We start from the raw sequence: 57,671 nt of genomic DNA, 5'->3' as shown, positions 1-57,671 counted from the left end.
TGATGGTTACCTCCAAGGGCATCGCCGGCGTCCCGGGCGTTTCTTTCGTGGTCCTGCTGGCGACCCTGGGCAGCGTGGGCATTCCACTGGAAGGCCTGGCCTTCATCGCTGGCGTCGACCGCATCATGGACATGGCGCGCACCGCGCTGAACGTGATCGGCAACGCCCTGGCGGTCCTGGTGATTGCCAAGTGGGAAGGCGTGTACGACGCGCAGAAGGGCGCCCGCTACTGGGAAGCCATGCGTAACGGTCGTGTCGAAGCCTTCCTCGAAGGGGAAAGCCCCGACGACACGCAGAGCCGCGCTGCGCACTGATCGCAGCAGGTTATCCACAAGGCCCCGGCACTGTCCGGGGCCTTGTCGTTTCTGGCGTCGGAGGCGCCCGTGCCGCTATCATCGCGGCCATTCCAAGGGGGACATCGCATGCTCAATGGCCTGTGGCTGGGCTTTTTCATCGTCGGGGCGATTACCGCGCTTTCCCGCTGGCTGCTGGGGGGCGAGGCCACCGTGTTCGCCGCCATGGTGGAAAGCCTGTTCGCGATGGCCAAGCTGTCGGTGGAAGTCATGGTGCTGCTGTTCGGCACCCTGACCCTGTGGCTGGGCTTTCTGCGCATCGCCGAGAAGGCCGGTCTGGTGGAAAAGCTAGCCGTGCTGCTGGGCCCGCTGTTCCGTCGCCTGATGCCCGAAGTGCCCGCCGGCCATCCCGCTATCGGCCTGATCACCCTGAACTTCGCCGCCAACGGCCTGGGCCTGGACAACGCCGCCACCCCCATCGGCCTGAAGGCCATGAAGGCGCTGCAGGAGCTCAACCCCAGCAGCACCACCGCGAGCAACGCGCAGATCCTCTTCCTGGTGCTCAATGCCTCGTCGCTCACCCTGCTGCCGGTAACCATCTTCATGTACCGCGCCCAGCAGGGCGCCGCGGACCCGACCCTGGTGTTCCTGCCGATCCTGCTGGCCACCAGCGCGTCCACGCTGGTGGGCCTGCTCAGCGTCTCGCTGATGCAGCGCCTGCGGCTGTGGGACCCTGTCGTGCTGGCCTACCTGATTCCCGGTGCGCTGGCGCTGGGCGCGTTCATGGCGCTGCTGGCGGGGTTGTCCGCGGCCGCACTGGCGCAACTGTCCTCGCTGCTGGGCAACCTCACGCTGTTCGGCATCATCATGCTGTTCCTGGTCGTCGGCTGGCTGAAGAAGGTGCCGGTGTACGAAACCTTCGTCGAAGGCGCGAAGGAGGGCTTCGACGTCGCCAAGAGCCTGCTGCCCTACCTGGTGGCGATGCTCTGCGCCGTGGGCGTGCTGCGCGCATCCGGGGCGCTGGAGATGGCGCTGGATGGCATTCGCTGGGTGGTCGAAGGCGCCGGCTGGGACACGCGCTTCGTCGATGCGTTGCCCACCGCGTTGGTCAAGCCGTTCTCCGGCAGCGCCGCGCGGGCGATGTTGCTGGAGACCATGCAATCCCATGGTGTGGACAGCTTCCCGGCTCTGGTGGCTGCCACTGTCCAGGGCAGCACCGAGACTACGTTCTATGTGCTCGCCGTGTATTTCGGTGCCGTCGGCATCCAGCGCGCCCGTCACGCCGTCGGCTGTGCGCTGCTGGCGGACCTGGCCGGCGTGCTCGCATCCATCGGCGTCTGCTACTGGTTCTTTGCCTGAGTAGTGGCGGCCCCGGACCTAGCTACCTGCCATAGATAGCCTTGCGGCGCCTGACTTTCCGACAGGCTGTCGCGAAGCTTTCACCAAGCTTTCAAACCCAGCAAATTCGGGCCTTTCAGGCAATTTCAGATTGTCTGGAGATGGCTTTTACACATAGGGTTACAAATACGCCTACCGTCCTATGCTTGCCTGCGGCGAAACGGTGGCGGTCGGTTTCCTTCGGGAAATCTCCCCGTGTGTCAGCCAGAGTGATGTCCCCATGGCCTCGAACAATTCCAAAGCCAAATCCGTCTTCCGCGTGGTGAGTGGCAACTTCCTCGAGATGTACGACTTCATGGTGTATGGCTTCTACGCTACCGCCATTGCCAAGACCTTCTTCCCCGGCGACGACCCCTTCGCCTCCCTGATGCTCTCGCTGGCGACCTTCGGCGCCGGCTTCCTGATGCGCCCGCTGGGTGCCATCTTCCTCGGCGCCTACATCGACCGTCACGGCCGTCGCCAGGGCCTGATCATCACCCTCGGCCTGATGGCCATGGGCACGCTGCTGATCGCCTTCGTGCCGGGCTATGGCACCCTGGGTGTCGCGGCGCCGCTGCTGGTGCTGCTGGGCCGTCTGTTGCAGGGCTTCTCCGCTGGCGTGGAGCTGGGCGGTGTCTCGGTGTACCTCGCGGAGATCGCGACCCCCGGCAAGCGCGGCTTCTTCGTCAGCTGGCAGTCCGCCAGCCAGCAGGTGGCGGTGGTCTTCGCCGGTCTGCTGGGTGTGATCCTCAACCACTGGCTGAGCCCGCAGGACATGGGCGAATGGGGCTGGCGCGTGCCGTTCTTCATCGGCTGCCTGATCGTCCCGGCGCTGTTCATCATCCGCCGTTCGCTGGAGGAAACCCCCGAGTTCCAGCAGCGCAAGCATCGTCCGAGCCTGGGCCAGGTGCTGCGCTCCATCGGCCAGAACTTCGGCCTGGTACTGGCCGGCACCGCCCTGGTGGTGATGACCACCGTGTCCTTCTACCTGATCACCGCCTACACCCCGACCTTCGGCAAGAACGAGTTGCACCTGTCGGACTTCGACAGCCTGCTGGTGACCATGGGCGTGGGCCTGTCCAACTTCATCTGGCTGCCGGTGATGGGCGCCCTGTCCGACCGTATCGGGCGCAAGCCGCTGCTGCTGGCTGCAACCGTGCTGGCGCTGATCACCGCCTACCCGATGCTGTCCTGGCTGGTGGCGGAACCGAGCTTCGCCCGTCTGCTGGAAGTGGAGCTGTGGCTGTCGTTCCTTTATGGCAGCTACAACGGCGCGATGGTCGTCGCGCTCACCGAGATCATGCCGGCCGATGTGCGCACCACCGGCTTCTCCCTGGCCTACAGCCTGGCGACGGCGACCTTCGGTGGATTTACTCCGGCGGTCTGCACCTGGCTTATCCACACCCTGGACAACAAGGCCGCACCGGGTATCTGGCTCAGCGGCGCGGCGGCTCTCGGTTTGCTCGCTACCCTGGTGCTGTTCCGCAAGGGCGCTCGCGTGCGCGGCGGATCGCTGTCCGCCAGCGCCTGAGGCGGGCTGCGACGTTCTGCCCCAGCACGGTTCCGGGCGGCATTGACCTATGTCAGGCTCGCCCGGCACCGGCGGGAGAAGGATAAGGTCATCCCCATCCCTCTTCGCCAGCGGAGAACGCGTCATGATCACCCACACCACAGCCGAGCTCGCAGCCCTCGGGGCTGTTGGCGCCGATCACTGGATAGAAACCCTCGACGATGGCAGCCACGTGCTGATCCGCCCGTTGCGCTCGGAAGATCGTGAGCGCGAGCGCCTGTTCCTCGAGCGCCTGTCCCCCATGACCCGCAAGTTCCGCTTCCACGGCGAAGTGAAGATCGACGACAAGCTGCTCGATCGCCTGATGGATGTGGATTACCAGACCACCATGGCGTTCATCGCCCTGACCCATGTGGATGGCGAACTGCGAGAAGTCGGTATCAGCCGTTACGCGGCTGTGGATAACCAGCAGTGCGAATGCGCGGTGACCGTTGCCGACGAGTTCAAGCAGCTGGGACTCGGTCTTGCACTGATGCGCCACCTGATCGACGTGGCCAAGCGCAACGGCTTCCACCAGATGTACTCGATCGACTCGTCCATGGACCGTGACATGCGCGACATGGCCCGCGAGCTGGGCTTCCGCGCCCAGGTCGACCCGGACGATTCCTGCCAGGTCATCCGCCGCCTGGCACTCTGAAGCCTGAAGGCGTTCCGACGGGGATTCAGCCCCGTCGGCGCCACAGCGCCAGCCCCAGCAGTGCCGCCAGCATCAGGGCACCCAGCGCTGCCAGTGGATAGACCATGTCGTCGTCCAGCAGGGGCTTCTCTATGCGCAGATACCCCTCTCCCTTGAACAGCTGCTTCGCTACGTCGTTGGCGTGCGCGAGGCTGACCTTCGCCAGTCGCTTGTCCTCGTCCGGGAACTTGCCGTCGTCGAAGTCCGCCAGCGCCCCCCAGTAGTAGTCCGCCAGCGTCGCGTTACCCGGAGTACTCCAGGCCAGCTGCGCCCGCGCCACGCGCTGGATACGGGCGAAGCGCTGTGGGTCGAGGCCGTCGTGGCGGATCTTGTCGAGCAATTCCTGCAGGGCCTTCTGGGTCACCGCCTGCTGATCACGTTCGACGTCCGCGTTAAGGCTCGTGAAGCCCTGGTTGGCCCAGGCTGTGCGCTCGCTCCAGGGGCCGTAGGACAGCTCGCGGCGCACCCGCAACTCGGTATAGAGCGCATCGTTCAGATACGCCTGCAACAGGTCCAGCGTGGCCCCATCGGCCTCTTCGGGTTCCGGGAATATCCAGTGCAGCACCGCGTTTTCACCGAACAACCCGGTGGTCAGGTTGCGCTGGTGCTCGGCGGATTTCTTCATTTGCGGCAGGTCACGACGTTCCGGAGTGTCGTGGTCGACCAGGGCGCCGTAGGTGCGGCCCAGGTAGACCGGCAGGCGTGGATCGAGGTCGCCGACGATGATCAGGGTCATGTTGCTGGGGACGTACCAGTCTTTGCGCAGCTGATCCAGCTGGGCCTGGGTGAGGTTATCCACAGGTGCGCGTTCGGCGCAGGACAGCCCCAGTTCCACGGCCAATTGCTCCTGGCCGGCGCGGCTGACGTTCTGGTGGTCCAGCCAGCGCTGCAGGTGCGAGTAGTGGCCGCCATCCTCGCGTACCAGCACTTGCTTGGCGGAGTCGATCTTGCGCGGGTCGAGTTGGGTGCGGGTGATGATTTCCAGCAGCAGGTCCAGCACCTGGCGCTGTGTGGCGGCGGGAGATTCGACGACGAATGCGGTGTCGCCCTCGCTGGTGTAGGCGTTCCACTGGCCGCCCAGGGCCTGCATGCGCGCTTCCAGGTCGGCCTCGTCGCCGCCGTCGAGACCGCTGAAGAACAGATGTTCCATGAGGTGGGGAAGCTGGCGGTCGCGGCAGCTGAAATCGCTGAAGCCGACACCGACGATCAGCCGGATCGACACGTGGCCCTTCTCATGGGTGGGCTTGAACAGCACGCCCATGCCGTTCTCCAGCTGATAGGCCTCGACCGTCTGTCGCTGGTCGGCATGGGAACAGGTGCTGAACAGGAAGGCCAACAGGGGGACGAACAACCAACGCATGAGCGGTGTGCCTGGACGCAAAGCCGTGAGGATAGCGGATTGACCCGCGCTAACCCACCGCGTTCAACCTTTGTCGGGTGGCATCTTCGGTCAGGCCGCTGGCTTGGATGGCCACTGCCGCTGCCGCACCGCGACACTACGCTCAGATCATCTAACCTCACTGGTGGACCCGTTGTTCGTTCCACGCGGAGCGATCTGGAGGCTACATGCGTGTCCTGGTTACCGGCGCCGCGGGAACACTCGGGCAGAGCCTGCTCAATGAGCTTGCCGTCCAGCATCTGGACTGGACCCTCATTGCCGCCGATATGCAGCGGATCAAATCCCAGGGCCTGCGGCCGAACATCGAGCCGGTAATGCTGGACCTGAGTGTCGCCGCCCATACGCGGGCCTGCGTGGAGCACTGGAAGCCCGATGCGATCGTGCACCTGGCCGCGGTGGTGAATCCGCCACGGGAGATGACTCCGCAGAAGCGCCACGCCATCGAAGTCGGAGGCACCCGAGCGCTGCTCGAGGCGGCGCGGGAGAACGGTGTCCGACAACTCATCGTCACCAGCTCCGGGGCTGCCTACGGATTTCATCGCGACAATGCCGAGTGGATCGACGAATCCCATCCGCTGCGTGGCCATCCCCAGTTGCTGCACGCCCGGTGCAAGCAGGAGATCGAACAACTGCTGGCCAATGCGCGGGAACGTTATCCACAGGTCAAGCAGTTGATCCTGCGACCGGGCACCATTCTGGGCCGACGTGTGCATAACCCCCTGAGCGAACTCTTTGCACGGGCCTCGCTGGTGGGGGTGCTGGGGCATCGCAGCCGCTTCGTGTTCATCTGGGACCAGGACGTGGTGAATGTAATCCGCCAGGGCCTGGAGCGCGGCAGCGAGGGCATCTACAACCTCGCCGGCGATGGTGCACTGTCCCTGCGCGAGATCGCCGGCCTGCTCAACAAACCCTACCGCCCCATGCCCGCCAGCCTGATGCGCATGGGCCTGGGGCTGCTCAAGCCACTCGGGTTGTCGCGCTTCGGCCCCGAGCAGGTGGATTACCTGCGCTACCGGCCGGTGCTGGACAATCGTCGATTGAAGGAAGAGTTCGGTTACGAGCCGCGTTACTCCAGCCGTGAGGCCTTCCTCGCCTATCTCGCCGCACGGGGTCCGCACAGCTGATGTAAAGGCTGTGCAAAACCTGTAGACAAGTCTGTTGAAAAGCCTGTGAGTCGACGTCTGCTGCCAGCCTTCCGGACGCCGTTCAGCGCCCGGGCTGACGCCGCCGCTGGCGAAACTCGCCTGGCGTCAGGCCCGTCCAGTGGCGGAAGGCGCGGAAGAAGACACTGGGCTCGGAATAGCCGAGGAGGGCGGCAATGTCCGTGGCCGGCAGGTTGCCTTCTCCCAGATAGCGCTCCGCCAGTTGCCGGCGGGTGTCGGCCAGCAGCTGTTGATAACTGCTGCCTTCCTCCGCCAGCCGGCGTTGCAGCGTGCGCTCGCTCAGCCCCAGCTCACCGGCCACGGCGGCGCGCCCGGGTTCACCGCGGGTCAGTTGTTCGCCAAGCAGGGCCACCACACGGCCGCTGATGCTGGCGCTGGGCAGGCGGGCGAGCAGGCCTTCCGCGTGCTGGCGCAGCAGGTCCCGCAATGGCGGGTTCGCTTGTGGCAGCGCAGCGTCGATCAGTGCCCTGGGCAGGCCCAGGGCGTAGTCCGGTGCGTTGAAGTGCAGGGGGCAGTCGAAGGCTTTTTCGTAGTCCGCGAGTCTTTCCGGCGGGCTGTGCATGAAGCGGCAGCCGGCCAGCTGCAGACTGCTGAGCAGACCGCGCAACTGGCGGGCCCAGAACGCCAGCAGCGCCAGGGCGCGAGCGCGGGTGGCCGGTGGTTCGGGGTTCAGCGGGCGATAGGTCACCCAGATGATCTCGGCCTGCGCCTCGATGGCCACCTGGCCGCCTTCGCCCACCAGGCGCTGGTAACGCATGGCCGATTCGAGCGCATCGCCCAGCGTGGTACTCGACTGCAGCAGGTAGCCCAGTGCACTGAAGGATGCCGGCGACAGCGCGCGCCCCATGGCCAGGCCGGGTTCGTCGCGTTGCAGGTCAGTCTGGATCACCTGCCAGACGCGCTCCTGCAGCGTGAAGTCGATGCGCGCATCCGGGTCGCTGAGCTGGGATTCCTGAATGCCACTGGCTGCCAGCAGCTTATCGCGGCCAAGACCGAGGCGCTCGGCAGCGAGCAGGACCGCCTGGGTCAGACTGGCGCTGACCGAGGGCGGGCGTTGAGAGTGAGTACATGCTTCCATGGCGGCGGATTCTGCCCGAACCCTGGGCGGGGTGATATCAGGACTTTGTAGGGGCTGGCGAACGCTCCGACGGAACGTTCGTTCAGACCCTGGGCCATCAACCCGTCGCACTGGAGCCGGGCGAAGCCGGCCGCTGGTGATCCTGTACCGCCTCGACTTCGTTCTCGCCGAAGTCCTCGTCTTCCACAGGTTCGCCGAATGCCGAACTGCCGGCATCGGGGTTGTCCAGAACAGCATAGGCGATGGCGCAGAACAGCGAGTTCAAGCGTTTCATGTCACTGATCAGGTCCAGGTGCAACGAGCTGGTCTCGATGCTCTGCACCACCTGCTGGCGCAGGCGATCGACGTGGGAGTGGGCGAAACGCCGTTCCTGCAGGCGGAAGCGCTGCTTGGCGCGGCGCAGGCGCTTGGCGCCTTCCTGGTCGCCATTGAGGAATACCGACAGCGACAGGCGCAGGTTGGCCACCAACTGACCGTGCAGCACGGTGATTTCCTCCAGGCCGTTGTCGGAGAAGGAGCGGCTGCGCGACGTCTTCTTGTCCTGCACGGCACCGAGCATGTGCTCGATGATGTCGCCGGCCTGCTCGAGGTTGATCGCCAGCTCGATGATCTCCGCCCAGCGGCGGCTGTCGGCGTCGCTGAGGTCCTCGCGGGGCATGCGTGCCAGATACAGCTTGATCGCGGTGTAGAGGGCGTCGACGTCGTCGTCCTGCTTGCGGATTTCCTTGCCCAGCAGCGGATCGCCGCTGTGGATAACCTGCATCAGGTTGTTCAGCATCTGCTCGACGATGTCGCCCATGCGCAGGGTTTCGCGCACCGCGTTGACCAGCGCCAGGCTCGGCGTGTCCAGTGCCGCCGGGTCGAGGTGGCGCGGGCGTGCGACGTCTTCCGGCGAATGGCGGTCGGGCATGATGCGCGTGCAGAAGGCCGCCATCTGACCGGTCAAAGGCAGGCAGGCGAGGCAGCGGGTGGCGTTGTAGAGCACGTGAAAAGCGATCACCAGTTCAGCGGTGCTGAATTGCCAATGGTCGATCCAATCGGCCAGCGGCCCCACCAACGGCAGCACCAGGGCGCAGCCGGCGACCTTGAACAGCAGGCTGCCCAGCGCGACGCGGCGCCCGGCGGCGTTCTGCGAGGAGGCACTGATCATCGCCAGGATGCCGCTGCCCAGGTTGGCGCCGATCACCAGGCACAGCGCGACCTTCAGCGAGATCACCTTGGACGCCGCCAGCGTCGCGGTGAGCAGCACGGCGGCCAGACTGGAGTAGGAAATCATCGCGAACAGCGCACCGGTCAGGGCGTCGAGCATCACATCGCCCGTGAGGCTGGAGAACAGCACCTTGACGCCTTTGGCCTGGGTCATCGGTTCGGCGGCGGCGACGATCAGCTGCAGCGCGAGGAGGATCAGCCCCAGGCCGATGAACACCCGGCCCAGTTGGCCCAGGCGCGTCTGCTTGCGGCCGAGGAAGAAGATCACCCCGAAGAAGATCAGCAGCGGCGAGAGCCAGGACAGGTCCAGCGTCAGTACCCGCGCCATCAGTGCCGTGCCGACGTCCGCGCCGAGCATGATCGCCAGCGCAGGCGCGAGGGCCATCAGGCCGGTGGCGACGAAGGAGGTGGCCAGCAGCGCCGTGGCGTTGCTGCTCTGCACCAGCGCGGTGACGCCGATGCCGGCGGCGAAGGCCAGCGGCCGCTTCTGGACGCTGCGGCTGAGGATTTTTCGCAGGTTGCTGCCGTAGACCCTGAGAATGCCGGTGCGGACAATATGTGTGCCCCACACCAACAGGGCGACGGCAGAGAGCAGATCGAGCAGTTTGAGCATGTCGGGCCCCCTCGCACTCAAGCGGGCCCATCGGCGGTGCGTCCGTCAACGGACCCTGTAACGACCTCGCCCGCGGCTCCGTACAGACAGCGCGGAGGGCCGAGAAGGACACGGCAATGCTCAGGCGATTGTCACAAGACTGTCATGGTAGACCCTCGTTCTTCCTTGAGGGTTCGCCAGATCTCTGATTTGCCGGCAATCCTGTCTGTCAGTAAAGCCGATCAAATACGGATGCGAGAGCGTTTGCATCGGTTATTTCGCACGGAGCGGCCGACCGTAATGTCTAGACTGCCTAACCATTTACTGAGCGAAACACCTGACAGGCCGAGGAGTAGTCACATGCGTTGGTCGTTCCCCCTCCTGATCGCGCTGGCCGTGGCCGGTTGCGGCGACAAGTCCGCGCTGCCGTTCACCGCCGGCACCGGGCCGCAACCGCAGTTGCCGGAGCCACAAAGCAGCCTGCTGCCCACCGTCAATATCGCCACGGCCACCGGCTGGCCCGTGAACCAGATGCCTCGCGCTGCCGAAGGGCTGGAGGTGCAACGCTTCGCCGACAAACTGGAGCATCCGCGCTGGCTTTACGTGCTACCCAACGGCGATGTGCTGGTGGCGGAAAGCTCGGCGCCGCCAAAGGAAGAATCCGGCGGACTGAAGGACTGGGTCGCCGGCAAGGTCATGGCCAAGGCTGGCGCCAACGTTCCGAGCGCCAACCGCATCACCCTGCTGCGTGACGCCGATGGCGACGGCGTTCCGGAACAGCGCAGCGTGCTGCTTGAAGGTCTGTTCTCACCCTTCGGCATGGCTCTTGTGGATAACTGGCTGTATGTCGCCAACGCCGACGCCGTGGTGCGCTTCCCCTACCAGCCCGGTGACACGACCATCAGTGCCAAGGCCGAGAAGGTCGTCGACCTGCCGGGTGGGCCGATCAACCACCACTGGACCAAGAACATCCTCGCCAGCCCCGATGGTCGCTATCTCTACGCCACCGTGGGCTCCAACAGCAACGTCGGCGAGAATGGCCTGGACGTCGAGAAGAACCGTGCGGCGATCCTGCAGATCGACCTGTCCAACCGCAACGTGCGCGTATTCGCCTCCGGCCTGCGCAACCCCAACGGGCTGGACTGGGAACCCACTACCGGTGCCCTGTGGACTGCCGTGAACGAGCGCGACGAGTTGGGTAACGACCTGGTGCCGGACTACATGACGTCGGTGAAGGACGGCGGATTCTACGGCTGGCCCTGGAGCTACTTCGGCCAGCATGTGGATAAACGCGTGGAGCCGCCGCGCCCGGACATGGTGGCAAAGGCCTTGGTGCCGGACTACGCACTGGGTTCGCACACCGCCTCTCTCGGCCTTGCCTTCTATCAGGGCAGCCTGCTGCCAGAGCGCTATCGTGGCGGGGTATTCATCGGCCAGCACGGCTCGTGGAACCGCACTCCGCGCAGCGGCTACCAGGTGGTGTTCATCCCCTTCGGTAATGGCAAGCCCAACGGCCAGCCGGTGACGGTGCTGGATGGCTTCATCAACGACAACGACGAAGCCATGGGCCGGCCGGTTGGAGTCGCTGTGGATAAGTTCGGTGGTCTGTTGGTGGCCGACGATGTGGGTAACACGGTCTGGCGGCTGCGCCCGGCGACCGTGAAGTGAATCGACAAGGAGACGCAATGACCACCACCCGGCGCATCGCCCTGATAGCCCTGCTGCTGGCGCTGGGCGCCTGCAGCAGCCTGTTCGGCACGCGCGACCCGTTGCGCATCGACCTGGTCGGCCTGGAGCCGGCGACCGGGCAGGGCATGGAGGCGCGCTTCACGGTCAAGCTGCGGGTACAGAACCCCAATGACCAGGCCATCGACTACAACGGCATCGCCCTGGACCTGTCGGTGAACGGCCAGCCGCTGGCCAGTGGCGTGAGCGATGCCAGTGGGCAGGTGCCGCGCTTTGGCGAAACAGTGATCAGTGTGCCGGTGAGTATCTCGGCCTTCTCCGCCTTCCGCCAGGCCTGGGGACTGTCCGGCGGGCCGCCGCGCCAGGGCATGCCTTATGAAATCAACGGCAAGCTCGCCGGCGGGCTGTTCGGCACGGTGCGCTTCAGCGACAAGGGCGTGCTGAACTGGCCGGAGCCGGTCGCACGCCCTTGAGGGAGTGATCGCTGTGGATAAACCGGGCTGTGGATAGCCCGGTTTTTTATTGCCAGCTTGTGGGCAGCGCTTGTGGATTATTGGCCGGGGATGTCCTTGCGCAGCTTCACCGGCTCCACGTCCTTCTTGCCGCGCGCGGTGCGCATGCGGATGTTCAGCGCTTCCACCGCTAGCGAGAAGGCCATGGCGAAGTAGACGTAGCCCTTGGGCACATGGACCTCGAAGGCTTCGGCGATCAGCACGGTACCGACCACGATCAGGAACGACAGCGCGAGCATCTTCAGCGACGGGTGCTTGTCGATGAAGTCGCTGATGGCGCCGGCTGCCAGCATCATCACCAGCACCGCGACGATGATCGCAGCGACCATCACCGGCACGTTGGAGACCATGCCCACGGCGGTGATCACCGAGTCCAGCGAGAACACGATGTCGATGATGGCGATCTGGATGATGGTGCCGATGAAGCCGCCCATCACGCTCTTGGGTTCGCCCTCGGTTTCGTCCTCGCCTTCCAGGCCGTGGAAGATCTCGCTGCTGCTTTTCCACAGGAGGAACAGGCCGCCGAAGAACAGGATCAGGTCGCGTCCGGAGATGCCCTGGCCGAACACGTGGAACAGGTCGGCGGTAAGGCGCATGACCCAGGTGATCGAGAGCAGCAGCAGGATGCGCGTGACCATCGCCAGCGCCAGCCCGAAGAAGCGCGTGCGCGGCTGCATGTGCTTGGGCATGCGGCCGACCAGGATGGAAATCATGATGATGTTGTCGATGCCCAGGACGATCTCCAGGGCAGTCAGGGTGAAGAACGCAATCCAGATTTCAGGGCTGGTGAGCCATTCCATTTAATCGGTACTCGAAGTCAGTCGTTGAGTCATTCATTTGCTGAACAGGGGGAACAGGCCCAGCAGCAAGGCCGCGGCGAGGATCGCCAGGCACACCAGCACGGCCCACTTGAGGGTGAAGCGCTGGTGGTCGCCAAAGTCCACCTTGGCCAGACCTACCAGCAGGTAGGTGGAGGGCACCAGCGGGCTCAGCAGGTGTACAGGCTGGCCGACGATGGAGGCGCGGGCCATTTCCACGGGGCTGATGCCGTACTGCGCGGCGGCCTGGGAGAGTACCGGGAGCACGCCATAGTAGAAAGCGTCGTTCGACATGAAGAAGGTGAACGGCATGCTCACCAGCGCGGTGATGGTCGCCAGGTACGGTCCCAGTGCCGGCGGAATCACCGCCAGCAGGCTCTTGGACATGGCCTCGACCATGCCCGTTCCGGACAGAATCCCGGTGAAGACCCCGGCGGCGAAGATCAGCGAGACCACTGCGAGGACGTTCTCGGCGTGGGCGCCGATGCGCTTCTTCTGCTCCATGATGCAGGGATAATTCACGATCATCGCGATGCCGAAGGCGATCATGAAGAGTACCGGCATCGGCAGGAGGCCCGCGATCAGGGTGCCCATCAGGACCACCGTGAGCACGGCGTTGAACCACAGCAATTGCGGCCGGCGCGCTTCGGGGAACTGCGAGACGCTGACCTCCGCCATGGCCTCGTGGTCGGTCGGCAGGTGCAGCTCGCCCAGACGGGCGCGCTCGCGTTTTCCATAGACCCATGCCAGCGCGAAGATCGCCGCGATGCCGGCGAGCATGGCCGGGATCATCGGTACGAAGATGTCTGCCGGGTCCACATGCAGGGCGCTGGCCGCGCGCGCGGTGGGGCCGCCCCAGGGCGTCATGTTCAGCACGCCACTGGAGAGCATGATCAGGCAGGCCATCAGCAGTGGGCTCATGCCCAGGCGGCTGTAGAGCGGCAGTACGGCGGCCACGCAGATCATGTAGGTGGTCGAGCCATCACCATCCAGCGAGACGATCATCGCCAGCGCGGCGGTGCCCATCGACACCTTCAGCGGGTCGCCCTTGACCAGCCGGAGGATGCGCCGCACCGCCGGGTCGAACAGCCCGGAGTCGATCATGATGGCGAAGTAGAGGATGGCGAACATCAGCATCACGCCGGTTGGCGCCAGCGTGCGGATGCCGTCCAGCATCATCGGCCCCAGGCCCTTGGCGAAGCCACCGAGCAGGGCGAAGGCGATCGGGACCAGGATCAGCGCGATCAGCGCGGACAGACGCTTGGTCATGATCAGGAACATGAAGGTCGCCACCATGGCGAAGGCGAGGAACGTCAGCATGGGGATAACTCCGGTCGGCGCGGGGGATTCAGCAGCGGCTGTGGATAAGCACGTGCAGTGCGGACGGAGTCGGGGCGGACAGGAACAGGACAGGGGGCATGGGCGATCACCGATTGTTGTTTTTGTACGCTGCGCGAACGCAGGTTCGGCCGGGAGGACCGAGGCGGCGATGCTAGGGGGTCAGGCTTTCAGCAGGCTTTCGGCCACGCGATATCGGACAAGGTCCCGATGACGGGGCCTGGATGGCGACGCAGTCGGGGCGATGGGGATCAGGGATGGACCAGAATCGCCTGAACCAGGGTGGCGTCGTCGACGGCGGCCAAACGCTGGTCCTGGCGCAGTTCACGCAAGGCGGACTGCAGGTACGGGCCGCTGATTTCACCGTTGCTGGCGACATGCGTAGCCGCATCATCCTTGGCGTCGTGCAGCTTGTCGCCGGCCATGTCGGTCAGGCCCTTGCTGAGCGTGGTGATGAGAAACGGGGCGAGCGTGGTGGCGATGCCCACCATGGTCGGTGCGCCGATATCTTCGGCAGACGCCGATGGCAGGTGTGCCCACAGCGCGAGCATGAGGCAGGCGGTTCGACAATCCTTGTAGCGCGGCATGGAGAACTCAGTATCCATCTGAGAAAGGCGGCGATGGTCCCAAGTGTGGCGCCTGGGTTCAAGGTCTTGTCAGTGATTGTGCGAATCACCCAAGCGCCTGGACCGCGCCCATCACCACCAGCAGGCTGGCGCCGGCCAGCAGCGTCTGCAGGGTGATGATCCCGGCCATCAGTCCGCTTTCGCCACCCAGTTGGCGGGTCAGAACGTAAGCGGTCGGGGCGGTGGGCAAGGCGAAGAACAGCACCAGCAGCGCGCTCTCCAGGGACGGCAGGGCGAGCAGGCGGGTGATGGTGAAGGCCAGCAGGGGCATGGCCAGCAGGCGGATCGCGCAGTTCCAGCCCAGCGCCGAGGCTTCCGCGCGCAACTCCTGCGGATGCAGCGCTGCGCCCACGCAGAGCAGGCCCAGCGGCAGGCTGGCCACCGCCAGCAGATTGAATAGCCGGTCACTGCCACCGGGCAGGCCGATGCCGCTCACGTTGAGCACAGCGCCGGCCACGCAGGCGAGGATCAGCGGGTTCTTCGAGATCGGCAGCAGCAGCGAACGCAGGCTGATGCCGCGCTCGGCGGTCAGCGCCCAGACCGACATCACGTTCACCGTCGGCACCATCAGCGCCAGCATCAGCGCGGCGAGGGTCAGCCCCGGTTTGCCGTACAGGCTGCCGACGGCGGCCAGACCCAGGTAGGTGTTGAAGCGCAGGACGCCCTGGGCGATGGCGCCGAAGCGAGCCGCGTTCCAGCCGCGCAGGCGCTTGGCAATCAGCAGGGCGATCCAGGCGAAGCCCAGGCCCAGCATCACGGCGAGCGCCTGGCGGGCCAGGCCGGGGTCGTTCAACGGCGCGCTGGCGAGGCTGCTGGCCAGCAGCGCGGGGAACAGGATGAAGTAGTTGAGGCGCTCCGCCGCCGGCCAGAAGGCGTCGCCGGGAAAGCCGTTGCGGCGCAGCACGAAGCCGCCGACGATCAGCGCAAACAACGGCCAGAGGGCCTGGAACAGAGCGGTCACGGTAGTCCCGAGAGGGTGGTGGTAGCGGGCATCTTGCCGAGGGCGTGTGGAGAAGGGCAAGGCGTGTGGATAAGTTTTTCGCGCCGCCCGGAGCGGTTTTCCACAGTCGAGAGTGCTGTGGAAAACCTTGTCCACAGCGTCAGCGGCGCAATCCTCCGCCTCCCAGATGCCCACCGCCGAAATGCCCGCCACCGAAGCCGCCACTGCCCCATTGCCGTTGGGTCTGGTTGAAGCGCTGCTGGCCGGTCTGCCGCGACTGGTACTGCTGATCCAACTGGTTGCGCACGTTGGCCTGGCCCGGCTGTACCGGTTGCCAGCCATTGTCCGTGTGCTGCTGCCAGCCGTTTTCGGTGTGCTGGTAGACGTTGCCGTCGTGGCCGGCATAGACGTCGCCGTTCTTCCAGGCCACCGCGTTGCCAGTGCGCCGGTTATAGCTGATGCCCTGGCTTTGCTTGTCGTAGCTGTCGCGGCCTTCGTCCACGTCGCCCTTCACACCGCGCTCGGCGATGGTGGTGCGGCCGGTCTGGGCATTGTGGGTGGCGACCTGGCGTCCGGCGACGAAATCGCCGCTGTCGCTATGTGCGGCCACTCCGCTGCGCCCGGCGCCGGAGATGCCGGTGGACGCATTGGAGAAGGACCCGCGACGGCCAGCGGCGGCGTCATCGCTGTACGGGTTGAAGGCGGCGCCGCGGGCGCCCTCGTAGTGCGTACCGGTGCGCGGGTTGTAGCCCACGGCGGAGCTGCCCTGCCACTGGGTGCCGGTCCAGCCGTTGTAGCCGTAGGCGTGGGTGACGGTACCCTGGCCCCAGCGGCCATAGAAGTTCGCCTGGTTGACGTTGGCGTAGCTCCAGCCGCCGTGGGGATAGGGTCCCCAGTACGGTCCCCAGTAGGGCTCCGGCGCGCCCCACCAGGCACCGGCGGCGTAGCCGAAGGCGAAGCCGGTCAGCGCACCGACGGCAAAGCCCGCACCGTAGCCGTATGTGGGCGGATAGCCGTAGTAGACGGTCTGGCTGACGTAGGCGGGGTAGGTGTAGCCGGTGCCATAGACCACCGTGCCGTCGCTGTTCACCACCACGCCCAGGTAGCCGGGCGTGTAGCCCACCACCACGGTCTGCGGAGTGACCGAGTAGATGTGCACGTAGGTCACGTAATAGACCGGCGAGCTGGGCGGGATGCCGTAGATCGCCGCCGGCACGTCGGTCGCGACCTGCCATGGGCCGGTGGCGCTGGGGGCGACGAACCAGACGCCGTTGGTGACGGCGAAGAACTGGTTGGAGGCGACCTCGATCACCGGCGTCGGGCTGTTCACCGCGTACTGCAGGCTGGTGCCGGTGATGGGCTGGAAGTGGGGCGCGCCGTCGTAGCTGACCGTCATGGTCGCCTTGCTGCGCGAGACGGACGCCGTCTGCGGAATGCTCGCGGCAATCACCGCTTCCTTCGCCTGCGGGGTGCCGGGGACCGACACCAGTACGTTGGCCTTCGGATCCTTGGGCGAGATCTTCGCGAAGTCGGCGGGCAGGTCCTTGCCTTCGACGAACTGCCACGGTCCTTGCTCGCCAGGACCGCTGAACCAGCGCCCGGAGAGCAGCACGTACCAGGTGTTGTGGGTCGGGTCGACGAACACCGCGTGATCGGCGTTCTGCAGGGCCAGCAGGCCGACGCCATCCACCGGCTGTAGCTGCGCGGTGCCGTCGCTGACGATCAGTTCGGTGGGCTGGGTCGCCACCAGGACGGCCGGCGCCTTGCCCGGCACCTTGCCGTCCTTGGGCAGCAGCGCATCCACCGGGCCGGCTTTCTCCGCCACCTGCTGCGCGGTGAGCAAGGCCTTGGGCGGCTTGCTCAACACCAGCCAGCTACCGTCCAGCGCCTGGGCCGTGTACCAGTTGCCGGCGGCGTTCAGGTAATGGTTGCCCTGCGCATCACGCAGGATCAGCACACGGCTGTTGAGGACCCGTTGGAAGTCGCTGCTCGGCAGCGCCTGCCAGTTCGGCTGGCCGTCGATCATCACCAGTACGGTCGGGGTCGCCGCGAAGACGATCTGTGGCGCGTCGTTCTTCACGTCCACGTGGCGCAGCTGGTCCAGTTGCTGGTTCACCGCATAGCTGGCCTGCAGCTCGTCGAGGGAGACGGTCAGGCCGCCCTTGGGCAGGCGTGCTATCAGCGCGTCGCGCACCTTGCCGGCGCTGTCCGGGGCGGTCGGTACGTCCACCTTGTCGATGCGCAGGTCGGTGAGCTGTACCAGGGCGCTGTCCTTGTCGATGGCGGCAGCAGCGGAAAACTGCGCCACGCCGTAAGTCGGTGCACCGTTGGCCGGGCCGACGGCGATGGCCGCGCGGCCGCTCATGCGGGTGCCGTCCCAGTCCTCGATCTGCGGCTGGAATATCTGCACGTGCTGGTCGCCCAGGGCGAAGTCCCGTGGCCATTTCAGCTCGGTGGCAGCGGAGGGCTGCGGATCGGCGGCGAGGGTGGGAGCGAGGGGCAGCGACAGCCCGATGGCAAGCACCCAGGCGGACAGAACGGGGCGTAACGCCATGCTGGAAACCTTCCTTGAGGAGAGCTGCGTTCAACCATAGTGCAGCGCGGAACAACCCGCGCGCGGCCGGGCTCTCCCCTGCGCCATGCTGGTGCAATTTTCCCTGCAAGGCAGCTTTTTCTTATGGCGCAACGACATATTTAATAATTTTCCGAGCCTCCTGCTTCGGCCACCATCGGCCTGTCAGACATGTCGCGAGACAAAGCCTCTCAGATGCTGAGCCGCAGAGCTCGATGCCGCCCATGTCCCGGTTCTACCGGCCTCCTGGCCACTGCCGCAGTAAATCAACAACAAAAGCCAAACGGCTGTGGGAGTGCTTCATGATCAAGTCCTTGCTCGTGCGTTCCATCGCGTGTTCCGCCCTGGCTCTCGCCGCCGCTTCCGGCGCGCAGGCCGGTACCCTGTCCATCGGCCATACCACCTGGGTTGGCTACGGCACCCTGTACCTCGCCCGCGACCTGGGCTACTTCAAGGAGCAGGGCCTCGACCTGCAGCTGACCACCATCGAGGAAGCCTCGATGTACATGGCGGCCCAGGCCTCCGGCCAGTTGTCCGGCTCCGCCTCCACCATCGACGAAATCCTCAAGTACCGCCCGAAGTTCTGCTTCAAGGCCGTGGCCGCGCTGGACGACAGCCATGGCGGCGACGGTGTGCTGGTGGGCAAGGACGTCACCTCGCTCAGCCAGCTCAAGGGCCAGGAAGTGGCGGTCAACGAAGGCTCCGTCTCGCAGTTCTGGCTGGCCTACCTGCTCAAGCACGCCGGCATGAACATGAGCGACATCAAGGTGCAGAACATGACCGCCGATGACGCGGCCAGCGCCTTCATCGCCGGCCGTGTGCCCGCCGCCGTGACCTGGGAGCCGCATCTCTCGCTGGTGCGCGAGAAGCAGCAGGGCAAGGTGCTGGTAGACAGCTCCACCACCCCCGGCGTGATCGTCGACGTGGTCGCGCTCAACTGCGACGTCATCGAGAAGCAGCCCGAGGACGTGAAGGCCCTGGTCAAAGGCCTGTACAAGGCCGTGCAGTACACCCAGGAGCACCCGGACGAGGCCTACGCGATCATGGCCAAGGGCGTCGGCGGCTACCTCGCCGATCCCAAGGCCCTGGCCGACGCTGCCAAGGGCGTGCGCTTCTACGACAAGGCCATGAGCGAGCAACTCATCGGCACCCCCGGCAAGCCTGGCGACATCAAGGGTTTGATCCGTCTCGCCAACGAGACCTGGAGCGGCCTGCAGGGCAAGCGCCTGGAAGTCAGCTACGACGACCTGGTCGATCCGCGCTTCGTCTCCGAGTAACCGTCTCTCTTGTCCCCGCGAGCGGCCTGGCGCCGCTCGCCTGGAGGAATCCGCGATGCCTCGTCGTTCGCAATCCTGGCTCAGTCGTTGCCTGACGCCCAAGGTCGACCTGCCGTTGAAGCTGGTCTGGTCTGCCGGCACCCTGTGCTGGCTGCTCGTGTTCGGTCTGTGGGCCGGGCTTTCATACGGCGGCGTGGTGCCGGCGATGTTCCTGCCCACCCCGGACGCAGTCATCGCCGCCGGCATGCGCCTGGCCAGTGACGGCACCCTCGCCACCCACGTGATGGCCAGCGTCAAGGTGGTGATGATCGGCTTCATCATCTCCTCGCTGGTGGCGGTGCCGCTCGGGCTGCTGATGGGCAGCTTCCGCATCGTCCAGGCCTTCCTCGAACCGCTGGTGAACTTCATCCGCTACCTGCCGGTGACCTCCTTCGTGCCGCTGTTCATCCTGTGGATCGGCATCGGCCTGGAACAGCGCGTCACCGTGATCATCTTCGGCGTGTTCTTCCAGCAACTGGTGATGATTGCCGACGTCTCCCGCGGCGTCGCCAAGGACCTGGTGAACGCCTCCTATACCCTGGGCTGCAACCGTCGCGACGTGGTCCTCCACGTGCTCGGCCCGGCCTCGCTGCCCGGCGTGCTCGACACCCTGCGCGTGACCATGGGCTGGGCCTGGACCTACCTGGTGGTCGCCGAACTGGTCGCCGCCTCCAGCGGCCTGGGCTACATCAGCCTGAAGGCCATGCGCGGTTTCCAGGTCGACGTGATCTTCCTGGCGATCGCCATCATCGGCCTGCTGGGCCTGATCACCGACCAACTCTTCCGATTCATCCGACTGAAGGTGGCGTCATGGGCGCAGTAGCGATCAAGCAGGAAGAACCCGCCGTGACCGGTCAGCAACCTGCCCACCCGGCCCGCCTGCGGGTCGAGAACGTCAGCCTGCGCTACCGCACGCCGGACGGCGGCACCTTCAGCGCGCTGGAGAACGTCTCCTTCGAAGTGCCGGACCAGCAGTTCGCCGTGATTGTCGGGCCGTCGGGCTGCGGCAAGTCGAGCCTGCTGTACCTCACTGCCGGCCTGTCCGAACCCACCGAGGGCGATATCTACGTCGGCGGCCAGCTGGTGGACGGCCCCGGGGCCGACCGCGGCATGGTGTTCCAGAGCTACACCCTGTTCCCCTGGCTCACCGTGCGCCAGAACGTCGAGTTCGGCCTGAAGCGCCGCGGCATGCCGGCGGCCGAGCGGCGCGAGATCGTCGACCACTACCTCGACGAAGTCGGCCTGCGCCGCTTCGAGAACAACTACCCCAAGCAGCTCTCCGGCGGAATGATGCAGCGCGTGGCAATTGCCCGCGCGCTGGCCAACGACCCGCAGATCCTGCTGATGGACGAGCCCTTCGGCGCGCTCGACAGCCAGACCCGCATGCAGATGCAGCAACTGCTGCTGCGCGTGTGGGACCACAGCAAGAAGACCGTGGTGTTCGTCACCCACGACATCGACGAGGCCATCCTGCTGGGCGACCGCGTCTACGTCATGGGCGCACGCCCCGGCCGCATCAAGCAGATCCTCGACGTGCCCATCGAGCGCCCGCGCTCGCTGGACATGGTCATGGATCGCCCGTTCATCGAGATGAAGCGCGAGATCCTCGGGCTGCTCCACGACGACCTGGAAGAAGCGCACTGACCTGCCGCCGGCTGGCGCCTCCTGCAGGGCGCCGGCTGATGCGGTGATTCGCTGCAGCACCGTTCGGCCCCCTGTCCTTCGGGACAGGGTTGGGGTGAGGGGTTCTGCGATTCACGCACGACTCATTGGGAGCCCCCCTTGTCTTCAAACCACGATTCCACCTACGACTATCTCATCGTCGGCGCCGGCTCCGCCGGCTGCGTCCTGGCCAACCGCCTGAGCGCCGACCCGTCCGTGCGCGTCTGCCTGCTGGAGGCCGGCGGCAGCGACGCCAGTCCGCGCGTGCAGACCCCGGCCGGCACCATCACCCTGTACAAGAGCAAGGTGTTCAGCTGGAACTTCTACTCCGCGCCGCAGAAGCGCCTGAACAACCGCTCGCTGCACTGCCCGCGCGGCAAGGCGCTGGGCGGCTCCAGCTCGATGAACAGCATGATCTACATCCGTGGCCACGCCTCGGACTACGACCGCTGGGAAGCCGAAGGCTGCCCGGGCTGGGGCTGGAAGGACGTGCTGCCGTTCTTCAAGAAATCCGAACGCAACCTGCTTGGCCAGGACCCGGCGCTGCACGGCACCCTGGGCGAACTGGTGGTGGACAAGCCACGCGACCCCAACCCGCTGTCGCACCTGTTCATCAAGGCTGCCGCGCACCTGGGGCTGCGCCGCAACGATGACTTCAACGGCCGCGAGTTCGAAGGTGTCGGCATCTACAACGTGACTCAGAAGGACGCCAGGCGCCTGAGCAGTTACCGCGCTTTCGTCGCGCCGTTGCAGCGCCCCAACCTCAGCGTACTGACCGACCGCCAGGTGGGCCGCCTGCTGCTCGACGGCGAGCGCGTCACCGGTATCGAACTGCGCAGCGGCGAACGCCTGCTGGCGCGTCGCGAAGTGATCCTCTCGGCTGGCTCCCTCGGCTCACCGCAAATTCTCCTGGCCTCCGGCATTGGCCCGGGTGAGGAGCTGAAGGCCGCTGGCATCCCGGTGAAGCACGACCTGCCGGGCGTGGGCAAGAACCTCCAGGACCACCTCGACGGCCTGGTCACGGTGCGCTCGCCGAGCCCGCTGAGCCTGGGCTTCTCCCTCGGCTCGCTGCCGCAGATCCTGCTCTCGCCGTTCAAGTATCTGCTGGCGAAGAGGGGCTGGCTGACCACCAACTACGTCGAGGCCGGCGGCTTCGCACGCACCCCGCTGGCGGACGAGCTGGCCGACGTGCAGTTCCACTTCGTGCCCGGTTACCGCAGCCACCGTGGCCGCCTGTTCGAATGGGGCCATGGCTTCGCGGTGCATACCTGCGTACTGCGGCCGAAGAGCATCGGCGAGCTGCGCGTGAAGCCCGGTGGCGACATCGAGATCGACTACAACTTCCTCGCCAACGAGGAAGACGGCCGCGTGCTGGTGGAGGGCGTGAAGCTGGCGCGCAAGATCCTCGCCCAGCCGGAGTTCGACAGCATCCGTGGCGCCGAGATGCTCCCAGGCCCGCAGGTGCAGACCGACGAACAACTGCTGGAACACCTGCGCGAATACGCGGCCACCGTGTTCCACCCGGTGGGCACCTGCAAGATGGGCGAAGACCCGCAGGCGGTGGTCGACCTGCGCCTGCGCGTGCATGGCCTCAAAGGCCTGCGCGTGGTGGATGCGTCGATCATGCCGACGCTCATCAGCGGCAACACCAACGCGCCCTGCATCATGCTCGGCGAGCGCGCGGCGGCAATGATCCTGGAAGACAGCCGCGCGACTTCTGCAGCTCCTTCTCACGCCGTGCCAGCCTGATAGCCGAGTGGTAGGGCGCGTTATGCGCCCTACGGGGTTTTCCACAGGGCGTATCGGCTGACGATGGGTATTGCTCCACGCCATCCTGCGGGTGCCTCAGGCGTCCCTGTGGATAACTGCCCTTACAGCCCCAGCTCACTCAACGACGGATGATCGTCCGGCCGGCGGCCCTGCGGCCAACGGAACAGGCGCTCGTCCTCGCTGATCGGCAGGTCGTTGATGCTGGCGTGGCGCTCGACCATCAGGCCGTTCTCGTCGAACGCCCAGTTCTCGTTGCCGTAGGAGCGGAACCAGTTGCCCGAGTCGTCGTGCCATTCGTAGGCGAAGCGCACGGCGATGCGGTTGTCGGTGAAGGCCCAGAGCTCCTTGATCAGCCGGTACTGCTGCTCGCGCACCCATTTGCCGGTGAGGAACTGGACGATCTGCTCGCGCCCCTGGACGAAGGTGGCGCGGTTGCGCCAGCGGCTGTCCGGTGTATAGGCCAGCGACACGCGGTGGGGATCGCGGCTGTTCCAGCCGTCCTCGGCGAGGCGGACTTTCTGGATGGCGGTTTCGCGGGTGAACGGCGGCAGCGGGGGACGGGCTTCGCTCATGGTGGTCTCCAGAGATCGTGAAGGTTGGACGCTGGTCTCCATACTCCGCCCGACCCCGGATGGGGTAAATGACGGTAATCCCACAGATATTGCCAATCGACTGTGAAGGGCCGTCTGTTGCTTTGACGTGACACCGATCCTCGCGGCCTCTCCCCAGTCCTCTCCCTTCAGGGAGAGGGCTGGGGAGAGGGGTTCCCGGCCACTGCACCATGATTCCCCGTCACCTTCCTCAACCCCACCCGATCCTGGCTGGGGCACACGCCGAACTTCGCCCGGTAGCTGCGCGACAGGTACGAGGGCGTCTCGAAGCCGCAGGCCACGCCGATCTCCAGCACGCTCATGTCGGTCTGGCGCAGCAGCTGGCGCGCCTTGTCCAGGCGCAGGCCGAGGTAAAAGTTCGACGGGGTATCGTTCAGGTGCAGGCGGAACAGGCGTTCGAGCTGGCGCCGGGTCACCTGGATGCGCTCGGCCAGCTCCAGTGTCGACAGCGGCGGCTCGGTGTGCCGTTCCATCTCGCCGATCACCTGCACCAGCTTGCGATTGCTCACCCCGTAGCGGCTGGCGACCTGCAGGCGCTGGTGGTCCTGGCGGGTGCGGATTCGCCCGACCACGAACTGCTCCGACACCTGCACTGCCAGCGCCGGCCCGTGGTCCTGGGCGATCAGGTCGAGCATCAGGTCGATGGAGGCGGTGCCGCCGGCGGACGTGATGCGCGCCCCGTCGATCTCGAACAGCTCCTGGGTCGCCTGCACCTGTGGATACGTTTCCCGAAAGGCATCCAGCGCCTCCCAGTGCACCGTGCAGCGCTGGCGCTGCAGCAGCCCGGCTTCGGCCAGCACGAAGCTGCCGGTGTCGATGCCGCCCAGGGTGACGCCTTCGCGGTCCAGGCGCTTGAGCCAGTGCAGCAACGCCGGGCTGCAGGCGCGCAGCGGCTCGAAGCCGGCCACCACCAGCAGCGTATCGCCCGCGCGCAGCGCTTCCAGGCCGCTGTCGGCGTTCATCGACATGCCGTTGCTGGCCAGCACCGGACCACCGTCCAGGCTCATCAGGTGCCAGCGGTACAGCTCGCCGCGAAAGCGGTTGGCCACCCGCAGCGGCTCCACGGCGGAAACGAAGCCCATCACCGAAAAACCGGGCAACAGCAGGAACCAGAAGTCTTGGGACATGGCGGGTACCGTGCAATGGAGGGCAGCGTAGTGGCAGCCTGCCCATGCTTATGAACCAAGGACGTCGCGCTGGCAATCGGGGAGGTCGCTGCTGTGCAAGAGCTGGTCGCCGCAGTGCGATTCACGGCCCCTGCAGCTGCGTAACGTGATCACCACAGCCCCCCGTGAGGGGCCGCATGACACACAACAACGATAACCAACGCCGCAAAGGCCTTGAGGGAGAAGTCATGAAGCTATCGATCCAAGCGCTCGGCTGTGCCGCGCTCATGCTCGCCGCCACCACCAGCTGGGCCGCAGAGCCCGCCCAGTGCCAGAACGTGCGCATGGGAACGGTGAACTGGACCGACGTGGTGGCCAGCAGTGCCGTGGCCGAGGCCGTGCTCGACGGGCTGGGCTACAAGGTCAAGCAGACCAGCGCCTCGCAGCAGATCGTCCTCGCTGGCATGGCCGACAAGCAGCTCGACGTCTTCCTCGGCTACTGGCAACCGACCATGCAGCCGGTGGCCAAACCCTACCTCGACAAGCAGCAGATCGACGTGATCACCCCGCCGACCCTGCCTGACGCGCAGTCCACCTACGCCGTCCCGAGCTACGTCTACGACGGCGGTCTGAAGACCTTCGCCGACATCGCCAAGTTCAAGGACAAGCTGAGCAACAAGATCTACCTGATCGAGCCCGGCAGCGGCTCCAACCGCATCACCGCCGACATGATCGCCAAGGACAAGTTCGGCCTGAAGGGCTTCCAGATCGTCGAGTCCAGCGAGGCCGGCATGCTCACCGCGGTCAAGCGCGCCATCAAGCGCAAGCAGTGGGTGGTGTTCTTCGGCTGGAAGCCGCACCCGATGAACCTGCAGATCGACATGAAGTACCTCACCGGCAGCGACGACGTGTTCGGCCCGAACGAAGGCTCCGCGACCGTCTCCATCATGACCGCCGGTGGCTACCAGGCGCAGTGCGGCAACGTCGCCAAGCTGCTGCACAACCTCACGTTCAGCAGCGAGCAGGTGAGCCAGGTGATGGTCCCGATCCTCGACCGCAGCCAGCCGGTGGACGCCGCCAAGGCCTGGCTGAAACAGAACCCCGAGCCGCTCAAGGCCTGGCTCGACGGCGTGACCACCTTCGACGGCAAGGACGGCCTCGCTGCCGTTCAGGCCTCGCTGAAGTAACCCACTACCAGTAACTCCCTGCGCGTCGCCCGGCGCGCAGCGGGTTCGTTCGACCCGAAGAAGGACTGCCATCGTGAACTATGAAGTCATTGTCACCTGCGCGGTGACCGGCGCCGGCGACACCGTCGGCAAGCACCCGGCGATTCCCGTCACCCCGAAGGAAATCGCCGCCGCCGCCATCGAGGCCGCCAAGGCCGGCGCCACCGTCGCCCACTGCCACGTCCGCGACCCGCAGACCGGCAAGCCCAGCCGCGACGTGAACCTCTATCGCGAAGTGGTCGAACGCATCCGCGAGAGCGACACCGACGTCATCATCAACCTCACCGCCGGCATGGGCGGCGACCTGCAGATCGGCCAGGGCGAGCAGCCGCTGGAGTTCGGCGCCGGCACCGACCTGGTCGGCCCGCTGGAGCGCCTCAAGCACGTCGAGGAACTGCTGCCGGAAATCTGCACCTTGGACTGCGGCACCCTGAACTTCGGCGACGGCGACTTCATCTACGTCTCCACCCCGGCCCAGCTGCGCGCTGGCGCCAAGCGCATCACCGAGCTGGGTGTGAAGGCCGAGCTGGAAATCTTCGACACCGGCCACCTCTGGTTCGCCAAGCAGATGCTCAAGGAAGGCCTGCTGGAAGACCCGCTGATCCAGATCTGCCTCGGCATCCCGTGGGGCGCTCCGGCGGACACCACCACCATGAAGGCCATGGCCGACAACATCCCTGACGGCCTGACCTGGGCCGGCTTCGGCATCGGCCGTTCGCAGATGCCCATGGTCGCCCAGGCCATGCTGTTGGGCGGCAACGTGCGGGTCGGCCTGGAGGACAACATCTGGCTGGACCGTGGCGTGCACGCCAGTAACGGCCAATTGGTCGAGCGCGCCATCGAGATCATCGAGCGCCTGGGCGGCCGCGCGCTGAGCCCGGCCGAGGGACGCAAGAAGATGAACCTCAAGCCGCGCTGATCCAATCACCCTGCAGACGAACTGCCCTTCGTAGGCCTACCGAAATCATCGGAGTGTCTTCATGCCTTTCATCACCGACATCAAAACCTTCGCCGCCCTCGGCAGCGGCGTCATCGGCAGCGGCTGGGTCGCCCGCGCCCTGGCCCACGGCCTTGACGTCGTCGCCTGGGACCCGGCTCCCGGCGCCGAAGCAGCGCTGCGTGCGCGCGTCGCCAACGCCTGGCCGGCGCTGGAAAAGGCCGGCCTCGCCCCTGGCGCCTCGCCCGATCGCCTGCGCTTCGTCGCCACCATCGAAGCGTGCGTGCGCGACGCCGACTTCATCCAGGAGAGCGCCCCCGAACGCCTCGACCTGAAGTGCGAGTTGCACGCCAAGATCAGTGCTGCCGCCAAGCCCGACGCGCTCATCGGCTCCAGCACCTCGGGCCTGCTGCCCAGCGAGTTCTACGCCGATGCCACGCACCCCGAGCGCTGCGTGGTCGGTCACCCGTTCAACCCGGTGTACCTGCTGCCGCTGGTGGAAGTGGTGGGCGGTGCGAAGACCGCCCCGGAAGCCGTCCAGGCCGCCATCCAGGTCTACCAATCCCTCGGCATGCGCCCGCTGCACGTGCGCAAGGAAGTCCCCGGCTTCATCGCCGACCGCCTGCTCGAGGCCCTCTGGCGCGAAGCGCTGCACCTGGTCAACGACGGCGTCGCCAGCACTGGCGAGATCGACGATGCGATCCGCTTCGGCGCCGGCCTGCGCTGGTCCTTCATGGGCACCTTCCTCACCTACACCCTGGCCGGCGGCAATGCCGGTATGCGCCACTTCATGGCCCAGTTCGGGCCGGCGCTGCAGCTGCCCTGGACCTACCTGCCGGCGCCGGAACTGACCGATACCCTGATCGATCGCGTCGTGGAAGGCACCGCCGAGCAGCAGGGCAGCCGCAGCATCGCCGAACTGGAACGCTACCGCGACGACTGCCTGCTGGCGGTGCTCGGCGCCATCAAGGAGACCAAGTCCAGGCACGGCTTCGCCTTCGCCGACTAACCTCACGGTTCATCATTCGCTCCAAACCACCCCCTCTCCCTTCAGGGAGAGGGCCGGGGAGAGGGGCTCTTCGGACGCGAACATGACCCACGCCCTGAAAACCTACGAAACTCCCATCCTCGCCGAGTGGACCGACTACAACGGCCACCTGCGCGACGCCTTCTACCTGCTGCTGTTCAGCTACGCCACCGACGCCCTGATGGATCACCTCGGTCTCGATGCGGATCACCGGGCGGCGACCCATTCCTCCCTGTTCACCCTCGAAGTGCACCTCAACTACCTGCACGAGGTGAAGGAGGGCGAGAAGGTTGAAGTACGCACCCAACTGATCGCTCACGACCGCAAGCGCCTGCACGTTTTCCACAGCCTGCACCGCGTCGGCGAAGACCTGGCGCTGGCCGCCAGCGAGCAGATGCTGCTGCACGTGAACCTCGACGGCGGCGCGCGCTCGGCGCCCTTCGAAGGTATCGTGCTGGAGCGTGTGCTGGCGTTGGCCGAAGCCCATCGCCCACTGCCACGTCCCGACTACGTTGGCCGCGTGATCGGCCTGCCGGGCTGAGCGGGCATGAGCCGGCGCTATCCGCTGTCCGACGCCATGCAGGCCTTCGTCGCCGAGACCGAACGCCATGCGGTGGCCGATCCGTCCCTCGCCGCCCAGCGTGAAGGTTACGAACGCATGGCCGCCGCCTTTGCTCCGCCGGTACCGCCAGGACTGGTCGTGCGCGATGTGCAGCCCGAAGGTCTGGCTGGGCTGCGGCTCTACCATCCTGACGCTGAGCCGCCAATGGGTGGCTGGCCCACGGTCTTCTATATCCATGGCGGCGGCTGGGCGCTGGGCAGCGCCCGCAGCCACGACATGATCTGCATCCCGCTGGCCGCCGAACTGGGCGCGCTGGTGGTCGCCATCAGCTACCGGCTGGCGCCCGAGCATCCCTATCCCGCGGCCCTCGACGACTGCCTCGACACCTGGCGGCGGATTCACCAGGACGGCCTCGGCGAGCTTGTGGATAACTCCCGTCTCGCGGTCGCTGGCGACAGCGCTGGCGCCACGCTCGCCGCCGCGCTGTGCCTGGCCCTGCGCGCCACTGGTGAAACGCTGCCGGTGGCCCAGGCGCTGATCTACCCGGCGTTGGGCAACCTCGACACGCCCTCGCGCACCACCTGTGCCGATGCGCCATTGCTGACCAGCGCTGCCGTGGGCGAATACCTCGCCGCTTATCTTTCGCGGCCTGCCGACTGGCGCGACCCGCTGGCGTTGCCGCTGCTCGCCGAAGACCTCGGCGGCCTGCCGCCGGCCTTCATCGCCGTCGCCCAGTTCGACCCGTTGCGCGACGACGGTGCGCTCTACCGCGACCGCCTGCGCGAGGCCGGCGTGGCGGTGGATTACTTTCCCGGTGCCGGGCTCGTCCACGGCTGCCTGCGCGCCCGGCGCGTGGCAGAAGTGGATGCCCTGCGCGGCGCCCTGATCGCGGCCCTGCGCCGCAGCCTGAGTCGATGAGGAGGAACGCATGCAGACCACGTTGGAAAACCCCGGCATCGCCGACTGGCGCACCTACCGGCTGACCGCCGCACTGGCCAGCCTGCGCCCGCTGGACAACCGCCTCGAAGTGCTCTGGGCCGACGGCCGCGTCAGCCCCTTCCACCACCAGTGGCTGCGCGACAACTGCCCCTGCGGCGAGTGCGTCTACAGCGTTACCCGCGAACAGGTGCTGGAAATCATCGATGTCCCCGCGAACCTCGCCCCGTCCCGTGCCAGCCTCGACCAGGGCCAGCTGTGCATCGACTGGCAGGACGGCCACCGCAGCCGCTTCGACCCCGGCTGGCTGCGTGCCCACGCCTATGACGACGACTCCCGCGCCGAACGCCGGGCCGCGCACCAGACCACCCGCGTCTGGCGTCGCGACGTCGACGTGCCGGTGTTCCAGCATGACCAGCTGATGGACGACGACTCGGCGCTGCTGGGCTGGATGCTCGCCCTGCGTGACCTCGGCCTCAGCCGGGTGGATGGCGTGCCCACCGCGCCGGGCTCCCTGCACCGCATCGCCCAGCGCATCGCCTTCATCCGCGAGACCAATTTCGGCGTGCTGTTCGACGTGAAATCCAAGGCCCAGGCCGCCGACAGCAACGCCTACACCGCCTTCAACCTGCCGCTGCACACGGACCTGCCGACCCGCGAACTGCAACCGGGGCTGCAATTCCTGCATTGCCTGGTCAACGATGCCGACGGCGGCGACAGCGTGTTCGTCGATGGCTTCGCCATCGCCCAGGCGCTGCGTGACGAAGCGCCGGAAGACTTCCGCACGCTCTGCGAGGTGCCCATCGAGTTCCGCAACAAGGACCGCCGCAGCGACTACCGCTGCCTGGCGCCGGTGATTGCCCTGGATGCGCGCGGCGAGATCAGCGAAATCCGCATCGCCAACTTCCTGCGCGGCCCCTTCGACGCCCCGGCCGAGCGCATGGAGGCGCTGTATCACGCCTGGCGCGCCTTCCTCACGCTCACCCGCGACCCACGCTTCCGCCTGCAGCAGAAGCTGCGCGCCGGGCAGATGTGGTGCTTCGACAACCGCCGCACCCTGCACGCCCGCACCGCCTTCGACCCCGCCAGCGGCGAACGCCACCTGCAGGGCTGCTACATCGACCGCGACGAACTGCTATCGCGCATCCTGGTGTTGCAGCGCGAGCGCTGAGTTTGGCGAAGCAACTGTCTTTCCCAGGAAAGTTTGTGCCCGAGGTTGCCCTCTCCCTAACCCTGGCTGCGCGCCCCGCTCCGAAGGGAGAGGGGGCCGTGCGGAACAGGCTTAAACTAATGCGTGCGCCGGGTGGCTCCCTCTCCCTTCAGGGAGAGGGTGGGGGAGAGGGCTGACGCTCGCACAGAACTTTCCAGGTAGAAGGGCTTTCCTCAACACAAAAAAATCCCCTGCGGCGCCCGACGCGCGGCAGGGGACAAATCGAGCCGGATCAGGCTCTCAGTGTGCGAGGCCCCGCCGCTGGCGCCGGTGCCGGCTGCGGGGTATGGAATCCAGTCTGCGCGCCGCGCCGCTTCACCGGTTAGCCGAAAACGACCTGCGCGTGCCCGCCGCGGACATTCCGTCGGCGGGGTGCTTGCCCTGCCCCGTCTGGCTTACCAGAATCGAGGCAGACCCCGCCGCCGCCAAGGAGACCCGCGATGATGCACGCCGACCTGATCGACCAGGACGATTTCCGCGAACGCCTGCAGGCGCTGGGGTTCGCCGTGCCGCCGGCCGTCACCGCCGAGCAGGCCTGCGAATACGCCGTGCGTGGCCTGACCCCGGAGCGCTCGCTGGCGCTGCGCCGCCTGGTGGAGGAAATGCTCGCCGGCAACGCCACCCTGTTGCCGGCCGTGCGCGAAGCGATTTCTCGGCAGTTGCTGCCGGCGCTGGTACCCAAAGTGTGACAATCAGGCGCACAAACGGCTGCTGATTGTGCGCGACGTCTCCCAGAAAATGGGAAATGTCTTACATTTTTTCGGGATGGTGGCCTAAAGGCATCACTCATCCAATATGATCCAATCCGCTTTTTTTTCGGATGAACTGGCCGTGCGGCCAGATGACAGGGATCGTAAGGATGCATGCTCTCCACCGTGGCTGGATGCCCGTCCTGGCATTCTGCTGTGCCTCGGCAAGCTTTGCCGCACCACTGCCCTCGCCGGGTGACAACGACCTTCAACGACAGCGCCAGGAGCAACTCCTGCGCGAGCAGCAGAAGCGTCTGGAGGAACTCCAGCAGCTCCCCGGCAAATCGACGACCGAAGCACCGCCGACCACCGCGCCGGACACCCGTTGCTTCACTGTCCGCCGCATCACCCTCGAAGGCGCCGAGCATCTCGATGCGCGCTCGCGCGAGACGCTGCTGGCGCCCTATCGGGAGAAATGCCTGGGGGTCAACCAGCTCAACGAGCTGCTCAAGGGCATCACCGACCACTACCTCTCCCGTGGTTTCGTCACCACCCGCGCCTACCTGCCGCAGCAGGACCTCTCCAGCGGCGAGCTGAAGATCATCGTGGTCGAGGGGCGCTTCGAGGGTTTCGATCAGTCGGCGCTGGCCAGCGACCGCGAGCTGGCGATGACCTTTCCCGGCGCCACCGGCGACGTCCTGAACCTGCGCGATCTGGAGCAGCTGGTCGACCAGATCAACCGCCTGCCCTCGCGCCAGGCGCAGATGGAGCTGGTGCCGGGCCAGGAAGTCGGCGGTAGTCGCGTGCAGCTCAAGGGCGAGCGCAGCAAGCCCTGGCGCGTCTCCGCCAGCCGCGACAACAACGGCGACGCGACCTCCGGCGAACAGCAGGCCGGTGTCGGCCTCGACTGGGACAGCCCGCTGGGCCTGGCCGACCAGTTCGGCCTGCGCGTCGGCCAGGACGTGGTCAGCGACCACTGGAAGCACTCCGACAACCAGAGCCTGTGGTACAGCGTTCCGTACGGCTGGTGGACCTTCAACTACAGCTACAGCCGCAACTACTACCGCACCCGCAACGAAGACGCTGGTTTCGCCTTCAAGTACGACGGCGACAACGAAACCCACCAACTGGGTGCCGAGCGCGTGCTGTTCCGCGACGACGTGAGCAAGACCGGGGTGAACGTCGGCCTCAGCCACCAGCGCACGCGCAACTACATCGACGACACCCTGCTCGACGTCTCCAGCACCCACCTCAGCGAGTTCAACCTGGGCTTCAACCATGGTCGACGCATCGGCAGCGCCTTCGTCAACGCCGATATCGGCTGGCAACGCGGCATCGGCGCCTTTGGCGCGCAGAGCGATGACCACGACGCTCCCCACGGTAGCCCCACCGCCCGCTACAACAAATACAGCCTGACCCTGAGCTACCTGCAGCCGTTCAAGCTGTGGGACGAGGCCTTCAGCTTCGAAAGCCTCGCCACCGGCCAGCACAGCGAAGACGTGCTCTACAGCCCGCAGCGCATCAGCCTGGGCGGCCTGAGTTCGATCCGCGGGTTCAAGGACCAGACCCTCTCCGGCGACTCCGGCTACTACTGGCGCAACCAACTGCGCTGGCGCCGCGCCGTGACCTGGGAGCCACTGCTGCCCTGGCTGCAGGAATACGGCGTGGCCTACGCCTACGACGTCGGCGCCATCGAGCATGGCCAATACAACCCGGGGCTCTCCGGGCGCATGAGCGGCCATGGCCTGGAATTCAGCGCGCGCGGGCAGTACGCCGCCGCCTCCGTGACCCTGGCGCGCTCCCTGGAGCGCCCCGACCTCATCGAGCGACGCGAGCACCCGGTGTATTTCCGCGTCGACCTGTTCTTCTGAGCCAAGGAAGAGGCGCCCAGGCGCCCCCCTTGGCCAGCCTGATTTCTCAAGGAGAGTGACATGAAACACAGCGTAAGAAATGCAGTCCTGCCGATCCTGGCGGCTGTCGCACTGGCCGGGTTGTCGGGCTGTGCCACCGAGACGTCCACCGCATTGCCGGTGCAGCAGGTCGAAAGCGTCAGCCGCCCCTATAGCGGTGTGCGTTCGCCCATCGCCGTCGGCAAGTTCGACAACCGCTCCAGCTACATGCGCGGCATCTTCTCGGACGGCGTCGATCGCCTCGGCGGCCAGGCCAAGACCATCCTCATCACCCACCTGCAACAGACCAACCGGTTCACCGTGCTGGACCGCGACAACATGGGCGAGATCCAGCAGGAAGCGGCCATCAAGGGCCAGGCGCAGCGCCTGAAAGGTGCGGACTACGTGGTGACCGGCGATGTCACCGAATTCGGCCGCAAGGAAGTCGGCGACCGCCAGCTCTTCGGGATTCTCGGGCGCGGCAAGACCCAGGTGGCCTACGCCAAGGTGGCGCTGAACATCGTCAACATCTCCACCTCCGAGGTCGTCTATTCGTCCCAGGGCGCCGGCGAGTACGCCTTGTCCAACCGCGAAATCATCGGCTTCGGCGGTACCGCAAGCTACGACTCCACGCTCAATGGCAAGGTCCTCGACCTGGCGATGCGCGAGGCGGTGAACAAGCTGGTCAACGCTGTCGACAGCGGTGCGTGGAAGCCGCAGAACTGAATCAGGGAAGGTAGGAAATGACCATGGACATGGTACGCAAGACAGTCGCCTGCGCAGCTGCGTTGGCGGGGACCCTGGCGCTGAGCGGCTGCGCGGGGCAGAAAACGATGTATCAGTGGGAAGGCTATCAGGAGCAGGTCCACGAGTACTTCACCGGCGACTCGAAGGAGTCCCAGCTGGAGGCGCTGGAAGCAGACCTGCAGAAGATCAAGGCCAAGAACGGCGCCGTTCCGCCGGGCTATCACGCGCAGCTCGGCTTGCTCTACTCCAGCCTCGGCAAGCAGGACCAGACGGTTCGCGAATTCGAGACCGAGAAGGCGTTGTTCCCTGAGTCCGCCACCTACATGGACTTCCTCCTGAAGAACGCTCGCGGAGGTGCCCAATGATGCGCGCCCGCCTTGCCCGGCTCGTCATGGGCCTCTCGCTGCTGACCCTGCTCGCGGGGTGCGCGCCGACCAAGACCGTCGATTACTCGGCATACAAGCAGGCCAAGCCGCGCTCGATCCTGGTGCTGCCGCCGCTGAACGAATCGCCCGATGTGAAGGCGACCTACAGCATGCTGTCGCAGGTGACCTACCCCTTAGCCGAGGCTGGCTACTACGTGGTGCCCGTGGCGCTGGCAGACGAGACCTTCCGCCAGAACGGCCTGAGCAACGCTGGGGATATCCACCAGGTGTCCCCGGCCAAGCTGCGGGAAATCTACGGCGCTGACGCCGGGCTCTACGTCACGGTCAGCGAGTACGGCACGCAATACCGGGTGATCAGCAGCGCCACCATCGTGACGGCCACCGCCAAGCTGGTCGATCTCAAGAGCGGCACCACGCTGTGGACCGGCTCCGCCACGGCCTCCAGCGAGGAAGGCAACAACGGCAACAACGGTGGCCTGGTCGGCCTGCTGATCACCGCCGCGGTGAAGCAGATCATCAGCAGCTCGGTGGACGACGCGGGTTATCCCATCGCCGGGATGACCAGCGCGCGCCTGCTTTCGGCCGGGCGGCCGGCGGGCCTGCTGTATGGTCCGCGCTCACCGAAGTATGGCAGCGACTGACCCCCGTGCCGGCGCTCGCTCCTGAGCGCCGGCGCCCTGCCTGTGCAATGCGGCCGGCGGACGCCGGCCGGACAAGTTTCGATCTGAACAACCTTGCCGCTGCAGGGTCGTGAAGGAGTCATACATGGACGTACGCCACCCGCTGTATCAAGCCATCGCCAGTGTCCTGGCCGGCATCCTGATCCTCAATCCCATCGTCGCGGCCGCGGCCGAGCTGGCGGTGGACGCGGCAGCCGGTGGCAACACGCACCTGGGCGCGGCGGGCAATGGCGTACCCGTGGTGAACATTGCCACGCCCAACGGCGCGGGCCTCTCCCACAACAAGTTCAGCGACTACAACGTCGGGCAGAACGGCCTGATCCTCAACAACGCCACCGGCAAGACCCAGTCCACCCAGTTGGGCGGGATCATCATCGGCAACCCGAACCTCAAGGGCGGCGCGGCCAGCAAGATCCTCAACGAAGTCACCGGGGCCAATCCTTCGCAGCTGCGCGGCTACACCGAAGTGGCCGGTCAGTCCGCCCACGTCATCGTCGCCAACCCCCACGGCATCACCTGCAACGGCTGCGGCTTCATCAACACCCCGCGCGCCACGCTGACCACCGGCAAGCCATTGATGGATGGTGAGCGCCTGCGCGGCTATGACGTCGACGGTGGCGAGATCGCCATCGAAGGCGCCGGCCTCAACGCCAGCAACCTCGATCAGTTCGAGCTGATCACCCGCAGCGCCAAACTCAACGCCGACCTTTACGCCAAGCAGCTCGCGATGGTGACCGGCCGCAACCAGGTGGACGCCGAGACCCTCGCCGCCACCGCCAAGGCTGACGACGGCAGCACCAAGCCGCAACTGGCCATCGACAGCTCCGCGCTGGGCGGCATGTACGCCGGCGCCATCCGCCTGGTGGGCACCGAACAGGGCGTGGGCGTAAAGCTCGCCGGCAACATGGCCGCCAGCGGCGGCGACATCCAGATCGATGCCAACGGCCAGCTGACCCTGGCCCGCACCAGCGCCGCCGGTAACCTGCGCGCCAGGGCCGGCGACATCGCGCTCTCCGGCGCCGCCTATGCAGGTGGCACGGCGAACCTGCAGGCCAGTGGCGCGATTTCAGTGGGCAAGAGTCTTGCTGCCGGCGGCCAGGTTCAGCTCAAGGCCGCACAGCTGAGCAACGACGGACAGATCGTCAGTGGCATCGACGGCGATCGCCGCATTGCCGGACAAGGCCTGGAGATCACCGCGGACACCATTGCCAACCGGGGACGCCTGGACGCTACCGGCTCCGCGAACATTAGCGCTGGCGCTGTGGACAACGCTGGTCAGGTATATGCCGACCGTATCGCCCTCAGTGCGCGGACTTCTGTGGATAACCGCGGAACCCTGCACGGTCGCGAGGTCGGCCTCACTGCTGCACAGCTCAATAACTTCGGTGCGAGTGCACAACTGATCGCCGAACAGAGCCTGCTGCTCAACGCACCGGGCATCGCCAACCTGGGTGGGCTCGTGCGCTTTGGCGACAACCAGGCCGTGGAGCTGAACTTCACCAACCTGGACAACCATGGCGGGCGACTAGAGGTTAAAGGCGGCAGCCTCACGCTCAGGGGCGGCACGCTCAGCAACCAGCAAGGCACCCTCGTTGGTGGCACCGCGAGTATCGACGTACAACGCATCGACAACGCGGCTGGCCTGATAGGAACCAGCCAGGGCGACCTGACGCTCACCAGCCGTGGCGAGTTGAATAACGCTGGCGGCAAGCTGCAGGCTGCGCGCGATCTGAACGTCAAGGCGGGGGTTGTGGATAACCGGGCCGGCACGCTGGTCGGAAACCACCTCGGCGTCACCGGCAGCAGCCTGGATAACCGTGACAAGGGCGTGCTCAGCGCAGAGCAGGGCAACCTCACGTTGAACCTTGGCGGCGCGCTCGACAACGCCAATGGCCTCGTTCAGTCGAGTGGCACGCTGCTGCTGGATGCTGGCAGCGTCAATAACCTTGCCGGCCAACTGTTGGCCGACTCACTGACCCTTACTGCACAAGGTGCCGTGAACAATAACGGCGGCATCCTGGCTGCCGGAAAAATGAGCGTCATCGCTCAACGCATCGACAACCAAAATGGGCGGATGCAGGCGCAGGCCGCGCTCGAGGTCACCGCCGATGACCTGAAGAACAACCAGGGCGTGCTGCTGGGCAAGACCCTTTCAGCGAAGCTGGGGAGCCTCAGCGGCAACACCCAAGGCACCGTGAGTGCAGACGGCCAACTGAAGCTCGTCGTTCGCAATGCGCTGGATAACGCCCTGGGGCGCCTGCAATCCGTGCAAGGCGATCTCGATCTCACCGCTGGCAGCCTGGACAACCGCCAGGGTGTCGTGGTCGGAAGGCAACTGCTGCTGACCGCCACCGAGCAGTTGGACAACCGGGGTGGGCGCATTGTTGGCGACGGCATCCTGGCCAACGCCAAGGTCATCGACAACAGCGACCAGGGGCTGCTGGTGGCCGGTACGGACGGTGCGATCCTGCTTGCCACGCAGCGCCTGTCCAGCAACAAGGGGCGCATCCAGAGTGAGGGCAACCTTGAACTCCAGGCGCCGCAACTGGAGAACCAGGGCGGTGTGGTCCTCGGCAACCGACTCGAAGTGCGTGGCAGCCACCTGGACAACAGTCAAGGTGGAGCACTCGTCAGCGATGGTGACGAGATCGTCCTCATCCTCGACGGCGTGCTGAACAATGCCACCGGCCTGATCGATGCCGGTGACCAGGCGCTGACCTTCACCCGCGCCGTCTCCAGCCTGGGCAACCAGGGCGGGACGTTGCGCGGTGAGCGCATCGACCTGCTGGCGGGCGCGCTCGACAACAGCTCCGCCGGCCGGGTCCTGGCGGGCGCCGGCGGCCTTGCGCTGAAGACCGGCACGGTGAACAACCAGCGTGGCCTGATCTACGCCCAGGGTGGCTCGATCACCGCCGAATTGGGCGCCGGCAGCCTGCAGAACCAGGCCGGTACCCTGCAGGGCGACACTGTCAACGTCACCGCCGCCGACCTGGACAACAGCCTCGCCAACGGTGAGGCCGGGATCATCTCCAGCCTGCTGGGCAAGCTTGAACTCCTGGTGGACTCCCTCACCAACCGCGGTGGCCAGATGTTCGCCAAGGGCGACCTGAGCGTCGTTGGTCAAAGCCTCGACAATGCCTCGGGGCAGATCAGCGGCGCCAGCGTGAACCTCACCAGCAGTGGAGCGCTGGGTAACCAGAATGGCCTGATCGAATCTGCCGGGGCTCTCGTCCTGAACAGCGGAACCCTGGATAACAGTCAGGGCGGTCGCCTGCGCGCGCTCGGTGGCGACAGCAGCCGCATCCACAGCAACGGATTGCTGGACAACCAGGGTGGCAGCATTGGGGTCGCCAGCCAGGGCTTCGAACTCTCCAGCGGCGCCGCGCTGCTCAATTCCCAGGGCCAGGTCCAGCACGCCGGCACAGGCCAGTTCCGCCTGAGCGCGGCCAGCCTTGCCGGAGCCGGCAGCCTCACTGGCCTGGGCAGTGGTTCGTGGCAACTGGGCAGTCTGTCCGGAGTCGGCCAGATGCGCTTGAACGGCGCGCTCGACTTGCGTGTGGACCAGGGCCTCGACATCGGAGCCGGGGAACGTATCGCCAGCGCCAGCGGCCTGACCCTCATCGCCGCCTCCCTGAACAACCAGGGAGAGTTGCTCAGCGATGGCGACCTCACGCTCACCCTGGGTAGCGACGCTCGTAACACCGGAACCCTGTCAGCCCAGCGTGGCCTGACCCTCACCGCCGCCAACCTTGTGCTACAGGGCGGGCGGCTCGCCAGTGGGCTGGATACCCAGCTCAATCTCGGTGGCAACCTCGACAACCAGGGCTGGCTGATCGCCAACCAGGCCCTTCGCGCCAACGCCGCCCAGGTCATCAACAACGGCACCCTGGGTGCCCTTGGCTCCCTCAGCCTCACCAGCGGCAGTATCGCCAACGGCCCGGACAGCCTGCTGTTCAGCGGTGGCGACATGACCCTGCGCGCGGCCAGCCTGAGCAACCGCTACGGCGATCTGTACAGCCAGGGCAAGCTCGACTTTGCCGGTATCGATGGCGGTCGCGCGCAAAGCCTCAGCAATCGCTCCGGCACGATCGAAGCCCAAGGCGACATCCACCTGAATGTGTCCAGTTTGGAAAATGTCCGCGATGTCTTCGACTTCGAGCAGACCACCAGCTTCGGTAAGTTCGACGTGCAATGTGGCCAGCACTGCGACGGCGACGACCCTTTCAAGCGCGGCAAGATCAACGTCAATGAAACCATCGACGAGCGCATCACCCAGAACAGCCCCGCCGCCTGGCTGACCTCCGGGCGTAACCTGACCATCGAAGCCGGCTCGGTGGAGAACCGCAACAGCACCATCGCCGCCAACGGTGACCTGACCATCAATGCCGACTCGCTGCTCAACCAAGGCAGCTCTTCTCGCACTGGCAGCAAGACCCAGGTCATCAACACCGTCAAAGGTGATTACGGCAAGATCCCCACTGGCCAGTGGGACGCCATGGGCCGGCTGGCCAACCAGTTCAATGCCAGCATGGCCCAAGGCATCTTCGACAAAGGCCTCTACGACCAGCTCTGGACCGTCTATGGCGGTGATCGCTGGGTCATCGGCACACCGGTGATCACCTGGACCGACGATGGCAGCCAGACCGCCCCGGCGACCCTGCAGGCTGGCAATCGCGTGAATATAAACGTCGCGCAGAACCTGCAGAACGGCACCGTTGCCGAGTACAGCCTCGCTCAGCTCACCGGGCAACTGGCCGGCAGCCTGCTCGGGCAGCAAACCGGCACCGTCAATCTGACCATCAACAAAGCCTCCAGCGATGCCCAGGCGCGCGGTCCGCAAAGCGTGGAAACCGTGACCCGCACCGCCGCCGATGGCAGCCAGCAGGTCAGCTTCATCCCCGTCGACTACACCGGCGTACCGTTCGCCGCCGTCGACCCAACCGCTGCGGACACCTTCCGACTGCCGCAAGGCCAGTACGGCATGTTCATCCGTGCCAGCGATCCCGGCGCCGGCTACCTGATCGAGACCAATCCAGCCCTTACCGACCTGGGCAAGTTCCTCAACTCCGGCTACCTGCTCGACAAGCTCGGCTTCGACGCCGACAAGGCCTGGAAGCGCCTGGGCGATGGTGCCTACGAAACCCGCCTGATCCGCGAAGCCATCCAGGCGCAGACTGGCCAGCGTTTCCTCGATGGCCTTGCCAGCGATTACGACCAGTTCCAGTACCTGATGGACAACGCCCTCGCTGCCAAGGACGCCCTCAAGCTCTCTGTGGGAGTCGGCCTTTCCGCCGAGCAGGTCGCCGCGCTCACCCACGACATTGTCTGGATGGAAAGCCGCGTCATCGACGGCCAGGAAGTCCTGGTCCCGGTGGTCTATCTGGCCCAGACCGATGACCGCAACCTGCGTGGCAACAGCCTCATCCAGGGCCGCGACCTCAACCTCATGGCCGGCGGCGACCTGATCAACGTCGGCACCCTGCGCGCCAGCGATGACCTCAACGCCGTGGCCGGTGGCAGCATCCTCCAGGGCGGCCTGGTCGATGCCGGGCAGCGCGTCAGTCTGCTGGCCGGCGACAGCATCCGTAACGCCCTCGCCGGGCAGATACGCGGCGATCAGGTGGACCTCACGGCCCTGCGCGGTGACATCGTCAACGACCGTACTGCCGTCACGGCCAGCATCGGCGGCAGCGAATACCGCAGCTTCCTGGATGCTGGCGCCAGCATCAGCGCGCGCAGCGACCTGAGCCTGGACGCCGGCCGCGACATCACCAACCGTGGCGCACTGAGCAGTGGTGGCGATGCCTATGTCAGCGCCGGCCGCGACATCAACCTCGAGGCCGTCACCGATGCCAGCCGCCTGCGCGACGTCCAGCAGGGTGGCCATCACGTCACGACCACCACCATTGAGCAAAATCACGGCTCAACCCTGACGGCGGGCGGCAATCTGATCCTCGATGCCGGACGGGATCTGAATGTGATTGGCAGCAAGGCAAGCGCCAAAGGTGATCTGACCGCCAGTGCCAGTCGAGACATCAACCTGCGGTCCGTCGAGGACAGCGCCAGCGTCGAAGTGCGCAGCAAAACCAGCAACAGCCGGACTCAGGAACAGACAGGGCAAACTCGCCAATCCGGTGCTGAGCTACGTGCCGGTGGCGATTTTGTGGCAATGGCGGGTCAGGATCTGAACCTCACTGCCAGCACCATCAGCGCCAGCAATGAGGCGTATCTCTACGCGGCCCGCGACGTGCACCTGCAGTCGGCTGCGGAAACTGACAGCCATTCTCTCAACAAGACCAAGCGCAGTAGCGGGCTACTCTCCAGCTCGGAAAAGAAAACCCAGGACAGCTCGCTACAGACCACCCAGGCCGGCTCCCTGGTCAGTGCCGACAAGATTGCCATCCGCGCCGGCCAGGACATCGCCGTGCAAGGCAGCGACGTCGCCTCCACCAACGGCACCAGCCTGCTGGCCGGGCGCAATGTGCTCATTGACGGCGCTACCGAAAGCTTCGAGGCCAGCCACGCCGAGTCCAAGAAGAAATCCGGCCTCATGAGCAGCGGCGGGATCGCTGTGACCCTCGGTTCCAGCAGCCTGAAGACCACCCAGGACGACCACACCGAACAGACCCGTGGCAGCACCATCGGCAGCGTGCTCGGCAACGTCGATATCCAGGCCGGCAAGGACCTCACCATCCGGGGTTCCGACCTCGTCGCCGGCAAGGACATCAACCTCATCGGGCAGAACGTCAGCATCCTCGAGGCGCAGAACCGCAACCGCAGCGAGGAAACCCGCGAGCAGAAGCAAAGCGGCCTGACCCTGGCCCTGTCCGGCAGCGTCGGCAGCGCGGTGAATACCGCCTACCAGTCTTCCAAGGAAGCGCGTCACGAAGACGACAGCCGCCTGGCCGCCCTCAAGGGCATCCAGGCCGGCCTGACCGGTTACCAGGCCTGGCAGGCGGCGGAGCAGGGCGGCATGACGTCCGCTAACGCTGACCAGTTCGTCGGCATTGCCATCTCCCTCGGCTCGCAGCAATCCAAGTCGAAAACCGTCCAGGAGCAGAGCATCGCCCAGGGCAGCACCCTGACTGCCGGCAACAACCTCAACATCCTCGCCACCGGCGCGGGCAAGGTCGGTGAAGACGGCGACATCCGCATCCAGGGCAGCCAGCTCAAGGCCGGCCAGGACGTCATGCTGGCCGCAAACCGCGACCTTATCCTCGAAGCGGCCTCCAACACCCAGAAGCTCGACGGCAAGAACAGCAGCAGCAGCGGCAACGTCGGTGTCAGCCTGGGCTTTGGCGGCAGTGGTGGTGGCCTGAGCGTCTTTGCCAACGGCAACAAGGGCACCGGCTTCGAACACGGCAACGGCACCACCTGGACTGAAACCACCGTCGACGCTGGCCGCCAGGTCACCTTGATCAGCGGCCGTGACACCAGCCTCATCGGCGCCCAGGTCAATGGTGAGCAGATCACTGCCAAGGTCGGCCGTGACCTCACCCTGCGTAGCCTGCAGGACACCGACGAGTACAAGTCCGAGCAGAAGAACGTCAGCGGCGGCGCCAGCTTTACGCTCGGCACCATGACCGGCAGTGCTTACGTCTCGGTCGACAAGAGCAAGATGCACTCCAACTACGACAGTGTGCAGGAGCAGACCGGGCTCTATGCCGGCAAGGGCGGCTACGACATCGACGTGGGCAAGCACACCCAACTCGACGGCGCCGTCATCTCCAGCACCGCCAACGCCGACAAGAACCGCCTGAGCACCGACACCCTCGGTTGGCGCGACATCCGCAACGAGGCCGACTACAAGACCCAGCAACAGGGCATCAGCGCGAGCACTGGCGGCAACGAAGGCAGCGCCTTCTTCGGCAATATGCCCAACGGCATGGTCACCGCCTACACCCATGGTGACAGCGACAGCGGCACCACCCGCTCCGCCATCTCCGCCGGGACCATCGATATCCGCAATGGCGAAGCCCAGCAGCAGGATGTCGCCAGCCTGAGCCGCGACGTCGAACACGCCAACGGCAGCATCAGCCCCATCTTCGACAAAGAGAAGGAGCAGCGCCGCCTGCAGGAAGTGCAGCTGATCGCGCAGATCGGCAGCCAGTCGATGGACATCATCCGCACCAATGGGGAGATCAAGGCGAACGAGGAAGGGCGCAAGGCGCTGGAGAAGGACGGCAAGTATCCGCCGGGTGAAGGCGCTTCGGCCGAGGAGATCAAGAAGTACAACGACACTCTGGTCAACTCCAAGGCCTACCAGGATGTAATGCGTGAATACGGCACTGGCAGCGACTATCAGAAAACCGCCCAAGCCGTGACAGCCGCCCTGCAATACTTGGCCGGAGGTGATATCGGCGGGGCGGTGGCCGGCGCCTCAGCGCCCTACGTCGCAAGGCTTATCAAAGACCAGACCGGTGACAACAACACCGCTCGCATCATGGCCCAGGCGGTGCTCGGCGCCATTGTGGCCAGCGCCCAGGGCAACTCTGGTGTGGCTGGTGCAGCGGGTGCTGCGACGGGGGAGCTGATTGCACAACAGCTGTACCCCAACAAACCGCACGACCAACTTACGGAAAATGAACGGCAGATCGTCTCTGCTCTTTCGACTCTGGCTGCGGGTATGGCCGGAGGCCTCGCTAGCGGCGATAGCGCCGGTGCTTTCGCGGCCGCTGGAGCTGGCAAAACAGCTGTGGAAAACAATGATCTAGGCAGTCGTCTCTACCTGGACAGAAAAGTCGAAGAGTTCGCCGCCGCCGGCAATTGCGGTGGTATGTCGACAGAAAGTTGCCGAGCCAAATATGCCGAAAAAGTCTTTGAAGAAGGCGGCGGTGCGAATGGCGTGATGCTTTCCGTCCTAATGGGCGTAGGGGCTCCGGTAGCAGCGGCTCTAGGCCCCGAACTGCTAATGGCCTGTATAGCCAACCCAGCTGTCTGCACTGAAGCAAGCTTGGCGGGGGCCGAGGTTCCCTTCGGTGTGGCAACGGCTGGTGGTACTGCGCTAGGAATGGGAGGCTTTGGTGGCCTGATTGGTAAGGAGGTATCGGCAGGTACAGGAGGGGCAGCAAAGCCCACAATTGAATTGTTTGGAGGAAAAAATGCTCAAACTCCAGGTGCGATCAATATTGATATAACCTCTGGGATTCAATCTGGTATCCGTGCGGACGCAAGAAGCTTGCCTTTGAGGGATAGTTCAGTAGGAGAGATTGTGGCTAGCAATCCATTCATTCCTAAAAGCGAAGGGGGCACATTCTCTATGATGGACTATCTGCCTGAAGCAACCAGGGTAATCGAGCCAGGTGGAAAGATTTTTATAAACTCTAACGCTGCAAACCCATATGGTAAATTACCAAGTGTTTCCGATCTTGAGTCGTTAGGGTTGAGAGTTATTCAAGACGGACCTCTCGACTCACGTTTCTCGGGGCAGACTTTCCTTCGCACAGATGGAAGTGTGATTACAGATTTGGAAAGTATGAAGACTATAGTTTTGGAGAAGATCAAATGATGATTTCAGTAGACTTTGATTCTCTCGTTACGTTTGATTGTATCTATGGAGAGTGGATTCATGAACATGGGGTTTCTCGCGTGTATGTCGAGAAGGGGCTAGTTATTAAGAGGTCCGTTTTTATTAATGACGAGGAAGGTGCGAGAATCGTCGAGTGTGCTAGTGATGAATTACCTCGAGGTGAGAGCGCTTTTCCAGTTCACTATATCTATGATCCTGTGAAAGATGCCGAGTATACAAGCTGGAAGGTTTTAAATGGATTTTTGTTTGCTATTGGTAATGATGGGAGGGTGGTTGAATATAGAAGTAAGACTGAAAGCTCATATGCAATGCATGAGTATGTTGGGGGGTGTTGGTTTGTCTTCTCAGGTGTGACATTCGCGAAAAGGGTTGTTGACGAATACGCATCAGATAGAAAGTCGTCGTCAGGTAAAAAAACATCTGATGAGATTGGATGTCGGACCACCCTTGACTCGCTAGTTCATGAGTATGTCCTGGAAGGAGTCACTAACGCTTCGCCAGGGTCTGGGTGGATGTCTTTGGTGATACATGCTGAATCGTTTTTTATAGAAATTCCAGGAAAATAAAAAATTTGAAAAGGGGGTAGTTTTATTTTTCTACTCTAAAGCTGGACGCGGAGTCAGTATTAGAGTGTCGAAAATAAATCTGTCCCTTTTTAGTTCGGCCGCCAGGTCACCCTCGTCAGCGGCCGCGATACCAGCCTCATCGGTGCCCAGGTCAGTGGCGAGCAGATCACCGCCAAGGTCGGCCGCGACCTCACCCTGCGCAGCCTGCAGGACACCGACGAGTACCAGTCCGAGCAGAAGAACGTCAGCGCCGGCGTCAGCGTCGCCATCATCGGCTCTGGCGGCAGCGCCAGCCTCTCGGTCGACAAGAGCAAGATCCACTCCAACTACGACAGCGTGCAGGAGCAGACCGGGCTCTACGCCGGCAAGGGCGGCTATGACATTGACGTCGGCAAGCACACCCAGCTCGACGGCGCCGTCATCTCCAGCACCGCCAGCGCCGACAAGAACCGCCTGAGCACCGACACCCTCGGCTGGCGCGATATCCGCAACGAGGCCGACTACAAGACCCAGCAACAGGGCATCAGCGCGAGCACTGGCGGCAACGAAGGCAGCGCCTTCTTCGGCAATATGCCCAACGGCATGGTCACCGCCTACACCCATAGCGATAGCGACAGCGGTACCACCCGCTCCGCCATCTCCGCCGGGACCATCGATATCCGCAATGGCGAAGCCCAGCAGCAGGATGTCGCCAGTCTGAGCCGCGACGTCGAGCACGCCAACGGCAGCATCAGCCCCATCTTCGACAAAGAGAAGGAGCAGCGCCGCCTGCAGGAAGTGCAATTGATCGCCGACATCGGCCGGCAGTCGATGGACATCATCCGCACCAACGGCGAGATCAAGGCGAAGGAGGAAGGGCGCAAGGCGCTGGAGAAAGAGGGCAAATACCCACCGGGTGAGGGTGCCTCGGCCGATGACGTCAAGCAGTACAACGAGGCCCTGGTCAACTCCAAGGGCTACCAGGATGTGATGCGCGAGTACGGCACGGGCAGCGACTACCAGAAGGCGGCGCAGGCCGTCACGGCTGCGCTGCAGTACCTGGCCGGTGGCGACATCGGTGGTGCCGTGGCGGGGGCCTCAGCGCCCTACGTGGCGACGCTGATCAAGAAGCAGACTGGTGACAACAACACCGCCCGCATCATGGCCCAGGCGGTACTCGGCGCCATCGTGGCAAACGCCCAAGGCAACTCCGGTGTAGCCGGCGCAGCGGGGGCGGCGACGGGTGAGCTGATTGCGACCACGGTATACCCCAACAAGAAGCCCGAAGACCTGACAGAGAGTGAACGGCAGATCGTTTCCGCCCTTTCTACCCTCGCAGCGGGGATGGCGGGTGGCTTGGCCACGGGGGATAGCGCCGGGGTTGTGGCGGCGGCCGGAGCGGGTAAGACGGCGGTTGAGAACAACTTCCTTGGTGAAGGAACTCCGCCTGGACTGATGAGTTACGGCCAGGCTGCTAGCTCCCTGAATGACTACATGGTCAAGAACGGAGCAACTGCCGAAGAAATGGCTCAGGCCCAGCGTGATCTGGCTCAGGGTGTTGGCTATGACGGTGCTCAACCAGCAAATGAGTTCATTAAGGCTTGGGCCGAGACGATGGGCGGTGAAGCTTTGGGTCTTGGTATTGCGGGTGTTTTGGGTAAATTCCTAAGGTTGGGGGCAGCAGGTGCGGGAGCAGGTGAGGTCAGTTCAAAAGGTTACACTGGTGGTTTCGGCCCTATGTATAAGCAAGCCGATAGTCCTCAGTTGGAAAAGATACTTACTTCCTACTTCGGAAAGGACAAAACCGGTACGCGGGTGGGTAATGGAGGAGTAGCAGACGCATTGAGGTACGAAAAGCAAACAGGGGACCTGCTATCTGAAGCTTCTCATGAGCAAAAAGCTCGAGAAGTTCAGACTCGGTTGAATAATTTTGTAAGAAATGCGGACAACCAACCTCCAGGTTCGTATCCCTACAGCCAAAGAGATGTTGATTATGCTCGCGAGTAAAGGATTTGGATAATGCTCTCCAGTACTGAGGCGTTTTTAAATTTTATTTCGTGGATTCTCTCCTTGCAGCTGTTTTCCTCGGAGCAGCTTGTTGAAATTCTTGAGGAGTTTAATGGCGTCGAAGGTGTTGTTAATGATGAGCTTTATATCTCGGCATACGAAGAGTTGGCGCGTTATGTTTCGCATAAGATCTCTATTGACGAGATGGCGAATCTGTTAAGAGCTAGCGTTAATGAGTTGAGCAGCATGCCTGGAGAGCAGTACTACTTTGTTGAAGCAGTTGTTGACGAGTATTCTGCTGAGCATCTGAATATTACTCAGCTTATAGATTCATCTCCTGAGAGATACAGGAAATATTTGAGCAGACGTTTTGGATAAGTTGCCGAGACGAAATCTAGGCGCGAAAAGTGGGCAGATTTATTTTTCTACTCTAAAACTGGCTGCGAGTCAGGATTTATCGTGCGAAAAATAAATCTGTCCTCTTTTTTACTTTTTTACTAATTTGACACATATCCCGGTGGATTTTTGAGAAATGAAATCTTCTAGTTACTATCAAGATCTGCCGGAGTCCATGCCCGCGGAAGATATAAAGGTTGAGTTTTTAGACGTGCTGAAACGTTTAAAGTCTGGAAGTTTATCCAAGGAGAATGCACTTAAGGCTTTTTTGGAATTGAGTGATAGGCAATGGAATACTTATTGTGCTCTGAATGATGATATAAAGTCTTCAGTGGCAGATACCTTAATTGCACTGTGGGATGGCCGATGTATCGAGTCAGCAGAGACGACGGTTGCTATAGTTTCGAGACTGGGGCTTGGGCGGGTTCTTAGATTCTTAAGTGAAATTGACCCCGGCCAGACATCTCCTGACGTATATGCAGAAATTCATGAGGCAGTAGAAGAGTTGAGGGATACTGTAGAAGATCCTTATAGTGGGATGCAAAATTAAAAAAGTTTAAGGCAAAAAAGGGAGAAGATATTTTCTACTCTAAAACTTACTGTCGGGACCGGAAAGGGGACAGATTTATTTTTCTACTCTAAAATTGCCCGTTGAGCCCGAGTTAGAGTACAGAAAATAAATCTGTCTCCTTTTTCGCACTCTTTTTCGCACTAGTAAAAAGTTCGGATAATAATTACTTCATCCCAGTGCTGAATGCAAAAACTCCATACGGCACGGCAGGCGCTGTCTACCTGTTTGGTGTTGGAAGGAAGGGGTATGAGTTCGGTAGTGTCTATTCGGATCAAGATTTCGGAGGGAAATAGTATGGTTGCCACTAGATGGCTGATTTATGCAATGTTTTTTTTGATTGTTTTTTCACTTGTCCTTTTTTTGTATATTCTTTGATGGGTGGGGTGATGGTTTTAATGGATGTCGATGAAAGTAAGCAGGTTGTTATGTTAAAGTGGATTTTACCGTCAGTCTGCGTTTTTCTATCAATAACATATATAGTGAAGAAGTGGAGCAAAATAAGAAATATGGTGAGAGAGCTTTCGCCATAATTTTTCGCAGAAAGGCATGATCGGTGATCTGTTAAGACCGAAAAGGGTCTGGCAGGGTCTGGCAGGGTCTGGCTCAGCCATGGCAGCGGTAGGAACTACCACCGTCACTGCTGCCGGTGTGACCACCACCACTGCCGTATCGGCTGGTTGGGCCAACGTTGCTCTCACCGCAGTGGCGACATCCGCCGCCTCGCAGAGAAAAGGGGACAGAGAAAAGAGGACAGATTTATTTTTCTACTCTAAAACTGGCTGGGGAGTCAGGATTAGAGTACATAAAATAAATCTGTCCCCTTTTTCCAAGGCTTCCCTGTTGTGAAGTTTGAGGGGGTAACTGGAGCAAACGTCAACGTTGGTGTGGTTATAATCGATCAGCCAACTAATGTTTTATTATCAAGGGAACGAAAAGCCCTAGTATCGTACCAACTAACCCTAACTGGAGTCAGAAATGAGCACTGGATTTAGCTTGAATGAATGGAACTTTCAAGTGCTCATGCTTGTTCAAGCTCTAGTCGGTGCGATTTCATCAAACTTCAGAATGGTTGCTTTGTCCTGTGATGATGGTGGTTGGGTCCTAAGTTTCTATCTGGAAAAGGATATCGAAGATGACGTGGACGAGATCGAGGATGTCGTTTGCCAATATACAGCATATCAAGATTCTAACTTGAAATGCCGGTATGAAATTATTGTTGGTGATCAGGTTTTGCCTGTGCTCGCTGAGTCGGGGAGAGTGGTTTACCGAAGAAGGGAATAGCTAAGATGCAAAAGGAACTGCAACAGCTGGTGAGGCTGCTAGCAGCTCTATTGCTAACACTACTCGTTCAGGCGTTGTACGTCTAACGCATCTGACTGGCGTGGGGTTAGAGATCAATGGGGTGATCTTGGTTGTGTTGAAATATTAAGTTTAGAGAATAGGGCGAAAAGGGGGCAGATTTATTTTTCTACTCTAAAGCTGGGCTCGGAGTCAGGGTTAGAGTACGTAAAATAAATCTGTCCCCTTTTTCCTTTATAAGGGGCTTCATATGAGGTTCATTCCAATACCCCAATTCCTCAGCATGTCAAGGATTGGCTGAGCAAGAAAGGTATACCCTTCAAGGAGTACTAACTATGTCTGTGCAGGCGAGCATTGATATCTCCTTCGCCCGAGGTCAAGACCCGAGCGAGATCTTAAATAAGCTGATCGGTTTTGGTTGGGAAGTTGGGTTTGGTGGGAAGGTGATGTTTCTACCAGAAAACGGTTTTGATGAATATGAGTGGGTCGTGTGGGATTTAAAAAGGTTTGATATTTTAGATTTTTTAGATGAAACAAGAAAAATTGGAAAGGCCGGTATCACGCTGGTTTTAAGCAATGATGTTGGTGGAGAGTTTTTAATCTCAAGAGATTTGGTTTCATTTTCACTTTCGATTAATCGGGTTTTGTTGGTTGATAGGATTCCTGATTTTAGCTGGTATATTTCACGGATTTTACCGGCTTTGGATGGGGTGGAAATCTTTAGCATCCAGTGCGAAACGATTTTTTAGACAAAAAATGCAATTTTATTTTTCCACTCTAAAAGTGGCTGGCGAGTCGGGATTAGAGTACAGAAAATAAATCTGTCCCCTTTTTTGGTCCTTGATTCTGGAATGTTGAGGCCAAGCTTTAAAAATTTTTCCGAATATGATGGAATAGGTCATGTCAGAGTTAACGTCTCTGATGATTAGTAAGAAAAAGGAAAGAGGACGGAAAAAGCGGACAGATTTATTTTTCCTAATTTTTTAGAATGTATAGTGATTTTGAAAGTTGCATATTTGACTTTGCGCTGGAGAGAAATCCCGGTGATTATTGGTATGATTGTGCTATTTCAGAAACTTCTGGTATTTTGAGAAAGTTTGATAAGGGTGACTGGGCGCGGCTCTTAATTGAATTAGAAAGTAAGGATGATTTCTGGAAAAAAAGGCTGGTAGAATGCTTGGGGGATTTGCATGTTGCATATGAAGTTGAAGTGATTTTGCGTATTTTAAATACAAGTGATGAGGATTTGCTGATTTCTTGTTTTGATGCGCTGAGGCTGGTGGATCCATCAAAACTGGGGAGGCGGGAACAAGAAGATTTATTGCTCAGGGTTTCTTCCTTACTGGATGAAGCATCTCCTCCCGTGAGAGAAATATTGGAAAATTTCTGTGAAAAGCTAAAGAGCTAAGTTGGATAAAATACCGAAAGTTTAAAAGGAGAAATATTTATTTTTCTGCTCTAAAACTGTCTGGTGAGTCCGAATTAGAGTGCAGAAAAATAAATCTGTCCCAATGCATTGTGATCGCTCCTAGTACCGCTCTGCCTTTAAGGCAGGTCGGCTGCCACTTCCAGCGGGCTGAGGGGGAAGGTGTCGCCAACCGGGTCTCCCAGCAAGGCCAGGTAGCGTCGACCTTGCTCCTCTACCGTCACTTTTCGCCCGGCGTCGAGGGGGAGTGTCGGGCAGACGACGCGCAGGTTGTTCGCGTCGGGCAGCAGCACGGCGTGGCGAGGCGCACTTTCCTGTAGTTTGCTGCGCAGCCTGAGACGGCACGGTCGTGGTTGTGCGGACAGCCAGGCGCCGCGCAGTTCATAGCGGTCGCCGCCGAGCGGGCGCAGGCTTTCCACCTGTGCCAGGCGCCAGGACTCCTGGGGGGATGGCCGGACGCCGAGCAGTTCGCCAACCGCCGGTGGCGGCGAGTCCTCCCAGTGCCCGCTGAAGTGCTGCCCGGTGGTGCGAGATTGCTCCAGCTGCAGTGTGTTCGGCGCGCTGGGCTTGGGCGCGGTGCGAGTGAACTCGATGTCGTCCCGGTGGGCGACCAGTTCGTCCAGTCCGCCGCGAACACCGGAGTGCTGAGACCAGACGTCGCTCTCGTGTGGCTGGCGCTGGAAGTGACGGGCGTCGAGGCCGGCGTCGTCGGCAACGCCAAGGTGGGCGAGCAGGGCCGGGATGCCTCGGCAGACCTGCCAGGGGCTCGCGTCTGTCGCGTCCCAGCAGGCGAGCAGATGGACGTTGAGATCGAAACCCGCGTCGCCGTGGCTGGTCGCAACGAAGCGCTTGAGCATGTCCAGCAATTCGTCGAGCTTCAGGGCGAGGCCGCTGGTGCTGCTTACGGCGTCCGGGTCGAGGAAGGGACGGTCGCTCTCGCGTTCGAGCCGCCAGGTATTGCCCGGCTGTTCCGGCTGGATGTGCACGATGGAGGCGAATACCTGGGTGGATTCGATCAGCGCCGGCAGGCTCTGCGCGGGTATCTCCAGCGGCCGGGAGCCGGCGATGAGCAGGCAGTGCAGGTAGCCCCCTGCGACGGTCTGGCTGCGCGGCTCGAAGGCTTCGCCGTCGTTGATGGGCAGGTGCTGAACCTCCAGCCGCAGGGCGCGCCAGTAGAGCTGGTGCATCAGGTTCCACAGGCCGGGCGGCGGCGGATGCTGGTTCTGCAGCCAGTTGAAGTGGATTTCCTGGAGGCTGCGTACCATGCGCTGCATCAGCAGAGCCGCCGTCTTGCGCTCGGCGCGGCGGGTCCGCAGCAGGTGCCAGTAGCCACCGAGCAGCCGGCGGTGGAGGGCGAGGATGAGCCTTTGCGCCTTGTCGGCCCTGGCCTGGGCGAGCGCGTCGGTCTGTTCGCCAAGGAGGTCGGCGAGTTGGCGGCTGACGTCGAAGATTTCCGGGCGCAGGCGTTCGAGCTGACGCAGCAGCTGGAGGCCGGTCAGCGTCGTGTGGTTCAGTTCGATGGCCGTGCGATATAGCTCCCGCGTTCGCTGGGCCAGGTAGTCGAGGGCGGTTTCCATGTGTCCCGTGGCTCCGAGGCTCGCCGGATATGGCCGACGTTTCGGAGACTGCGGGATTCAGGTCGGTTTGCGATTCAGACGAATCTGAATGATGCGGAGCAATGCGTCACAGGCATGAAAAAAGGGAGGCCGTCGGGCCTCCCTTCGGGTTTCGGAGAACGCGCCTCAGAGCACCCGCACGCTGGCGAAGGTGGATTCGCCCTGGGCCTGGCTGAGGGCCGAGATGGCCGAGGAGTTGGGCATGAGGGCCAGATCCTGCGGGATGGGCATGACCATGACCGGTTGGCCGATCGGCTGGCCCTGGCGCTCGTCGCGCGGCGGAATGCCGAAGTACTCGCGGTAACATTTGGAGAAGTGCGGCGTGGAGACGAAGCCGCATACCGAGGCGACTTCGATGATCGACATCGAGGTCTGCTTCAGGAGCTGGCGTGCGCGGATCAGGCGCAGCTTCAGGTAGTAGCGAGACGGCGAGCAGTGCAGGTACTTCTGGAACAGGCGCTCGAGCTGGCGGCGCGAGACGTTGACGTAGACGGCCAGTTCGTCGAGGTCGATGGGCTCCTCGAGGTTGGCTTCCATCAGCGCGACGATTTCCTGCAGCTTGGGCTGGTTGGTGCCAAGCATGTGCTTGAGCGGCACGCGCTGGTGGTCCTGCTCGTTGCGGATGCGTTCGTAGATGAACATCTCGGAGATCGCCGCCGACAGCTCGCGGCCGTGCTCGCGGCCGATCAGGTGCAGCATCATGTCCATCGGCGCGGTGCCGCCGGAGGAGGTGAAGCGGTTGCGATCAATGGAGAACAGGCGGGTGCTCATGGCGACGCGGGGGAAGGCTTCCTGCATGGCGGCCAGGCATTCCCAGTGCACCGAGCAGTCGTAGCCGTCGAGCAGGCCGGCGCGGGCCAGGGCCCAGCTGCCGGTGCACACGGCGCCGAGCTTGCGGCCCAGGCGCGCCTGGGCCTGGAGGAAGGTGGTGTGTTCGCGGGTGACGCTGCGCTGGATGCCGACACCGCCGACCACGATCAGGGTGTCCATCTGCGGGGCGCTGTCGCAGGCTGCGTCGGGGGTGATCTGCAGGCCGTCGCTGGCCCAGACCTGGCGGCCGTCGAGGCTCAGGGTGTGCCAGCGGTAGAGTTCGCGTCCGGACAGCTGGTTGGCCATGCGCAGCGGTTCAACCGCCGAAGCCAGGGAGATCAGGGTGAAGTTGTCCAGCAGCAGGAAGCCGATGGACTGCGGAGCTCGGTTTTGCGGGGGAACTCCGGGGTTGAACGCGTTCATTCAGTCACCTCACGCTAGTCACAGTCGCCTCACGGGAGGCGTTTCTTATGCTTGTTGTTCTGTTCGGGAATCAGCCTCGGGGGGTGGCCCGGGCTGTTCCTCTGTTCTCGCTGCCTATGACAAGGCAAATGCCGTGCCTAGGTTGAATGGGCGTTCAATTAAAAAAGAAAACGGCATGGGAATGCCGTTTTTGCAGGCCTGGATTGCGACGCCTCGAAGGTCGCAAATGCGCATGGATCGTGGCCTGGGGTTTTTGGTAGCACTCACCGGTCACAGGGCCGGCGGTGCTGTGACCGGAACGGTAACGCCTCAGGTGCCGTCGGGACGGGCGTACCGTTTGCGCCATCAGGGGGCGCGCCGTGGCTGGCGTGGTCGATTGCGGGTCAGCACTCGATGATGCTGACGGCCAATCCGCCGCGCGAGGTTTCCTTGTACTTGTCGTGCATGTCGGCGCCGGTGTTGCGCATGGTGCGGATCACCTGGTCGAGGCTGATGAAGTGCTGGCCGTCGCCGCGCAGGGCCATTTGCGCGGCGTTGATGGCCTTCACCGCGGCGATGGCGTTGCGTTCGATGCAGGGCACCTGGACGAGGCCGCCGACCGGGTCGCAGGTCAGGCCGAGGTTGTGCTCCAGGCCGATTTCGGCGGCGTTCTCTACCTGTTCGGGAGAGGCGCCGAGCACTTCGGCAAGGCCGGCCGCGGCCATGGCACAGGCGGAACCGACTTCGCCCTGGCAGCCGACTTCCGCGCCGGAGATGGAGGCGTTCTTTTTGCACAGGATGCCGACGGCGGCGGCGGCCAGGAAGTAGTGGGTGACGTCGTCGTCAGTGGCGTCGGGGTTGAAGCGCATGTAGTAGTGCAGCACCGCCGGGATGATGCCGGCCGCGCCGTTGGTGGGCGCGGTGACCATGCGCCCGCCGGCGGCGTTTTCCTCGTTGACCGCCAGGGCGAAGAGGTTGACCCATTCCATGGCGGAAAGGGTCGAGCCGATGACGTTGGGCTTGCCGATTTCCTGCAGGTTGCGGTGCAGGCGCGCGGCGCGGCGCTGGACGTTGAGGCCGCCGGGGAGGACGCCTTCCTGGCTCAGGCCGTTGTTCACGCAGTCGCGCATGGCTTGCCAGATGACCTTGAGGCCTTCGCGGATGTCGGTTTCGCTGCGCCACATGCGCTCGTTGGCCATCATCAGCTCGGACACGCGCAGGTTGTGGCGGCGGCAGAGCATGAGGAGTTCAGCGGCGCTGGCGAAGTCATAGGGCAGCACGGTGTTGTCGGTATCGAGGCTGCCGGAGGCGGCCTGTTCCTCGTCGACCACGAAGCCGCCGCCGATGGAGTAGTAGGTGTCGCTGTGCAGTACGTGGTCGCCTTCGATGGCGGTCAGGCGCATGGCGTTGGGGTGGTAGGGCAGATTCTCTTCGAGCAGGCGCATGTCGCGGATCCAGTCGAAGGGGATCGCCCGGTTGCCAGCCAGCAGCAGTTCGCCGGATTCTCGCAGGGCCGCCATCCGCGGCTCGATCTGGCGCGGGTCGATGCGGTCCGGCCATTCGCCCATCAGGCCCATGATCACCGCGCGGTCGGTGCCGTGGCCGACGCCAGTGGCGGACAGCGAGCCGTACAGGCGGACTTCCACGCGGCTGGTGCGTTCGAGCATCTGCCGCTCGCGCAGGGCGCCGACGAACAGCGCGGCGGCGCGCATGGGGCCGACCGTGTGCGAGCTGGAAGGGCCGATACCGATCTTGAACAGGTCGAACACACTGATTGCCATGCCGGACTCCGGGCGAGCTGCACATCCATGAAGGAAGGGGATGAGTAGGCACGTCCCTGTGCCCGCGATGCCCGGCCATGATCGACCCAAGTCCGGCGCCGGCTGCGTCCATCGGCGACGCGGCCGTATCCAATAACGCCGCGCGCGTGCCCGGACGGGGCAGGGCGCGGGGCTGCCTGTTCCGGGGCCGACGAAAGCTTGCCTCTTTACGACGCCAGCGCCGCGAACCACGACCGGTCGATAGGCGTGGGCGGTTGTGCTGTTCCATGATCCGCCACCGACGAACGGCCGCGTTCGCCCGTGTCCACCCCCATTCTCCGCAGTCAGAGGCTGGTCTCATGAAGAGTCTTGTGTCGTCGCTGTTGGCGTTATCCGTGGTACTACCGGGCGCTGTGCGCGCCGCCGAACCCGAATCCTGCGCCGTGGTGCGCTTTGCCGATGTCGGCTGGACCGACATCACCGTGACTACCGCGGTGACCCGTCTGGTGCTCAGCCACCAGGGCTACCGCACGCAAGTGGTGCGGCTGTCCGTGCCGGACACCTACAAGGCGATGTCGGAGAAGAAGATCGACGTGTTCCTCGGCAACTGGATGCCGAGCATGGCGGGTGACATCAAGCCCTACGCCGACAACGGCTCGGTAGAGACGGTGAAAGCCAACCTCGAGGGCGCCAAGTACACGCTGGCCGTGCCGCGCTACGCCTATGAGGCGGGCCTGAAGACGTTTGCCGATATCGCAAAATTCAAGGAGCAGCTGGGCGGACGCATCTACGGCATCGAGCCGGGCAACGACGGCAACCAGCTGATCCAGAAGATGATCAGGGAAAAAGCCTTCGGCCTGGGCGACTTCAAGCTGGTGGAGTCCAGCGAGGCCGACATGCTCGCGTACGTCAAGCGAGCCGGGGCCTTGAAGCAGCCCATCGTGTTCCTGGGATGGGAGCCGCACCCGATGAATACCCGACTCCAAATGAACTATCTGGAGGGAGGGGATTCCTACTTCGGTCCCAACTATGGCGGTGCGACGGTCTTCACCAACGTCAGAGCAGGCTATCTTCAGGAGTGCCCCAATGTCGCGCGGCTGCTGAAAAACCTGAAATTCGACCTGACGATGGAGAACCAGCTGATGGATGCGGTGCTCAACGAGCGACGCAATCCCCGCCAGGCCGCCAAGAGTTGGCTCAAGGCCAACCCGCAGGTACAGGACAGCTGGCTGCAGGGTGTCGCTCCGAGCTCATCGGGCGTGGCGCCAGGGGGCCAGAAAACCGCCGCCATGGATTGATCCGGGCCTCTGGAAGTCGCTGGAAACGGGCCTTTCCACTGGATGCGACATGGCTGGTGCTGAATACGACTTCGCCTGCACTGGATGCGACCCACCCGGTATGCGACGAAATTTTCCTGCTCCATGATCGTTTACGAAATGACAACAAAAGGGTCCGCCCCAGGCCCCAACCATAATTCCGACCGCCGCGCCCCAAAGGGGCCGCGCCGGCGCCCCAACCCCGCAGAGGAGTACGCTCATGAAAGGTTGCAAGTCTTTGCTGCTGGCTGTGTCCCTAGGTGCGCCGCTGGTGGTTCAGGCCGCTGAACCTGAGTCGTGCGGCACGGTTCGCTTCTCCGATGTCGGCTGGACCGACATCACCGTGACCACCGCTACTACCCGTCAGGTGCTTGAGTCGCTTGGCTATACCACCAAGGTAACCATGTTGTCCGTGCCGGTGACCTACAAGTCGCTGGCGAACAAGGATCTCGACGTCTTTCTCGGCAACTGGATGCCGAGCATGGCCAACGACATCAAGCCTTACGCCGACAATGGCTCGGTAGAGACGGTGAAAGCCAACCTCGAGGGCGCCAAGTACACCCTGGCCGTCACCCAGGCCGCCTATGACGGCGGGCTGAAGTCCTTCGCCGACATCGCCAAGTTTGCCGACAAGCTCGACAACAAGATCTATGGCATCGAGCCGGGCAACGACGGCAACCGCCTGGTCCAGGGCATGCTCGACAAGAACCAGTTCGGGCTGGGCAAGTTCAAGCTGGTGGAGTCCAGCGAGGCCGGCATGCTGTCGCAGGTCGGGCGTGCTGACCGTCGCAACCAGTGGATCGTGTTCCTGGGCTGGGAACCGCATCCGATGAACACCCGCTTCAAGATGAAGTACCTCGAAGGCGGGGACGACGTGTTCGGTCCCAACTACGGCGGCGCGACCATCTACACCAACGTTCGCAAGGGCTACGTCCAGGAATGCGCCAACGTCGGCAAGTTGCTGAGCAACCTGACCTTCACCCTGGACATGGAAAACAAACTCATGGACGCCGTGCTCAACGGGGGCAAGAAGCCCGAAGAAGCGGCAAAAGCCTGGTTGAAGGACCATCCGGAACTGCTCGACGCCTGGCTCGCCGGCGTGACCACCCGTGACGGCAAACCGGCCTTGGCGGCAGCCAAGGTGGCATTCGCGAAATAAGAGCCGAAGTAATTGCCGTTGGCCGATTCCTCAAGCTTCTGATGGGCCCGCATTATGTTTCTGACTGACCACAAGCTACCGCTGGGCGAGCATATCGCCGCCTTCGTCGACTGGCTCACGCAACACGGCGCGTCGGTGTTCGACAAGATTTCCGACACCCTCGAGTTCCTCATCCACGGCGTCACCAACAGCCTGCTCTGGTTCAACCCGCTGGCGCTGATCGCACTGATGG

Annotated in this window: 46 protein-coding genes and 1 pseudogene (2 of these 47 cut by a window edge); 34 read left to right on the top strand and 13 right to left on the bottom strand. The window is 63.5% G+C overall.

Going from position 1 to position 57,671, the window contains the following annotated elements:
- From gltP to AC1ZV1_RS30125, 4 genes are all read left to right on the top strand, one after another.
- Positions 1-314, top strand: partial view of a glutamate/aspartate:proton symporter GltP gene (gene gltP, locus AC1ZV1_RS30140; protein WP_484294953.1) — the 3' end only. Its footprint begins 1,036 nt before the window's first position; 314 of the gene's 1,350 nt are visible here — the last part of the coding sequence; its start codon lies off the left edge, out of view; it ends in the stop codon at positions 312-314.
- 108 nt (positions 315-422) lie between these two features.
- Complete coding sequence (locus tag AC1ZV1_RS30135; protein WP_484294952.1) at positions 423-1,652, top strand: nucleoside recognition domain-containing protein; 1,230 nt, start codon at positions 423-425, stop codon at positions 1,650-1,652.
- A gap of 259 nt (positions 1,653-1,911) precedes the next feature.
- Positions 1,912-3,201 carry a tricarballylate/proton symporter TcuC gene (gene tcuC / locus AC1ZV1_RS30130; protein WP_484294951.1) on the top strand — a complete coding sequence of 430 codons (1,290 nt, stop codon included), beginning with the start codon at positions 1,912-1,914 and terminating at the stop codon, positions 3,199-3,201.
- 124 nt (positions 3,202-3,325) lie between these two features.
- Positions 3,326-3,877, top strand: a complete 552-nt coding sequence (locus AC1ZV1_RS30125; RefSeq protein WP_484294950.1) for an N-acetyltransferase family protein — start codon at positions 3,326-3,328, stop codon at positions 3,875-3,877.
- A 25-nt stretch (positions 3,878-3,902) separates the two neighbouring features.
- Here AC1ZV1_RS30125 and AC1ZV1_RS30120 read toward each other — a convergent pair whose 3' ends face one another.
- The gene (locus tag AC1ZV1_RS30120) at positions 3,903-5,276 is read right to left on the bottom strand and encodes a M16 family metallopeptidase (protein WP_484294949.1); all 1,374 of its coding nucleotides are present in this window, start codon (positions 5,274-5,276) and stop codon (positions 3,903-3,905) included.
- A gap of 206 nt (positions 5,277-5,482) precedes the next feature.
- On the opposite strand from AC1ZV1_RS30120, the gene AC1ZV1_RS30115 reads away from it, so the two are divergent.
- Entirely contained in the window at positions 5,483-6,439 is a 957-nt protein-coding gene (locus AC1ZV1_RS30115; RefSeq protein WP_484294948.1) for an NAD-dependent epimerase/dehydratase family protein, read from the top strand.
- Positions 6,440-6,521: 82 nt separating this feature from the next.
- On the opposite strand, the gene AC1ZV1_RS30110 is transcribed toward AC1ZV1_RS30115, so the two are convergent.
- Complete coding sequence (locus tag AC1ZV1_RS30110) at positions 6,522-7,556, bottom strand: AraC family transcriptional regulator (RefSeq protein WP_484294947.1); 1,035 nt, start codon at positions 7,554-7,556, stop codon at positions 6,522-6,524.
- Between the two features lie 97 nt (positions 7,557-7,653).
- Entirely contained in the window at positions 7,654-9,378 is a 1,725-nt protein-coding gene (locus AC1ZV1_RS30105; RefSeq protein ID WP_484294946.1) for a Na/Pi cotransporter family protein, read from the bottom strand.
- Positions 9,379-9,717: 339 nt separating this feature from the next.
- Here AC1ZV1_RS30105 and AC1ZV1_RS30100 point away from each other — a divergent pair, with 339 nt between their 5' ends.
- A complete protein-coding gene (locus AC1ZV1_RS30100; RefSeq protein WP_484294945.1) occupies positions 9,718-11,025 on the top strand; it encodes a PQQ-dependent sugar dehydrogenase in 1,308 nt (435 codons plus the stop codon).
- Positions 11,026-11,042: 17 nt separating this feature from the next.
- Positions 11,043-11,516, top strand: coding sequence for an LEA/WHy family protein (locus AC1ZV1_RS30095; protein ID WP_484294944.1), 474 nt, complete (start codon positions 11,043-11,045; stop codon positions 11,514-11,516).
- A 77-nt stretch (positions 11,517-11,593) separates the two neighbouring features.
- Here AC1ZV1_RS30095 and AC1ZV1_RS30090 read toward each other — a convergent pair whose 3' ends face one another.
- From AC1ZV1_RS30090 to AC1ZV1_RS30070, 5 genes are all read right to left on the bottom strand, one after another.
- The gene (locus tag AC1ZV1_RS30090) at positions 11,594-12,355 is read right to left on the bottom strand and encodes a TerC family protein (protein ID WP_484294943.1); all 762 of its coding nucleotides are present in this window, start codon (positions 12,353-12,355) and stop codon (positions 11,594-11,596) included.
- 33 nt (positions 12,356-12,388) lie between these two features.
- Positions 12,389-13,693, bottom strand: a complete 1,305-nt coding sequence (locus AC1ZV1_RS30085; protein WP_484294942.1) for a CitMHS family transporter — start codon at positions 13,691-13,693, stop codon at positions 12,389-12,391.
- A gap of 269 nt (positions 13,694-13,962) precedes the next feature.
- Positions 13,963-14,298, bottom strand: a complete 336-nt coding sequence (locus tag AC1ZV1_RS30080) for a DUF2388 domain-containing protein (protein WP_484294941.1) — start codon at positions 14,296-14,298, stop codon at positions 13,963-13,965.
- Between the two features lie 85 nt (positions 14,299-14,383).
- Positions 14,384-15,358, bottom strand: a complete 975-nt coding sequence (locus AC1ZV1_RS30075; RefSeq protein WP_484294940.1) for an AEC family transporter — start codon at positions 15,356-15,358, stop codon at positions 14,384-14,386.
- A 79-nt stretch (positions 15,359-15,437) separates the two neighbouring features.
- Complete coding sequence (locus tag AC1ZV1_RS30070; protein ID WP_484294939.1) at positions 15,438-17,831, bottom strand: carbohydrate-binding family V/XII; 2,394 nt, start codon at positions 17,829-17,831, stop codon at positions 15,438-15,440.
- A gap of 320 nt (positions 17,832-18,151) precedes the next feature.
- Between AC1ZV1_RS30070 and AC1ZV1_RS30065 the strand changes: the two genes are divergently transcribed.
- The 4 genes from AC1ZV1_RS30065 to AC1ZV1_RS30050 all read left to right on the top strand — a co-directional run bounded on the left by AC1ZV1_RS30065 (position 18,152) and on the right by AC1ZV1_RS30050 (position 22,576).
- Positions 18,152-19,126 (top strand): ABC transporter substrate-binding protein, encoded by a 975-nt coding sequence (locus AC1ZV1_RS30065; protein WP_484294938.1) that lies wholly within the window; start codon positions 18,152-18,154, stop codon positions 19,124-19,126.
- Between the two features lie 55 nt (positions 19,127-19,181).
- Complete coding sequence (locus AC1ZV1_RS30060; RefSeq protein ID WP_484294937.1) at positions 19,182-19,988, top strand: ABC transporter permease; 807 nt, start codon at positions 19,182-19,184, stop codon at positions 19,986-19,988.
- On the top strand, positions 19,976-20,809 hold the full coding sequence (locus AC1ZV1_RS30055; protein WP_484294936.1) for an ABC transporter ATP-binding protein: 834 nt from the start codon (positions 19,976-19,978) through the stop codon (positions 20,807-20,809). The genes AC1ZV1_RS30060 and AC1ZV1_RS30055 overlap by 13 nt, the downstream gene beginning before the upstream one ends.
- Positions 20,810-20,947: 138 nt before the next feature.
- Positions 20,948-22,576 carry a GMC family oxidoreductase gene (locus tag AC1ZV1_RS30050; RefSeq protein WP_484294935.1) on the top strand — a complete coding sequence of 543 codons (1,629 nt, stop codon included), beginning with the start codon at positions 20,948-20,950 and terminating at the stop codon, positions 22,574-22,576.
- 122 nt (positions 22,577-22,698) lie between these two features.
- Here the strand turns inward: AC1ZV1_RS30050 and AC1ZV1_RS30045 are convergent, their stop codons facing one another.
- Both AC1ZV1_RS30045 and AC1ZV1_RS30040 read right to left on the bottom strand, forming a co-directional pair.
- A complete protein-coding gene (locus AC1ZV1_RS30045; RefSeq protein ID WP_484294934.1) occupies positions 22,699-23,169 on the bottom strand; it encodes a nuclear transport factor 2 family protein in 471 nt (156 codons plus the stop codon).
- A 167-nt stretch (positions 23,170-23,336) separates the two neighbouring features.
- Positions 23,337-24,335, bottom strand: coding sequence for a GlxA family transcriptional regulator (locus tag AC1ZV1_RS30040; RefSeq protein ID WP_484294933.1), 999 nt, complete (start codon positions 24,333-24,335; stop codon positions 23,337-23,339).
- Between the two features lie 227 nt (positions 24,336-24,562).
- Here AC1ZV1_RS30040 and AC1ZV1_RS30035 point away from each other — a divergent pair, with 227 nt between their 5' ends.
- From AC1ZV1_RS30035 to AC1ZV1_RS29940, 20 genes and pseudogenes are all read left to right on the top strand, one after another.
- Positions 24,563-25,501 carry a choline ABC transporter substrate-binding protein gene (locus tag AC1ZV1_RS30035; protein ID WP_484294932.1) on the top strand — a complete coding sequence of 313 codons (939 nt, stop codon included), beginning with the start codon at positions 24,563-24,565 and terminating at the stop codon, positions 25,499-25,501.
- Positions 25,502-25,574: 73 nt separating this feature from the next.
- A complete protein-coding gene (gene cdhC, locus AC1ZV1_RS30030; protein WP_484294931.1) occupies positions 25,575-26,459 on the top strand; it encodes a 3-dehydrocarnitine:acetyl-CoA trimethylamine transferase CdhC in 885 nt (294 codons plus the stop codon).
- A 61-nt stretch (positions 26,460-26,520) separates the two neighbouring features.
- The gene (locus tag AC1ZV1_RS30025) at positions 26,521-27,486 is read left to right on the top strand and encodes an L-carnitine dehydrogenase (RefSeq protein ID WP_484294930.1); all 966 of its coding nucleotides are present in this window, start codon (positions 26,521-26,523) and stop codon (positions 27,484-27,486) included.
- Positions 27,487-27,568: 82 nt separating this feature from the next.
- Positions 27,569-28,045 (top strand): thioesterase family protein, encoded by a 477-nt coding sequence (locus tag AC1ZV1_RS30020; protein ID WP_484294929.1) that lies wholly within the window; start codon positions 27,569-27,571, stop codon positions 28,043-28,045.
- A gap of 6 nt (positions 28,046-28,051) precedes the next feature.
- The gene (locus AC1ZV1_RS30015) at positions 28,052-28,984 is read left to right on the top strand and encodes an alpha/beta hydrolase (RefSeq protein ID WP_484294928.1); all 933 of its coding nucleotides are present in this window, start codon (positions 28,052-28,054) and stop codon (positions 28,982-28,984) included.
- A 10-nt stretch (positions 28,985-28,994) separates the two neighbouring features.
- The gene (locus AC1ZV1_RS30010; RefSeq protein ID WP_484294927.1) at positions 28,995-30,173 is read left to right on the top strand and encodes a gamma-butyrobetaine dioxygenase; all 1,179 of its coding nucleotides are present in this window, start codon (positions 28,995-28,997) and stop codon (positions 30,171-30,173) included.
- A 479-nt stretch (positions 30,174-30,652) separates the two neighbouring features.
- Complete coding sequence (locus AC1ZV1_RS30005) at positions 30,653-30,901, top strand: hypothetical protein (RefSeq protein WP_416782887.1); 249 nt, start codon at positions 30,653-30,655, stop codon at positions 30,899-30,901.
- Between the two features lie 170 nt (positions 30,902-31,071).
- Complete coding sequence (locus AC1ZV1_RS30000; protein WP_484294926.1) at positions 31,072-32,772, top strand: ShlB/FhaC/HecB family hemolysin secretion/activation protein; 1,701 nt, start codon at positions 31,072-31,074, stop codon at positions 32,770-32,772.
- Positions 32,773-32,832: 60 nt separating this feature from the next.
- Entirely contained in the window at positions 32,833-33,516 is a 684-nt protein-coding gene (locus AC1ZV1_RS29995) for a CsgG/HfaB family protein (RefSeq protein ID WP_484294925.1), read from the top strand.
- A gap of 29 nt (positions 33,517-33,545) precedes the next feature.
- Positions 33,546-33,902 carry a DUF4810 domain-containing protein gene (locus AC1ZV1_RS29990; protein ID WP_259759507.1) on the top strand — a complete coding sequence of 119 codons (357 nt, stop codon included), beginning with the start codon at positions 33,546-33,548 and terminating at the stop codon, positions 33,900-33,902.
- Positions 33,899-34,564, top strand: coding sequence for a DUF799 domain-containing protein (locus AC1ZV1_RS29985; RefSeq protein ID WP_484294924.1), 666 nt, complete (start codon positions 33,899-33,901; stop codon positions 34,562-34,564). The genes AC1ZV1_RS29990 and AC1ZV1_RS29985 overlap by 4 nt, the downstream gene beginning before the upstream one ends.
- 124 nt (positions 34,565-34,688) lie before the next feature.
- Positions 34,689-44,111, top strand: a complete 9,423-nt coding sequence (locus tag AC1ZV1_RS29980; RefSeq protein WP_484294923.1) for a hemagglutinin repeat-containing protein — start codon at positions 34,689-34,691, stop codon at positions 44,109-44,111.
- Positions 44,108-44,698, top strand: coding sequence for a hypothetical protein (locus AC1ZV1_RS29975; protein ID WP_484294922.1), 591 nt, complete (start codon positions 44,108-44,110; stop codon positions 44,696-44,698). Before AC1ZV1_RS29980 ends, AC1ZV1_RS29975 begins: the two co-directional genes overlap by 4 nt.
- A gap of 138 nt (positions 44,699-44,836) precedes the next feature.
- Positions 44,837-44,881, top strand: a pseudogene (locus AC1ZV1_RS29970) (hypothetical protein); the annotation flags it as partial.
- Between the two features lie 153 nt (positions 44,882-45,034).
- Positions 45,035-46,684 (top strand): VENN motif pre-toxin domain-containing protein, encoded by a 1,650-nt coding sequence (locus AC1ZV1_RS29965; protein WP_484294921.1) that lies wholly within the window; start codon positions 45,035-45,037, stop codon positions 46,682-46,684.
- Positions 46,685-46,696: 12 nt separating this feature from the next.
- Positions 46,697-47,062: a hypothetical protein gene (locus AC1ZV1_RS29960; protein ID WP_484294920.1), complete on the top strand. Its 366-nt coding sequence runs from the start codon at positions 46,697-46,699 to the stop codon at positions 47,060-47,062.
- 154 nt (positions 47,063-47,216) lie between these two features.
- A complete protein-coding gene (locus AC1ZV1_RS29955; RefSeq protein WP_484294919.1) occupies positions 47,217-47,630 on the top strand; it encodes a hypothetical protein in 414 nt (137 codons plus the stop codon).
- Between the two features lie 996 nt (positions 47,631-48,626).
- Positions 48,627-48,932, top strand: a complete 306-nt coding sequence (locus tag AC1ZV1_RS29950; protein WP_484294918.1) for a MafI2 family immunity protein — start codon at positions 48,627-48,629, stop codon at positions 48,930-48,932.
- 353 nt (positions 48,933-49,285) lie between these two features.
- Positions 49,286-49,699, top strand: a complete 414-nt coding sequence (locus AC1ZV1_RS29945; RefSeq protein WP_484294917.1) for a hypothetical protein — start codon at positions 49,286-49,288, stop codon at positions 49,697-49,699.
- A gap of 239 nt (positions 49,700-49,938) precedes the next feature.
- Positions 49,939-50,358 (top strand): hypothetical protein, encoded by a 420-nt coding sequence (locus tag AC1ZV1_RS29940; RefSeq protein ID WP_484294916.1) that lies wholly within the window; start codon positions 49,939-49,941, stop codon positions 50,356-50,358.
- A 137-nt stretch (positions 50,359-50,495) separates the two neighbouring features.
- On the opposite strand, the gene AC1ZV1_RS29935 is transcribed toward AC1ZV1_RS29940, so the two are convergent.
- From AC1ZV1_RS29935 to AC1ZV1_RS29925, 3 genes are all read right to left on the bottom strand, one after another.
- Positions 50,496-51,953 (bottom strand): hypothetical protein, encoded by a 1,458-nt coding sequence (locus AC1ZV1_RS29935; RefSeq protein WP_484294915.1) that lies wholly within the window; start codon positions 51,951-51,953, stop codon positions 50,496-50,498.
- A 165-nt stretch (positions 51,954-52,118) separates the two neighbouring features.
- A complete protein-coding gene (gene gbdR / locus AC1ZV1_RS29930) occupies positions 52,119-53,225 on the bottom strand; it encodes a choline metabolism transcriptional regulator GbdR (protein WP_024766695.1) in 1,107 nt (368 codons plus the stop codon).
- Positions 53,226-53,608: 383 nt separating this feature from the next.
- The gene (locus tag AC1ZV1_RS29925) at positions 53,609-54,985 is read right to left on the bottom strand and encodes an L-serine ammonia-lyase (RefSeq protein WP_484294914.1); all 1,377 of its coding nucleotides are present in this window, start codon (positions 54,983-54,985) and stop codon (positions 53,609-53,611) included.
- A 338-nt stretch (positions 54,986-55,323) separates the two neighbouring features.
- Between AC1ZV1_RS29925 and AC1ZV1_RS29920 the strand changes: the two genes are divergently transcribed.
- The 3 genes from AC1ZV1_RS29920 to choW form a co-directional block, all read left to right on the top strand.
- On the top strand, positions 55,324-56,262 hold the full coding sequence (locus tag AC1ZV1_RS29920; RefSeq protein WP_484294913.1) for a choline ABC transporter substrate-binding protein: 939 nt from the start codon (positions 55,324-55,326) through the stop codon (positions 56,260-56,262).
- Positions 56,263-56,500: 238 nt separating this feature from the next.
- Positions 56,501-57,439: a choline ABC transporter substrate-binding protein gene (locus tag AC1ZV1_RS29915; protein WP_484294912.1), complete on the top strand. Its 939-nt coding sequence runs from the start codon at positions 56,501-56,503 to the stop codon at positions 57,437-57,439.
- A 54-nt stretch (positions 57,440-57,493) separates the two neighbouring features.
- A protein-coding gene (gene choW, locus AC1ZV1_RS29910; RefSeq protein WP_015479715.1) for a choline ABC transporter permease subunit crosses the window boundary here: on the top strand, positions 57,494-57,671 show its 5' end (the start). 662 nt of this gene lie beyond the right edge of the window; the window shows 178 of its 840 coding nt (coding positions 1-178); its start codon is at positions 57,494-57,496; its stop codon lies beyond the right edge, outside the window.

The organism is Pseudomonas sp. BB438 (assembly GCF_057180225.1).
The sequence above is the reverse complement of the archived record's forward strand: the minus strand, read 5'-3'. Positions and strand labels throughout refer to the sequence as shown.

What these genes read in the sequence shown, in the direction of transcription:
- AC1ZV1_RS30135 (WP_484294952.1), top strand. Translation starts at nt 423, where the DNA reads ATGCTCAATGGCCTGTGGCTGGGCTTTTTCATCGTCGGGGCGATTACC.
- AC1ZV1_RS30005 (WP_416782887.1), top strand. Translation starts at nt 30,653, where the DNA reads ATGATGCACGCCGACCTGATCGACCAGGACGATTTCCGCGAACGCCTG.
- AC1ZV1_RS30015 (WP_484294928.1), top strand. Translation starts at nt 28,052, where the DNA reads ATGAGCCGGCGCTATCCGCTGTCCGACGCCATGCAGGCCTTCGTCGCC.
- AC1ZV1_RS30125 (WP_484294950.1), top strand. Translation starts at nt 3,326, where the DNA reads ATGATCACCCACACCACAGCCGAGCTCGCAGCCCTCGGGGCTGTTGGC.
- AC1ZV1_RS30070 (WP_484294939.1), bottom strand. Translation starts at nt 17,831, where the DNA reads ATGGCGTTACGCCCCGTTCTGTCCGCCTGGGTGCTTGCCATCGGGCTG.
- AC1ZV1_RS29955 (WP_484294919.1), top strand. Translation starts at nt 47,217, where the DNA reads ATGAAATCTTCTAGTTACTATCAAGATCTGCCGGAGTCCATGCCCGCG.
- AC1ZV1_RS30080 (WP_484294941.1), bottom strand. Translation starts at nt 14,298, where the DNA reads ATGCCGCGCTACAAGGATTGTCGAACCGCCTGCCTCATGCTCGCGCTG.
- AC1ZV1_RS30100 (WP_484294945.1), top strand. Translation starts at nt 9,718, where the DNA reads ATGCGTTGGTCGTTCCCCCTCCTGATCGCGCTGGCCGTGGCCGGTTGC.
- AC1ZV1_RS29945 (WP_484294917.1), top strand. Translation starts at nt 49,286, where the DNA reads ATGTCTGTGCAGGCGAGCATTGATATCTCCTTCGCCCGAGGTCAAGAC.
- AC1ZV1_RS30065 (WP_484294938.1), top strand. Translation starts at nt 18,152, where the DNA reads ATGATCAAGTCCTTGCTCGTGCGTTCCATCGCGTGTTCCGCCCTGGCT.
- AC1ZV1_RS30110 (WP_484294947.1), bottom strand. Translation starts at nt 7,556, where the DNA reads ATGGAAGCATGTACTCACTCTCAACGCCCGCCCTCGGTCAGCGCCAGT.
- AC1ZV1_RS29960 (WP_484294920.1), top strand. Translation starts at nt 46,697, where the DNA reads ATGCTCTCCAGTACTGAGGCGTTTTTAAATTTTATTTCGTGGATTCTC.
- AC1ZV1_RS30090 (WP_484294943.1), bottom strand. Translation starts at nt 12,355, where the DNA reads ATGGAATGGCTCACCAGCCCTGAAATCTGGATTGCGTTCTTCACCCTG.
- AC1ZV1_RS30035 (WP_484294932.1), top strand. Translation starts at nt 24,563, where the DNA reads ATGAAGCTATCGATCCAAGCGCTCGGCTGTGCCGCGCTCATGCTCGCC.
- AC1ZV1_RS30000 (WP_484294926.1), top strand. Translation starts at nt 31,072, where the DNA reads ATGCATGCTCTCCACCGTGGCTGGATGCCCGTCCTGGCATTCTGCTGT.
- AC1ZV1_RS29990 (WP_259759507.1), top strand. Translation starts at nt 33,546, where the DNA reads ATGGTACGCAAGACAGTCGCCTGCGCAGCTGCGTTGGCGGGGACCCTG.
- AC1ZV1_RS30120 (WP_484294949.1), bottom strand. Translation starts at nt 5,276, where the DNA reads ATGCGTTGGTTGTTCGTCCCCCTGTTGGCCTTCCTGTTCAGCACCTGT.
- AC1ZV1_RS30055 (WP_484294936.1), top strand. Translation starts at nt 19,976, where the DNA reads ATGGGCGCAGTAGCGATCAAGCAGGAAGAACCCGCCGTGACCGGTCAG.
- AC1ZV1_RS29950 (WP_484294918.1), top strand. Translation starts at nt 48,627, where the DNA reads ATGAGCACTGGATTTAGCTTGAATGAATGGAACTTTCAAGTGCTCATG.
- AC1ZV1_RS30045 (WP_484294934.1), bottom strand. Translation starts at nt 23,169, where the DNA reads ATGAGCGAAGCCCGTCCCCCGCTGCCGCCGTTCACCCGCGAAACCGCC.
- AC1ZV1_RS29995 (WP_484294925.1), top strand. Translation starts at nt 32,833, where the DNA reads ATGAAACACAGCGTAAGAAATGCAGTCCTGCCGATCCTGGCGGCTGTC.
- AC1ZV1_RS29940 (WP_484294916.1), top strand. Translation starts at nt 49,939, where the DNA reads ATGTATAGTGATTTTGAAAGTTGCATATTTGACTTTGCGCTGGAGAGA.
- AC1ZV1_RS29935 (WP_484294915.1), bottom strand. Translation starts at nt 51,953, where the DNA reads ATGGAAACCGCCCTCGACTACCTGGCCCAGCGAACGCGGGAGCTATAT.
- AC1ZV1_RS29985 (WP_484294924.1), top strand. Translation starts at nt 33,899, where the DNA reads ATGATGCGCGCCCGCCTTGCCCGGCTCGTCATGGGCCTCTCGCTGCTG.
- AC1ZV1_RS30095 (WP_484294944.1), top strand. Translation starts at nt 11,043, where the DNA reads ATGACCACCACCCGGCGCATCGCCCTGATAGCCCTGCTGCTGGCGCTG.
- AC1ZV1_RS30010 (WP_484294927.1), top strand. Translation starts at nt 28,995, where the DNA reads ATGCAGACCACGTTGGAAAACCCCGGCATCGCCGACTGGCGCACCTAC.
- AC1ZV1_RS29980 (WP_484294923.1), top strand. Translation starts at nt 34,689, where the DNA reads ATGGACGTACGCCACCCGCTGTATCAAGCCATCGCCAGTGTCCTGGCC.
- AC1ZV1_RS29920 (WP_484294913.1), top strand. Translation starts at nt 55,324, where the DNA reads ATGAAGAGTCTTGTGTCGTCGCTGTTGGCGTTATCCGTGGTACTACCG.
- AC1ZV1_RS30025 (WP_484294930.1), top strand. Translation starts at nt 26,521, where the DNA reads ATGCCTTTCATCACCGACATCAAAACCTTCGCCGCCCTCGGCAGCGGC.
- AC1ZV1_RS30085 (WP_484294942.1), bottom strand. Translation starts at nt 13,693, where the DNA reads ATGCTGACGTTCCTCGCCTTCGCCATGGTGGCGACCTTCATGTTCCTG.
- tcuC (WP_484294951.1), top strand. Translation starts at nt 1,912, where the DNA reads ATGGCCTCGAACAATTCCAAAGCCAAATCCGTCTTCCGCGTGGTGAGT.
- gbdR (WP_024766695.1), bottom strand. Translation starts at nt 53,225, where the DNA reads ATGAACGCGTTCAACCCCGGAGTTCCCCCGCAAAACCGAGCTCCGCAG.
- AC1ZV1_RS30115 (WP_484294948.1), top strand. Translation starts at nt 5,483, where the DNA reads ATGCGTGTCCTGGTTACCGGCGCCGCGGGAACACTCGGGCAGAGCCTG.
- AC1ZV1_RS29925 (WP_484294914.1), bottom strand. Translation starts at nt 54,985, where the DNA reads ATGGCAATCAGTGTGTTCGACCTGTTCAAGATCGGTATCGGCCCTTCC.
- AC1ZV1_RS29975 (WP_484294922.1), top strand. Translation starts at nt 44,108, where the DNA reads ATGATGATTTCAGTAGACTTTGATTCTCTCGTTACGTTTGATTGTATC.
- AC1ZV1_RS30060 (WP_484294937.1), top strand. Translation starts at nt 19,182, where the DNA reads ATGCCTCGTCGTTCGCAATCCTGGCTCAGTCGTTGCCTGACGCCCAAG.
- AC1ZV1_RS30105 (WP_484294946.1), bottom strand. Translation starts at nt 9,378, where the DNA reads ATGCTCAAACTGCTCGATCTGCTCTCTGCCGTCGCCCTGTTGGTGTGG.
- AC1ZV1_RS29915 (WP_484294912.1), top strand. Translation starts at nt 56,501, where the DNA reads ATGAAAGGTTGCAAGTCTTTGCTGCTGGCTGTGTCCCTAGGTGCGCCG.
- AC1ZV1_RS30020 (WP_484294929.1), top strand. Translation starts at nt 27,569, where the DNA reads ATGACCCACGCCCTGAAAACCTACGAAACTCCCATCCTCGCCGAGTGG.
- AC1ZV1_RS30040 (WP_484294933.1), bottom strand. Translation starts at nt 24,335, where the DNA reads ATGTCCCAAGACTTCTGGTTCCTGCTGTTGCCCGGTTTTTCGGTGATG.